50 protein-coding genes (1 of these 50 running past the window's edge) are annotated in these 57671 nt (G+C 61.2%); 14 read left to right on the forward strand and 36 right to left on the reverse strand.

The features are described from left to right. Positions 1–173: 173 nt before the first annotated feature. Entirely contained in the window at positions 174–1517 is a 1344-nt protein-coding gene (gene pssA / locus AC3WRD_RS06895) for a CDP-diacylglycerol--serine O-phosphatidyltransferase (protein WP_096821488.1), read from the forward strand. Between the two features lie 63 nt (positions 1518–1580). Here pssA and efeO (AC3WRD_RS06900) read toward each other — a convergent pair whose 3' ends face one another. The 4 genes from efeO (AC3WRD_RS06900) to efeU are packed head-to-tail and all read right to left on the reverse strand — an operon-like array spanning position 1581 to position 5799. Continuing rightward, a complete protein-coding gene (gene efeO / locus AC3WRD_RS06900) occupies positions 1581–2405 on the reverse strand; it encodes an iron uptake system protein EfeO (RefSeq protein ID WP_096821487.1) in 825 nt (274 codons plus the stop codon). A gap of 21 nt (positions 2406–2426) precedes the next feature. Further along, positions 2427–3725 carry an iron uptake transporter deferrochelatase/peroxidase subunit gene (gene efeB, locus AC3WRD_RS06905; protein ID WP_102620048.1) on the reverse strand — a complete coding sequence of 433 codons (1299 nt, stop codon included), beginning with the start codon at positions 3723–3725 and terminating at the stop codon, positions 2427–2429. A 17-nt stretch (positions 3726–3742) separates the two neighbouring features. Next, a complete protein-coding gene (gene efeO, locus AC3WRD_RS06910) occupies positions 3743–4942 on the reverse strand; it encodes an iron uptake system protein EfeO (protein ID WP_102620047.1) in 1200 nt (399 codons plus the stop codon). An 8-nt stretch (positions 4943–4950) separates the two neighbouring features. Further along, complete coding sequence (gene efeU / locus AC3WRD_RS06915; RefSeq protein ID WP_096821484.1) at positions 4951–5799, reverse strand: iron uptake transporter permease EfeU; 849 nt, start codon at positions 5797–5799, stop codon at positions 4951–4953. 220 nt (positions 5800–6019) lie between these two features. Between efeU and AC3WRD_RS06920 the strand changes: the two genes are divergently transcribed. From AC3WRD_RS06920 to AC3WRD_RS06945, 6 genes are all read left to right on the forward strand, one after another. Further along, positions 6020–7036, forward strand: coding sequence for an AraC family transcriptional regulator (locus tag AC3WRD_RS06920; protein WP_102620046.1), 1017 nt, complete (start codon positions 6020–6022; stop codon positions 7034–7036). 282 nt (positions 7037–7318) lie between these two features. Beyond that, positions 7319–8983 carry an AMP-binding protein gene (locus AC3WRD_RS06925; RefSeq protein WP_096821482.1) on the forward strand — a complete coding sequence of 555 codons (1665 nt, stop codon included), beginning with the start codon at positions 7319–7321 and terminating at the stop codon, positions 8981–8983. Positions 8984–8999: 16 nt separating this feature from the next. After that, entirely contained in the window at positions 9000–9761 is a 762-nt protein-coding gene (locus AC3WRD_RS06930) for an SDR family NAD(P)-dependent oxidoreductase (RefSeq protein WP_096821481.1), read from the forward strand. Between the two features lie 12 nt (positions 9762–9773). Next, positions 9774–10964 carry an acetyl-CoA C-acyltransferase gene (locus AC3WRD_RS06935; protein WP_085745585.1) on the forward strand — a complete coding sequence of 397 codons (1191 nt, stop codon included), beginning with the start codon at positions 9774–9776 and terminating at the stop codon, positions 10962–10964. 19 nt (positions 10965–10983) lie between these two features. After that, positions 10984–12111, forward strand: a complete 1128-nt coding sequence (locus tag AC3WRD_RS06940) for an acyl-CoA dehydrogenase (protein ID WP_102620044.1) — start codon at positions 10984–10986, stop codon at positions 12109–12111. Positions 12112–12125: 14 nt separating this feature from the next. Next, the gene (locus tag AC3WRD_RS06945) at positions 12126–12899 is read left to right on the forward strand and encodes an enoyl-CoA hydratase (protein WP_085730850.1); all 774 of its coding nucleotides are present in this window, start codon (positions 12126–12128) and stop codon (positions 12897–12899) included. 232 nt (positions 12900–13131) lie between these two features. Here AC3WRD_RS06945 and AC3WRD_RS06950 read toward each other — a convergent pair whose 3' ends face one another. Then, entirely contained in the window at positions 13132–14283 is a 1152-nt protein-coding gene (locus tag AC3WRD_RS06950; protein ID WP_102620043.1) for an acyl-CoA dehydrogenase family protein, read from the reverse strand. 3 nt (positions 14284–14286) lie between these two features. After that, positions 14287–15393: an enoyl-CoA hydratase/isomerase family protein gene (locus AC3WRD_RS06955; RefSeq protein ID WP_102620042.1), complete on the reverse strand. Its 1107-nt coding sequence runs from the start codon at positions 15391–15393 to the stop codon at positions 14287–14289. A 280-nt stretch (positions 15394–15673) separates the two neighbouring features. Here AC3WRD_RS06955 and AC3WRD_RS06960 point away from each other — a divergent pair, with 280 nt between their 5' ends. Beyond that, positions 15674–16153, forward strand: coding sequence for a hypothetical protein (locus AC3WRD_RS06960; protein ID WP_102620041.1), 480 nt, complete (start codon positions 15674–15676; stop codon positions 16151–16153). 33 nt (positions 16154–16186) lie between these two features. On the opposite strand, the gene AC3WRD_RS06965 is transcribed toward AC3WRD_RS06960, so the two are convergent. The 9 genes from AC3WRD_RS06965 to argH all read right to left on the reverse strand — a co-directional run bounded on the left by AC3WRD_RS06965 (position 16187) and on the right by argH (position 25583). Then, on the reverse strand, positions 16187–16873 hold the full coding sequence (locus AC3WRD_RS06965; RefSeq protein WP_102620040.1) for an HPP family protein: 687 nt from the start codon (positions 16871–16873) through the stop codon (positions 16187–16189). 159 nt (positions 16874–17032) lie between these two features. Then, positions 17033–18211, reverse strand: a complete 1179-nt coding sequence (locus AC3WRD_RS06970) for an MFS transporter (RefSeq protein ID WP_096821474.1) — start codon at positions 18209–18211, stop codon at positions 17033–17035. A 16-nt stretch (positions 18212–18227) separates the two neighbouring features. Further along, positions 18228–19580 carry an MmgE/PrpD family protein gene (locus AC3WRD_RS06975; RefSeq protein ID WP_102620039.1) on the reverse strand — a complete coding sequence of 451 codons (1353 nt, stop codon included), beginning with the start codon at positions 19578–19580 and terminating at the stop codon, positions 18228–18230. Then, the gene (locus AC3WRD_RS06980) at positions 19577–20467 is read right to left on the reverse strand and encodes a polysaccharide deacetylase family protein (RefSeq protein WP_102620038.1); all 891 of its coding nucleotides are present in this window, start codon (positions 20465–20467) and stop codon (positions 19577–19579) included. Before AC3WRD_RS06980 ends, AC3WRD_RS06975 begins: the two co-directional genes overlap by 4 nt. Continuing rightward, the gene (locus AC3WRD_RS06985) at positions 20460–21308 is read right to left on the reverse strand and encodes a polysaccharide deacetylase family protein (RefSeq protein ID WP_102620037.1); all 849 of its coding nucleotides are present in this window, start codon (positions 21306–21308) and stop codon (positions 20460–20462) included. The genes AC3WRD_RS06980 and AC3WRD_RS06985 overlap by 8 nt, the downstream gene beginning before the upstream one ends. Before the next feature lie 258 nt (positions 21309–21566). Further along, positions 21567–22391 (reverse strand): ABC transporter substrate-binding protein, encoded by an 825-nt coding sequence (locus tag AC3WRD_RS06990; RefSeq protein WP_102620036.1) that lies wholly within the window; start codon positions 22389–22391, stop codon positions 21567–21569. 39 nt (positions 22392–22430) lie between these two features. Further along, a complete protein-coding gene (locus AC3WRD_RS06995) occupies positions 22431–23195 on the reverse strand; it encodes an amino acid ABC transporter ATP-binding protein (protein ID WP_096821469.1) in 765 nt (254 codons plus the stop codon). A gap of 20 nt (positions 23196–23215) precedes the next feature. Beyond that, positions 23216–24094, reverse strand: a complete 879-nt coding sequence (locus AC3WRD_RS07000) for an amino acid ABC transporter permease (RefSeq protein ID WP_096821468.1) — start codon at positions 24092–24094, stop codon at positions 23216–23218. A 61-nt stretch (positions 24095–24155) separates the two neighbouring features. Continuing rightward, a complete protein-coding gene (argH, locus tag AC3WRD_RS07005; protein WP_102620035.1) occupies positions 24156–25583 on the reverse strand; it encodes an argininosuccinate lyase in 1428 nt (475 codons plus the stop codon). A 310-nt stretch (positions 25584–25893) separates the two neighbouring features. Here argH and AC3WRD_RS07010 point away from each other — a divergent pair, with 310 nt between their 5' ends. Then, the gene (locus AC3WRD_RS07010; RefSeq protein ID WP_096821466.1) at positions 25894–26859 is read left to right on the forward strand and encodes a LysR family transcriptional regulator; all 966 of its coding nucleotides are present in this window, start codon (positions 25894–25896) and stop codon (positions 26857–26859) included. A 1-nt stretch (position 26860) separates the two neighbouring features. Here AC3WRD_RS07010 and AC3WRD_RS07015 read toward each other — a convergent pair whose 3' ends face one another. From AC3WRD_RS07015 to arnB, 10 genes are all read right to left on the reverse strand, one after another. Continuing rightward, entirely contained in the window at positions 26861–27379 is a 519-nt protein-coding gene (locus tag AC3WRD_RS07015; RefSeq protein WP_102620034.1) for a GNAT family N-acetyltransferase, read from the reverse strand. A 62-nt stretch (positions 27380–27441) separates the two neighbouring features. Beyond that, positions 27442–29040, reverse strand: a complete 1599-nt coding sequence (locus tag AC3WRD_RS07020; RefSeq protein ID WP_102620033.1) for an ArnT family glycosyltransferase — start codon at positions 29038–29040, stop codon at positions 27442–27444. Continuing rightward, positions 29037–30416, reverse strand: coding sequence for a UDP-glucose dehydrogenase family protein (locus AC3WRD_RS07025; protein WP_096821463.1), 1380 nt, complete (start codon positions 30414–30416; stop codon positions 29037–29039). The genes AC3WRD_RS07020 and AC3WRD_RS07025 overlap by 4 nt, the downstream gene beginning before the upstream one ends. Then, a complete protein-coding gene (arnF, locus tag AC3WRD_RS07030; protein ID WP_102620032.1) occupies positions 30413–30826 on the reverse strand; it encodes a 4-amino-4-deoxy-L-arabinose-phosphoundecaprenol flippase subunit ArnF in 414 nt (137 codons plus the stop codon). Before arnF ends, AC3WRD_RS07025 begins: the two co-directional genes overlap by 4 nt. Beyond that, positions 30823–31167: a 4-amino-4-deoxy-L-arabinose-phosphoundecaprenol flippase subunit ArnE gene (gene arnE, locus AC3WRD_RS07035; RefSeq protein ID WP_065257283.1), complete on the reverse strand. Its 345-nt coding sequence runs from the start codon at positions 31165–31167 to the stop codon at positions 30823–30825. The genes arnF and arnE overlap by 4 nt, the downstream gene beginning before the upstream one ends. Beyond that, a complete protein-coding gene (arnT, locus tag AC3WRD_RS07040; RefSeq protein WP_096821461.1) occupies positions 31164–32813 on the reverse strand; it encodes a lipid IV(A) 4-amino-4-deoxy-L-arabinosyltransferase in 1650 nt (549 codons plus the stop codon). The genes arnE and arnT (AC3WRD_RS07040) overlap by 4 nt, the downstream gene beginning before the upstream one ends. Next, a complete protein-coding gene (gene arnD, locus AC3WRD_RS07045) occupies positions 32810–33694 on the reverse strand; it encodes a 4-deoxy-4-formamido-L-arabinose-phosphoundecaprenol deformylase (protein WP_102620031.1) in 885 nt (294 codons plus the stop codon). The genes arnT (AC3WRD_RS07040) and arnD overlap by 4 nt, the downstream gene beginning before the upstream one ends. Then, positions 33694–35685 (reverse strand): bifunctional UDP-4-amino-4-deoxy-L-arabinose formyltransferase/UDP-glucuronic acid oxidase ArnA, encoded by a 1992-nt coding sequence (gene arnA, locus AC3WRD_RS07050; protein WP_102620030.1) that lies wholly within the window; start codon positions 35683–35685, stop codon positions 33694–33696. The genes arnD and arnA overlap by 1 nt, the downstream gene beginning before the upstream one ends. Next, positions 35682–36707, reverse strand: coding sequence for an undecaprenyl-phosphate 4-deoxy-4-formamido-L-arabinose transferase (arnC, locus tag AC3WRD_RS07055; RefSeq protein ID WP_096821458.1), 1026 nt, complete (start codon positions 36705–36707; stop codon positions 35682–35684). The genes arnA and arnC overlap by 4 nt, the downstream gene beginning before the upstream one ends. After that, complete coding sequence (arnB, locus tag AC3WRD_RS07060) at positions 36704–37852, reverse strand: UDP-4-amino-4-deoxy-L-arabinose aminotransferase (RefSeq protein ID WP_102620029.1); 1149 nt, start codon at positions 37850–37852, stop codon at positions 36704–36706. Before arnB ends, arnC begins: the two co-directional genes overlap by 4 nt. 372 nt (positions 37853–38224) lie before the next feature. Between arnB and AC3WRD_RS07065 the strand changes: the two genes are divergently transcribed. Beyond that, positions 38225–39163 (forward strand): site-specific integrase, encoded by a 939-nt coding sequence (locus AC3WRD_RS07065; protein ID WP_310650451.1) that lies wholly within the window; start codon positions 38225–38227, stop codon positions 39161–39163. A gap of 7 nt (positions 39164–39170) precedes the next feature. Here the strand turns inward: AC3WRD_RS07065 and AC3WRD_RS07070 are convergent, their stop codons facing one another. The 6 genes from AC3WRD_RS07070 to pmrG all read right to left on the reverse strand — a co-directional run bounded on the left by AC3WRD_RS07070 (position 39171) and on the right by pmrG (position 47214). Continuing rightward, positions 39171–40229, reverse strand: coding sequence for an ABC transporter ATP-binding protein (locus AC3WRD_RS07070; RefSeq protein ID WP_102620027.1), 1059 nt, complete (start codon positions 40227–40229; stop codon positions 39171–39173). Then, the gene (locus AC3WRD_RS07075) at positions 40226–41821 is read right to left on the reverse strand and encodes an ABC transporter permease (protein ID WP_102620061.1); all 1596 of its coding nucleotides are present in this window, start codon (positions 41819–41821) and stop codon (positions 40226–40228) included. Before AC3WRD_RS07075 ends, AC3WRD_RS07070 begins: the two co-directional genes overlap by 4 nt. 3 nt (positions 41822–41824) lie before the next feature. Then, complete coding sequence (locus AC3WRD_RS07080) at positions 41825–42838, reverse strand: iron ABC transporter substrate-binding protein (protein ID WP_096821454.1); 1014 nt, start codon at positions 42836–42838, stop codon at positions 41825–41827. Positions 42839–43040: 202 nt separating this feature from the next. After that, positions 43041–44570, reverse strand: coding sequence for an ArnT family glycosyltransferase (locus AC3WRD_RS07085; protein WP_102620026.1), 1530 nt, complete (start codon positions 44568–44570; stop codon positions 43041–43043). Beyond that, positions 44567–46279 (reverse strand): lipid IV(A) 4-amino-4-deoxy-L-arabinosyltransferase, encoded by a 1713-nt coding sequence (gene arnT / locus AC3WRD_RS07090; RefSeq protein WP_102620025.1) that lies wholly within the window; start codon positions 46277–46279, stop codon positions 44567–44569. The genes AC3WRD_RS07085 and arnT (AC3WRD_RS07090) overlap by 4 nt, the downstream gene beginning before the upstream one ends. 281 nt (positions 46280–46560) lie before the next feature. Beyond that, positions 46561–47214: a lipopolysaccharide core heptose(II)-phosphate phosphatase PmrG gene (gene pmrG, locus AC3WRD_RS07095; RefSeq protein ID WP_102620024.1), complete on the reverse strand. Its 654-nt coding sequence runs from the start codon at positions 47212–47214 to the stop codon at positions 46561–46563. 326 nt (positions 47215–47540) lie between these two features. Between pmrG and AC3WRD_RS07100 the strand changes: the two genes are divergently transcribed. Then, a complete protein-coding gene (locus AC3WRD_RS07100) occupies positions 47541–48854 on the forward strand; it encodes a sensor histidine kinase (RefSeq protein ID WP_102620023.1) in 1314 nt (437 codons plus the stop codon). On the opposite strand, the gene AC3WRD_RS07105 is transcribed toward AC3WRD_RS07100, so the two are convergent. The 5 genes from AC3WRD_RS07105 to AC3WRD_RS07125 form a co-directional block, all read right to left on the reverse strand. After that, on the reverse strand, positions 48812–49363 hold the full coding sequence (locus AC3WRD_RS07105; protein ID WP_102620022.1) for a PqiC family protein: 552 nt from the start codon (positions 49361–49363) through the stop codon (positions 48812–48814). The two genes, AC3WRD_RS07100 and AC3WRD_RS07105, sit on opposite strands and share 43 nt — an antisense overlap. A gap of 16 nt (positions 49364–49379) precedes the next feature. Continuing rightward, positions 49380–51035 carry a PqiB family protein gene (locus tag AC3WRD_RS07110; protein ID WP_102620021.1) on the reverse strand — a complete coding sequence of 552 codons (1656 nt, stop codon included), beginning with the start codon at positions 51033–51035 and terminating at the stop codon, positions 49380–49382. 113 nt (positions 51036–51148) lie between these two features. After that, a complete protein-coding gene (locus tag AC3WRD_RS07115; protein WP_102620020.1) occupies positions 51149–52450 on the reverse strand; it encodes an NAD(P)/FAD-dependent oxidoreductase in 1302 nt (433 codons plus the stop codon). Next, entirely contained in the window at positions 52447–53535 is a 1089-nt protein-coding gene (locus AC3WRD_RS07120; protein ID WP_102620019.1) for a polyamine ABC transporter substrate-binding protein, read from the reverse strand. Before AC3WRD_RS07120 ends, AC3WRD_RS07115 begins: the two co-directional genes overlap by 4 nt. Before the next feature lie 137 nt (positions 53536–53672). After that, positions 53673–55031, reverse strand: coding sequence for a glutamine synthetase family protein (locus AC3WRD_RS07125; protein WP_096821445.1), 1359 nt, complete (start codon positions 55029–55031; stop codon positions 53673–53675). A gap of 162 nt (positions 55032–55193) precedes the next feature. On the opposite strand from AC3WRD_RS07125, the gene AC3WRD_RS07130 reads away from it, so the two are divergent. From AC3WRD_RS07130 to AC3WRD_RS07140, 3 genes are all read left to right on the forward strand, one after another. Next, positions 55194–56099, forward strand: a complete 906-nt coding sequence (locus AC3WRD_RS07130) for a helix-turn-helix domain-containing protein (protein WP_102620018.1) — start codon at positions 55194–55196, stop codon at positions 56097–56099. A 270-nt stretch (positions 56100–56369) separates the two neighbouring features. Continuing rightward, the gene (locus AC3WRD_RS07135; protein ID WP_102620017.1) at positions 56370–57569 is read left to right on the forward strand and encodes an alpha-xenorhabdolysin family binary toxin subunit A; all 1200 of its coding nucleotides are present in this window, start codon (positions 56370–56372) and stop codon (positions 57567–57569) included. Positions 57570–57597: 28 nt separating this feature from the next. After that, positions 57598–57671 carry the beginning of an alpha-xenorhabdolysin family binary toxin subunit B gene (locus tag AC3WRD_RS07140; RefSeq protein ID WP_102620016.1) on the forward strand. 970 nt of this gene lie beyond the right edge of the window, so the window shows 74 of its 1044 coding nt (coding positions 1–74); its start codon is at positions 57598–57600; its stop codon lies off the right edge, out of view.

Consider the following 57671-nt stretch of genomic DNA (forward strand, 5'->3'; position numbering starts at 1 on the left):
TCTGCGTGGGAATGCCTCAAGGGACGCTCCGCGTTCCAGCTCTGGAAGGGACGCGGAGCGTCCCGGGCTGCATTCCCACGCAGAGCGTGGGAACGATCAATCAGGCGGGAAGACCCGAAGGAGTTGATGGTGTAAGCTCTCGGGTTCTTCGGATTCGACCCATTGCGAGCCCTATGCCGTTGCTTTTCAAACGCTCTCTGCTGCCCAAGTTGCGCAGCTTTCCGCTGACCGCCGAGGCCGTGACCATTCTGTCCGGCGCTGCCGAGTTCCGTCGTTGCCTGCTGGAGAAAATCGCCCAGGCGACCCAGCGCATCTACCTCGTCGCGCTCTATCTGCAAAATGACGAAGCCGGTCAGGAAATCCTCGATGCCTTGCACGCCGCCAAACTCAAGCGTCCCGAGCTTGAAATCGTTGTGGTCGTCGACTGGTTGCGCGCCCAGCGCGGCTTGATCGGTGCCGGCAAGCAGCCAGGTAACTCGGCCTGGTATCAGGAAATGACTCGCACTCACCAGAGCGTGGTGCCGGTCTACGGCGTGCCGGTGCAGACTCGTGAGCTGTTCGGCGTGCTGCACCTCAAAGGCTTCGTGATCGACGATTGTGTGGTTTACAGCGGCGCGAGCCTGAACAACGTTTATCTGCACAAGTTCGACAAGTACCGCTTCGACCGTTATCACGTGTTGCAGAGCCGTGAACTGGCGGACTCGATGCACCATCTGGTCAAGCACGGCCTGATCGAATCGAAAGCGGTGCATCGCCTCGACCTGCCGAACCTGCCGACCACCCGCAGCCTGCGCAACGACATCGGCGACCTGCGCAGCCGCCTCAAATACGCGACGTACGACACCAGCGCCGGCAGCACGGCGCATACCGGCCTGTCCGTCAGCCCGTTGCTCGGCGTGGGCAAGAACAACCCGCTGAACCGGGTGATTCTGGAGTTGATCGCCAGCGCCCAGAAGCAACTGACCATCTGCACGCCGTACTTCAACCTGCCACTGGGGGTGATCCGCGAGATCAACCGGGCGCTGGCTCGCGGCGTGAAGATCGACATCGTGGTCGGCGACAAGACGGCCAACGACTTCTACATTCCGCCGACCGAGCCGTTCAAGGTGATCGCCGCGCTGCCGTATCTCTACGAGATCAGCCTGCGCCGTTTCGCCAAGCGCCATCAGCGCAACATCGACAGCGGCCAGTTGAACCTGCATTTGTGGCGTGAGGGCGACAACAGCTATCACCTCAAGGGCATGTGGATCGATCAGCGCTACACCTTGCTGACCGGCAACAACCTCAACCCGCGGGCGTTCCGTCTCGATCTGGAAAACGCGCTGCTGATCGATGACCCGAAAGGCGAGTGGCTGGAGCCTCGGCGTCTGGAGCTGGAAAACATCTTCGAACACACCCAGCGAATCGCACGATTCCAGGATCTGGAAGCCTTGCCGGATTACCCGAGCGGGGTGGCCAAGTTCCTCAAACGCGTGAGCCGGGTACGGGTCGAGCGGTTGCTGTACCGGATTCTGTAAGACCGGAAAACGAAAATCCCCCGAACGCAGGACGCGTCCGGGGGATATTTTTATGCGCCGAACTCAGTTCAGACCGAGCTTGCCACGCAAGGTCGACAGGTCTTCGGCCAGGGTATTGACCGGGCCGACCAGCGCCTTGCGGTCGTTTTCCTTCACTTTGTCATAGGTCTCGAAGCCGCCGTCCTTGGTCTTGTACTTGGCCAGGATCTTGTCCACGGTGGCGAAGTTCTTGTCGACTTTGGCCACGAAGGCTTTGTCCTGTTTTTCGATCTGCGGACGGAACAGGTCGACGATTTTCTTCGCGCCGTCGATGTTGCCCTGGAAGTCATAGAGGTCGGTGTGGCTGTAACGGTCTTCTTCACCGGAGATCTTGGTGGCAGCGACTTCTTCCAGCAGGGCGGCAGCGCCGCCCACGACTTTCTCGGGCGGGAAGGTCAGGCCGGCGACGCGGGTCTGCAGGTCCTGGACGTCTTTATCCAGTTTGTCGGCCAGATCGTTCAGGCCCTGGGTGCTCTTCTCCGAGAACAGCGAGTACTCGAGGCGGTGGAAACCGGTGAAGTCTTCAGCCTTCACACCCTTTTCGTGGTCATCGACGCGGGAGTCGATGGATGCATCGAGGTCACTGAACAGCTCGGCAATCGGCTCGATCGACTCGTAGTAGACGCGAGTCGGTGCATAGAGCTTCTGCGCGGTGGCCAGGTCGCCCTTTTTCACGGCATCGGTGAATTGCTTGGTGTGGGTGCCCAGTTGGTCCAGTTGCTCGGTGACGTAGATCTTGTAGTCCGAAACCGGCCCGACCAGATCCAGCGGTGCGGTCGCCGCGAACGCCGACAGCGGGGTGTTGAGTAGACCGAGGGTCAGCAATAACGCGATGGGCGTCTTTTTCATGGGGGCGGCTCCTGTTGAATGCTATGCAGTTGTTTTTGGTTGGGTAGCGTTGAGCAACGAGCGACCGATGAAATCCTTGTCGCCCGTAACACCCGGCAGGGTGAAGAAGTAACCGCCGCCGACCGGCTTGAGGTATTCCTCCAGCGGCTCGCCATTGAGGCGGGTCTGCACGGTGATGAAGCCTTTTTCCAGATCGGCCTGGTAGCAGATGAACAGCAGGCCCATGTCGAGCTGGCCGTTCTTGTTCACACCGTTGGAATAGTTGAACGGCCGACGCAGGATCAGGTTGGCCTGGCTCGCGGCGGTGCGCGGGTTGGCCAGGCGGATGTGCGCGTCGAGCTTGGTCAGCTTGCCTTCCGGATCCTTGCTGTAGTCCGGGACTTCGGTCTCATGGCTGGCGCCCATCGGCGCGCCGGTGGTTTTGACTCGGCCGATGATGCTTTCCTGCTCCTGCAACGGCGTGCGGTCCCAGCGTTCGACGAAGTTGCGGATGATCCGCACCGCCTGATAACTGCCGTGAACGGCCCAGGCCGGCTCGTCGCTGCCCGGTTGCACCCACACGATGCGATCCATGGCTTTGCCGTCGTTGGAATCCGGGTTGGCCGAACCATCGCGAAAACCCAGGAAGTTACGCGCCGATTGCGCTGGCACACCGGGTTTCGCCGGGGCTTGCGGCGGCACGCTGCCTTCCTGTTTCCAGCGCACCAGCAGCAGGTCCGGCAGGTTCTTCACGATGTCGCGCAGGGCGTGGATGTTGGTGTCGGCGGTGTTGGAGCAGAACTGCAGGCTCAGGTCGCCGTGGCAGCAATCGGGCTCCAGCGCATCGTTGGGGAAACCGACCATGCGGATCAGGCGCTTGGGTTTGGCGGAGGCGAGGCCGAAACGCTCGTCGAACAGCGATTCGCCCACCGACACGGTGATGGTCAGGTTGTCCGGTGTGACCACCGGGCCGAGGATGCCGGAATCCGGTGGCGGCAATTTCGGGTCGATCTGCGCCACCGGGCCGCCCTTCATCAGGAACGCGATGCGCTCGTTGAGGGTGCGGAACAGGCGTTCGAGGTCTTCGCGGTCGCTGGCCAGCACATCGAATGACACCAGCATGCCGGACGCCGGACGCGGGGTAACGATGCCGGTCTGGTGCGCGCCATTAAAGTCGTGGTGATCCTGGGTCTTGTCGCTGCTCGGCGCTTCGGTGACTTGCGCAGGCGCTGCGGCCATCGCCGGGCAGCTCAGGGCGGTACCGGCCAGTGCGACACCGGCGGCGCCCATGCCCATCAGTACGCGGCGACGTTGCAGGTTGAAGTGTTCGGAATCGTTCATCGGTATTCGTCTTCTACTTACAGGCCGGAGAGGCCGAGGGCGGGATCAATGGCGTCGAGGGCGTCGGCCAGAGCCTTGGCCTTGTCGGCGATCTGCTTGCGTTGCTCACCGTTGACGGTGTCGTAACTGGCGTAGCCATCCTTGACCTTGAAACCGTTCAGCGTGGTATCGAAATCAGTCAGCGCGCTGTCGATTTTCGGCAGCAGGTCGACGGCGGATTTGCTCAGCATCGGGCGCAACAGTTCGACGACTTTGTGCGCGGTCTCCAGATTCGCTGCAAAACCGTTGAGGTCGCCGTGGCTGTAGCGTTCCTCTTCGCCGCTGGCGGCGCGCACGTCGGCCAGGGTGTTGAGGTTGCGCACGAGGATTTCCACCAGTTGCTCCGGTGGCAGCGACTGGGCCAGCAACTGTTGTTTCAGCGTGGTGACGTCGCCCAACAGGCGCTCGGCAACCGGCGACAGACCGTCGAAGCTGCGTTGCTGGAACAGCGCGTATTCGATGCGATGGAAGCCGACGAAGGCCGGATCCTGTTCGCGTTTCTCGAAGTAATCGGCGCGGGCGTTGATGCTGTTGTCCAGCTCGGCCAGGCGTTGTGCGGCCGGAGCCAGACGCTGATACGCCGCGCGGGCCGGCAAGTACGCCGCTTGAGCCTGGGCCAGATCGCCGCTGGTGATCGCTTGATTGAGCGCCGTGACGGCTCTGATCAGCGCGCTGCTCTGGGTGGCCAGATAGACACGGAATTCCGACAGCGGCCCGACGAAAGCGACCATCGACGGCTTGGCCTTGGCGGCGGCATCCGAGGCAGCGGTCGGCGTCACATGCAGCACGCCGCGCGGGTTGCTCAGCAGGCCGCAGGTGATGGCGTAGTCGCCGGGTTGCAGGTTGGCGTTGATCACCTGGCTCAGGCCCGGCGCGATGTTTTCGCGTTCTTCGATCACCAGCACGCCGTCGAGGATTTCCCATTCCACTGCCCGGTCGGAGCGGTTGACGATGCGGAAACTGGCACGGCCGGCCGGCACGCTCAGCTCGTTGGGCTCGCAACTGCCGGGGTGGATGTTGACCACCACTTCGTCGTGGTTGTGCTGACGCTTGGCCGCAGCCATTTTCGAGGCGTAGTAGAACAGGCCACCGGCGGCGATCATCACGACCACGGAACCGGCCACCGCCCAGCGCAAGGCGCGGGGAGGGGAGGCCTGAGGAATATTAGGCTTTGACATGGAGGCCCTTATTGGCTGGAAGCGGAATTCGAAGCGGCGGCTTTGGGCGCAGGGGCGGAGGCCGGATAGAAGAACATCACCAGTGCCACCACCAGGTAGATCAGGTAGGCGCCGAGGGTGCTGACGGTCGGGGCATCCTGATAACCGAACATGCCGGCCAGCACCGAGCCCAGCGGGCCGTCCATCGGCAACGTCGCGCTGAAATCGAAGAGCACGGTTTGCAGGTGGTTCCACACCCCGGCCTCATGCAGCGCCTGCACCGAGTTGGAGAGGATCCCGGCAGCGACCACGAGGATGAACAGCCCGGTCCAGCGGAAGAACGCCGACAGATTCAGGCGCATGCTGCCGCTGTAGATCAGGAAACCGACGACGATGGCCAGGATCAGGCCGAGCAGGGCACCGATCGGCGCGCCCGGGCCTTCGCTCTGCTGGAACACGGCGAGCAGGAAGAACACGGTTTCCAGTCCTTCCCGGGCGACGGCGAAAAACACCATGGCGATCAGCGCGATGACCTGATGTTTCGAAGCGGTCAGCGCATGATCGAGGGATGCCTGCAGCGAATGCTTGATCGAACGCGCGACCTTGCGCATCCAGAACACCATGGAGCTGAGGATGCCCACGGCGACGAGGCCGACCACGCCTTCGAACAGTTCCTGCTGTTTCTGCGGGAATTCGGCGCTGACCAGTTCCAGGCCACCACCCACCAGCAGCGCCAGCGCAGCGGCGAGAAATACGCCGATCCACACCGCCGGCATCCATTGGCCACGGCCGGTCTGTTGCAGGTAGCTGGCGATAATGCCAACGATCAGCGCGGCTTCAATGCCTTCACGCAGCATGATCAGAAAGGGAACGAGCATTCGGCATCCACTGTGTAACGAAATGAGGTTACAAGTTGTAACATAATGAAAGTCATTCTCACATGGCACTCATTGACATTTACCTGAACGGTAGCTGAACAAGCTTGAAGATCAACCATTCTCAAATACGCAACGGACATTCCCGGATGGAGCGCGCCGTGCCAGGGCAGCTGCGTTAAGATGCCTGCCACCCGAACAACAACAGGATTTGCCTCGATCCATGTCGGAAAAAGACACCATCGCCATTCAACTGGTGCGCGAAGCACTGCTGCAAAGTTGTGCCCCGGGCGTGGCCACGGAAGAAGTCTTGAACAAGGTCGGCATCGATCCGGCGCTGCTGCCCACCGATGACGCCCGCGTCCCGGCCAGCCAGTACGCACGGTTGTGGCGACTGCTGGCGCGGCGCGGCGATGACGAGTTCTTTGGCATGGACCCGCGCAAGCTGAAGTCCGGCAGCCTGGAATTCCTCTGCCGCAGCGCGATGGCCCAGCCGAATCTGGCTGCCGGTTTGAGCGCCGGTTTGAATTTCCTGTCGCTGATGCTTGAGCGCATGCCGGCGCAACTGGTGCACCAGCAAAGCCTGGCGGAGATCGTCCTGCTGGAGGACGATCCTGAACCGCGCCGCGCCTTCACCTATTTCACCTATTGGATGATCGTCCACGGCGTGGCCTGCTGGCTCGCGGGGCGGCGGATTCCGATCCTGGCCATTGAATTGCGCTGCCCGGCGCCGGACTTCTGCGACGACTACCGGGTGATGTTCTCGGAAAACCTGCGCTTCGATCGGCCACGCACGCGGATGATCTTCGCCGCCGAGGTGCTGGATCTGCCGATCAAGCGCAGTGCCGAGGAGTTGAAGCGTTTCCTCGCCCATGCCCCGGCCAACATTCTGGTGAAGTACCGCGACCCGGAAAGCCTTGCGAGCCGGATCAAGCAGGATCTGCGTCAGTTGCCCGCCGAACAGTGGCCGGAAACCGAAGCCCTGGCCCAGCAGCTGTGCATGTCGGCCTCGACCCTGCGTCGGCGCCTGGCTGAAGAAGGGCAGACGTATCAAGGCCTCAAGGACAGCGTGCGCAAGGAACTGGCGATCATCTGGCTGGCGGAGCCTTCGATCAGTTTTGTCGACATCGCCACACGCCTGGGGTTTGCCGATGCGAGCTCGTTCTACAAGGCGTTTCGCAAGTGGTCAGGGACTAATCCTGGGCATTACCGCAGCCTGATCCTCAACGAAGCGGTCTGACCCGCCCCTGACTCTCGTTCCCACGCTCCGCGTGGGAATGCAGCCCGGGACGCTCCGCGTCCCTTCCAGAGCTGGAACGCGGAGCGTCCCTTGAGGTATTCCCACGCAGAGCGTGGGAACGATCAACGCGGTCGGCGTGGGAGCGATCAAAGTCGGGATTCTTGGCCAAACCAGTCATCCACTTTGAGGGCTTTGACCATTGCCGCCGCCGGCGTGCGGCGCGAGTATTCCTCTGTTGTTTACGGTTCCCCAACCTAATAAAAACACAGAGGGATTCTGGCAATGCGCGATTACTTGTCTGCCACCCAGCAGTTTGATTATCAGCACACCGTGGACGCCGCACTCAGCGGCACGCTCGAGGCGCTCAACGCCTGCGTCGAATGTTGTGACCGTCACGCCTTGCCGGGGCGCATCGCACTGTTCTGGGAAGGCCGCGACGGCGCCAGTGCGACTTACACCTTCAGCGATCTGCAGGACAAAGCCGCGCGTTTCGCCAATTTCCTTCTCGCCCAAGGCGTGCAGAAGGGCGACAAGGTCGCCGGCCTGCTGCCGCGCAATATCGAATTGCTGATCACCGTGTTCGCCACTTGGCGCATCGGCGCGGTGTATCAACCGCTGTTCACCGCGTTTGGCCCCAAAGCCCTCGAACATCGCCTGAACAGTTCCGGTGCCAAAGTGGTGGTGACCGATGCGGTCAACCGGCCGAAGCTCAGTGAAGTCGCCGACTGCCCGACGCTGGTCACCGTCGGCGGCCCGAAAGGCCAGGGCATCGTCCGTGGCGACTTCAGTTTCTGGGCCGAGCTGCCCAACCATTCCAATGTCTGCGAACCGGTCATGCTGACCGGCGAAGACCCGTTCCTGCTGATGTTCACCTCGGGCACCACCGGCCCGTCGAAAGCGCTGTCGGTGCCGCTCAAGGCAGTCGTGGCGTTCCAGAGCTACACCCGCGATGCCGTGGATCTGCGCCCGGAAGATGCGTTCTGGAACGTTGCCGATCCGGGCTGGGCCTATGGCATCTATTTCGGCGTCACCGGCCCGTTGTCGATGGGCCACCCAATCACCTTCTACGATGGCCCGTTCACCCTCGAAAGCACCTGCCGGGTGATCAACAAGTACGGGATCACCAACCTCACCGGTTCGCCTACGGCGTATCGCCTGTTGATTGCCGGCGGCGATGAGTTCGCCAAATCGATCAAGGGCAAGCTGCGCATCGTCAGCAGCGCTGGCGAGCCGTTGAACCCGGAAGTGATTCGCTGGTTCGCTGACAACCTCGGCGTGGTCATTCATGACCACTACGGCCAGACCGAACTGGGCATGGTCCTGTGCAACCATCACGGCCTCGAACACCCGATCCACCTCGGCGCCGCCGGTTTTGCTTCGCCGGGCCATCGCATCGTGGTGCTCGACGAGCAGAACAACGAACTCGGCGTGGGTCAGCCAGGCATTCTCGCCATCGACCGCACGCAATCGCCAATGTGCTGGTTCGCCGGTTACGAAGGTGCACCGACCAAGGCCTTCGTCGGCGATTACTACCTGAGCGGCGACACCGTCGAGTGGAACCCGGACGGCAGCATCAGCTTCGTCGGCCGCAGTGACGACGTGATCACCACTTCCGGCTATCGCGTCGGCCCGTTCGACGTGGAAAGCGCACTGATCGAGCACCCGGCGGTGGTCGAAGCGGCGGTGGTCGGCAAACCCGATCCGGAGCGCACCGAATTGGTGAAGGCTTTCGTCGTGCTCAACCCGCAATACCGCGCCGAACCGGCGTTGGCCGAAGAACTGCGCCAACACGTGCGCAAGCGTCTGGCCGCGCATTCGTACCCCCGTGAAATCGAATTTGTCAGCGAGTTGCCGAAAACCCCGAGCGGCAAATTGCAGCGCTTTATCTTGCGCAACCAGGAAATCGCCAAGGCTCAAGAGGCTGCGGCGCACAACGTTTCAGCTTGAATCCAAGGAAACAGTCATGCAGATCGAGAACAAGGTTTTTATCGTCACCGGCGGTGCGTCCGGGCTGGGTGCAGCCACCGCTGAGCTGTTGGTTGCCGCCGGCGCCAAAGTGATGCTGGTGGACATGAACGCCGAAGCCGTCGCCGCTCAGGCTCAACGCCTCGGTGCGCAAAGCGTAGTGGCCGACATCAGCAACGAAACCGCCGCCGAAGCCGCCGTACAGGCTACGGTAAAAGCTTTCGGTAGCCTGAATGGTCTGGTGAACTGCGCCGGTATCGTCCGGGGCGAGAAGATCCTCGGCAAGAACGGCCCGCATGCGCTGGCGAGCTTCGCGCAGGTGATCAACGTCAACTTGATCGGTAGCTTCAACATGCTGCGCCTCGCAGCGGCAGCGATTGCCGAAAGCGAAGCCAACGCCGATGGCGAACGCGGCGTGATCATCAACACCGCGTCCGTCGCTGCGTTCGACGGCCAGATTGGCCAGGCCGCGTATTCCGCGTCCAAAGGCGCCATCGCCAGCCTGACCCTGCCTGCCGCCCGTGAACTGGCGCGCTTCGGCATCCGCGTGATGACCATCGCCCCAGGCATTTTCGAAACCCCGATGATGGCCGGCATGACCCCGGAAGTGCGCGACTCGCTGGCCGCTGGCGTGCCGTTCCCGCCGCGCCTGGGCAAACCTGCCGAGTACGCCGCGCTGGTGCGGCATATCATTGAAAACAGCATGCTCAACGGCGAGGTGATCCGTCTCGACGGTGCCTTGCGCATGGCCGCCAAATAAGGAGGATTTCTCATGACTATCTCCAACGATCCGATTGTCATTGTCAGTGCCGTTCGTACCCCGATGGGCGGCTTCCAGGGCGAACTGAAAAGCCTGACTGCGCCGCAACTGGGCGCCGCTGCAATCAAGGCTGCGGTTGAGCGTGCCGGTGTCGCCGCCGATGCGGTCGATGAAGTGTTGTTCGGCTGCGTACTACCGGCCGGTCTCGGTCAGGCGCCTGCGCGTCAGGCTGCACTGGGTGCCGGGCTGGACAAATCCACCCGCTGCACCACCGTCAACAAGATGTGCGGGTCAGGCATGGAAACCACCATCCTGGCCCACGACATGCTGCTGGCCGGCAGCGCCGATGTGGTGATCGCCGGCGGCATGGAAAGCATGTCCAACGCGCCGTACCTGCTGGACCGCGCCCGTGCCGGTTACCGCATGGGCCACGGCCGGGTGCTGGATTCGATGTTCCTCGACGGTCTCGAAGACGCCTACGACAAGGGCCGACTGATGGGCACCTTCGCCGAGGATTGCGCTGAAACCAACGACTTCAGCCGCGAGGCTCAGGACGCCTTTGCCATCGCCTCGACCACCCGCGCCCAGCAGGCGATCAAGGACGGCAGCTTCAAGGCCGAAATCGTTCCGCTGACCGTGACCGTCGGCAAGGAACAAGTGGTCATCAGCAACGACGAACAGCCGCCAAAAGCCAAACTGGACAAGATCGCTTCGCTGAAACCGGCGTTCCGCGAGGGCGGCACCGTAACCGCAGCCAACTCCAGTTCGATCTCCGACGGCGCAGCGGCACTGGTGCTGATGCGTCAGTCGCAAGCGCAGAAACAAGGACTGAAACCACTGGCGGTGATTCACGGCCACGCAGCATTCGCCGATACTCCGGGCCTGTTCCCGGTGGCACCGATCGGTGCGATCAAGAAGCTGATGAAGAAAACCGGCTGGTCGCTGGATCAGGTCGATCTGTTCGAAGTCAACGAAGCCTTTGCCGTGGTCGGCATGGCGGCGATGACCCACCTGGAAATCCCCCACGACAAGCTCAACATCCACGGCGGCGCCTGCGCCCTGGGCCACCCGATCGGTGCGTCCGGCGCGCGGATTCTGGTGACCTTGCTCTCGGCCCTGCGCCAGAAAGGCCTGAAACGTGGCGTTGCGGCGATCTGCATCGGCGGCGGCGAAGCCACGGCGATGGCCGTCGAGTGCGTTTGAACCGAGTGAAGGATTTGCCATGATTCCCAATGACGACCAACAACAAATCCGCGATATGGCCCGGCAGTTTGCCGAGGAACGGCTGAAACCGTTCGCCGCCGAGTGGGATCGCGAGCACCGCTTCCCGAAAGAAGCCATTGGCGAAATGGCCGGACTGGGCTTCTTCGGCATGCTGGTGCCGGAGCAGTGGGGCGGTTGCGACACCGGTTACCTGGCCTACGCCATGGCCCTGGAAGAAATCGCCGCTGGCGATGGCGCCTGCTCGACGATCATGAGCGTGCACAACTCAGTGGGCTGCGTGCCGATCCTCAAGTTCGGCAACGACGACCAGCGTGAACGCTTCCTCAAGCCGCTGGCCAGTGGTGCGATGCTCGGTGCATTCGCGTTGACCGAACCGCAGGCCGGCTCTGACGCCAGCAGCCTGAAAACCCGTGCACGGCTGGAAGGCGATCACTACGTGCTCAACGGCTGCAAACAGTTCATCACCTCCGGGCAGAACGCCGGGATTGTGATCGTGTTTGCGGTCACCGACCCGAGCGCCGGCAAACGCGGGATCACGGCGTTCATCGTGCCGACCGACTCGCCGGGCTACAAAGTCGCTCGCGTCGAAGACAAGCTCGGCCAGCATGCCTCGGACACCTGCCAGATTCTGTTCGAAGACGTGAACGTGCCGGTGGCCAACCGTTTGGGTGAGGAGGGCGAGGGCTACAAGATCGCCCTGGCCAACCTCGAAGGCGGCCGCGTCGGCATCGCTTCGCAATCGGTGGGCATGGCCCGCGCCGCGTTCGAAGCGGCGCGCGATTACGCCCGCGAGCGCGACACCTTTGGCAAGTCGATCATCGAGCACCAGGCCGTGGCCTTCCGTCTCGCGGACATGGCGACCCAGATCGCCGTGGCGCGGCAGATGGTGCATTACGCCGCCGCCCTGCGCGACAGCGGTCAGCCGGCGCTGGTCGAAGCGTCGATGGCCAAGCTGTTCGCCTCGGAAATGGCCGAGAAGGTCTGCTCCATGGCGTTGCAAACCCTCGGCGGTTACGGTTACCTGAACGACTTCCCGCTGGAGCGCATCTACCGCGACGTGCGGGTCTGCCAGATTTACGAAGGCACCAGCGACATTCAGCGCATGGTCATTTCGCGCAATCTTTGAGAAGGAATCTGCACATGAGTTACGAAACGATTTTGCTGGAAACCCATGGTCGCGTCGGCGTCATCACCCTGAACCGCCCGCAGGCGCTGAACGCCCTGAACGCGCAACTGGTCAGCGAAGTGAACCGCGCCCTCGATGGCCTGGAAGCCGATGCGAACATTGGCTGCATCGTCATCACCGGTTCGAAAAAAGCTTTCGCCGCCGGCGCCGACATCAAGGAAATGGCGGATCTGACCTATCCGCAGATCTACATGGACGACCTGTTCAGCGACAGCGACCGCGTGGCCAACCGTCGCAAGCCGATCATCGCTGCGGTCAACGGCTTCGCTCTCGGCGGTGGCTGTGAACTGGCGTTGATGTGCGACTTCATCCTGGCCGGCGACAACGCCAAATTCGGCCAGCCGGAAATCAACCTTGGCGTGCTGCCGGGCATGGGCGGCACCCAGCGCCTGACCCGCGCCGTGGGCAAGGCCAAAGCGATGGAGATGTGCCTGAGCGGGCGCTTGATCGACGCGGTGGAAGCCGAGCGTTGCGGCATCGTCGCGCGGATCGTGCCGAGTGATGAACTGCTGGATGAAGCGCTGAAAGTCGCGGCGGTGATCGCCAGCAAGTCGTTGCCGATTGCGATGATGGTCAAGGAAAGCGTCAACCGCGCCTTTGAAGTGAACCTGACTGAAGGCGTGCGATTCGAGCGTCGGGTGTTCCATGCGGCGTTTGCGACGCAGGATCAGAAAGAAGGGATGGCGGCGTTTGTGGCCAAGCGGTCGCCGGAGTTCCAAGGTAAGTAACAAAGCAAAATCAAGAGCCCCCCTCACCCTAGCCCTCTCCCGGAGGGAGAGGGGACTGACCGGGGGATATTGAAGAGATACGCCGACTTGAAAGATCGCCTGTGAATCCATAATCGACTCGATCTTTCAGGTCGATGTATGACGCCAGACACCTCGGTCGGCGCCCTCTCCCTCCGGGAGAGGGCTGGGGTGAGGGGGAGAAGATCTCACACCACACCCGATTCCAGACCTATCACAACTGATAGTTCTTCAACTCCCGAGCAATCACCATCCGCTGTATCTCGCTCGACCCCTCATAAATCTGGGTAATCCGCGCATCCCGGTAGTACTTCTCAACCGGATAATCCTCCAGATACCCGTACCCGCCGTGAATCTGAATCGCTGACGAGCACACCTTCTCGGCCATTTCCGAAGCAAACAGCTTGGCCTGCGAAGCCTCCGACAGACACGGCTTACCCGCCGTCCTCAGCCGCGCCGCGTGCAGGATCATCAAGCGCGCCGCGTTGATCTGCATCTGCATGTCCGCCAGCAGGTTGGCGATGCTCTGGTGCTCGATGATCGCCTTGCCGAACTGCACCCGATCACGGGCGTAACCCAGCGCCGCTTCAAACGCCGCACGGGCGATGCCAAGTGCTTGCGCCGCGATGCCGATGCGTCCGCCTTCCAGGTTGGAAAGGGCAATCGCCAGGCCTTTACCGCGTTCACCCAACAGATTCGCTTCGGGAATGCTGCAATTGTTCAGCGTCACCGCGCAGGTGTCGGAGGCGCGGATGCCCATCTTGTGTTCGGTGCGGTCGACGATGAAACCCGGTGTGTCGGTCGGCACGAGGAACGCCGAGATACCGCGCTTGCCCAGATCCGGATCGGTCACCGCAAACACGATCGCCAGTTTCGCCCGTTTGCCGTTGCTGACAAATTGCTTGGCGCCGTTGATCACCCATTGCCCGTCGCGCAGTTCGGCGCGGGTGCGCAGGTTGTGCGCTTCGGAGCCGGCCTGGGGCTCGGTCAGGCAGAAGCAGCCGATCACCGCGCCACTGGCCAGATCCGCGAGCCAGGTCTGTTTCTGTTCTTCGCTGCCGTAGTTGAGCACCGGCCCGCAGCCCACCGAGTTGTGAATGCTCATGAACGCGCCGGTAGCGCCGTCACCGGCGGAAATCTCTTCCACCGCCAGCGCATAGGCCACGTAGTCGACATAGGTGCCGCCCCATTCTTCCGGCACCACCATGCCCAGCAGGCCGAGTTCGCCCATCTTCGCCACCAGACCGTCATCGATCCAGCCGGCCTTTTCCCAGGCTTGGGCGTGGGGGGCGATTTCGCCACGGGCGAAGTCCCGGGCCATGTCGCGGATCATTACCTGGTCTTCAGTCAATTCGAGATCGTGCATGGCTCAGCTCCCGCTCTCAGCGAAACCGTGGAAGAAACTCGCGATGTGCTCGGCGTGCAGCGCGGCAAGGCTCGGCGGGTTCCAGCGTGGTGATTTGTCTTTGTCGATCAGCAAGGCGCGCACGCCTTCGATCAGGTCGCCGCGTTCGAACCACTGACGATCCAGATGCAGTTCGAGGGCGAAGCAGTGTTCCAGGCTCAGGTGCCGGCCGCGACGCAGCATTTCCAGGGTCACGCCCATGGCCAGCGGCGAGCGGGTTTCCAGCAGGTCGGCGGTAGTGGTCGCCCATTCATGGCTGTCGGCGACGGTCACGGCGCGCAATTGCTCGACGATGCTCGGTACATCTGGCAAGGCGAAGAAGTGATCGATGGCCGGGCGCAAGGCTTCAAGCGGCGCATCCGGCAGGGTTTGCACGGCGTGGCGGGCCAACAGGCTTTGCAGGTCTTTCAACGGCGTGTCGTGCCATTGCAATTGATCGAGTTGCTCGTCGAGGGTGCCGAGTTTGCTGCTGTCCAGATACCAGTCGGCGAGGCCGCAATACAGCGCATCCGCCGCACGAATCTGCACGCCGCTGACGCCCAGGTAAATGCCCAGTTCGCCGGGAATGCGCGGCAGGAAATAACTGCCGCCGACATCCGGGAAATACCCGATGGCCACTTCCGGCATTGCCAGTCGGCTCTTCTCGGTGACCACCCGCAGATCGGCGCCTTGCACCAGGCCCATGCCACCACCGAGGACGAAACCGTCCATCAGCGCGAGCACCGGTTTGCGGTAGTGGTGGATCGTCAGGTCGAGGGCGTATTCCTCGACGAAGAAATCTTCATGCAGCGTGTCACCGCTTTTATGGCTGTCGTACAGGGAACGAATGTCGCCACCGGCACAGAAGGCTTTCTCGCCGGCACCGCGCAGCACGACCGCGTGGATATCGGCATCAGCGGCCCAAGCGTCCAGGTATTGCTGGAGCTGGCGCACCATGTCGAGGGTCAGGGCATTGAGGCCGGCGGGGCGATTGAGGGTCAGATGACCGATGTGATTGCGAACCTCGGCCAGCACTTCGTGTGGCGTGGCATCCATGGACGAAGTCCGCGGGGATGAAGCCTGAGCAGTCATCACTAACTCCCTGCTTTTATTGTCTTTATTCGAGAAGCTCGCGCGCGAGCGTTACCGGATCGTAACAGTGCAAATTTGCCATGTACAACGGGGATATGTGCATGGGGTGTCTGCATTTTTGCCTTGACCACAAAATGAAAAATTGTGGCCGGAGCGCTGGCGCCTGCTAGGCTGCGCGGCGGTTGCGACGAGCCGGCAGACAGACCTTCGCTTCAATAGCGTCTGCAACAGAACCCCAGTGTTTTTTTCACCAGAGCTCAACGCGCAATGGAGGCGCACCATGTCAATAACAAGGTATTCAACAGGCAGACTGATCGTTGTGTTGCTACTGCTGCTGACGGTTATCAATGTCGCAGCGTTGGCGTTTGTCCTGCGTGGCGGGCTTTCCAGGGCGTATGGCATGGAGATGATCAGGACCAAAGAACCCTTGCTGATCGCGGGGCGTGGCGATGATGAACACTATTACGTGCTGCCCGTCAGCACGACGCTTTATTACGACAAAAGCTATCCCGAAGGTTTTAGTCGTTACATGGTCTTTTTCAATCACAAGGGTGTTATTGCCGGCGATCCAGTGCCGATGAAGCCCGAGTATGGAGGATCATTGATTGATCCTCGTTGGTTGTCGAGCGTCGATGCCGATGCGTTGAAAGACATTTTCCAACGTTTTCCTCTCTCGAAAAAAGACATCGCCGCAGCTATCAAAGCCAATGAAATCACCAAAGAGGATCTGACGGACATCATCCGGTCGATGCCGGATTGATCGCTTGCGGGGCGTTGTCGCCATATGTCGCGCTCAGGTGAACACCTGACCAATGCTCCGCCGCTTGGCATGCAGTTCACTGGCATGAATCAACCGCTCCAGATCCTCCGGCGTGACATCGATAAACGCCTCCATGTCCGCCAGCGCCAGTTTCAGGTCGTCAGCCGTGATGGACTGAATATCGACCGGTGCCACGGCCGGCGCGGGCTCGGCGGGACGTTTCGGGTAACGGATCCGAGTCAGGTTGTTGTACGTCAGTGCGGCGAGCAGCAGGCAGGCGGCGCTGAGCATCACCGGTTCCAGGGCTTTCCAGTCCATGGCGATGGTCGTCGGGTCGGCGAGCACCATCGTCAATGCCACCGCGCCGGCCGGTGGGTGCAGGCAGCGCAGCCAGCACATCAGGATCAGTGCCATGCCCGCCGCCAGGCAAGCGCTGCCCAGGGTTCGGCCGAGGACGTGGGCCACCAGCAATGCCACGACACCCGCACACAGGTAGCCGCCGATGATCGACCACGGCTGGGCGAGGGCGCCGGAGGACACGGCGAACAGCAACACCGCCGAGGCGCCCAGCGGGCCGATCAGGTGGTAGGCGACTTCGATGCCGAACACCTGACTGCACGCCCACACACTGAACAACGTGCCCAGCGCCATACCGATGGCGGCGCGGCTCCATTCGGTGGGGCGGGTGTTGATGGCGGCGGGCAACCAGCGAGCGAGCATGAAGAACCGATCCTCTTGGGGAAACTGAAGGCAAAAAAAAGGACTTGTCCGTCAATCCGGAAAGTCCTTCGAAGTGTTCCAACTATTGGGGGAGGAACGTGCACAGTGTGCCAAGCAATCTCGATGCTGACAAATTCATATAAATGCATCTTCAATGCATTATTTATGAAGTAAAGCCACTCGCCGTCCACTCATGAAGCACAGGAATCCGCCCATCGCGGTCAGCGCGCTGAGCGCGTAGAACATGGTCGGCGCCGGCGTGTGCATCAGCAGGAAACCGCAGATCACCGGACTCAACGCACCGCCCAATGCGGCGAGGTTCTGCGCGCCGTAATAACTGCCGCGCAATTCTTCCGGGGCCAGGGTGTCGACGAACAGGAACTCCGACGGATAAATGATCATCTCGCCGAGGGTGAAGATGAACATTGCGATGCACCAGCTCACCAGGCTGTCGGCGAGGCTGAAACCGATCAGGCCGAGGATGAACAGACTGGTGCCGGCGGCAATCCAGTAGCGCAGTTTTTCCCGGTTGAGAAAGCGGCCTATCTGGTACTGCAACAGGATCACCGCGATGGCGTTGCAGGCGAGCAGGGCGGCCATGGTTTGCAGGGCGCGCTGCGAGTCTTCGACCACCAGCAGGTATTGCGACAGGTACAGGGTGAAGCGCCCGTGGACTACGGTGCTGAGCAGACAGCCGCAGGTGAACATGATCAGCGTGCGGTCGTTTTTCAGGGTAATCAGGGTTTTCAGGAAGCTTTGCGGCTGGCCGATGGCGGCGACCGGGCTGGCGTCCTTGGGAATGCCGATCATCAGGAAGATGCTGCCGAAAGCGATACCGGCGGCAATCAGGAACGGCGCAATCGGGTACACCCCGGCGATCACTACACCCAGCATCGGGCCGGTGGCGTAGCCGATGTTGGTCAGGGTGTAGCGCAGGGAAAACGCCTTGGCCCGCTGACCCATGGGCAGGTTTTCACTGAGGATCGCCTTGGAACCGATCAGGAACAACGCCGAGGCGGTTTCGGTGATGACCAGGGTCGCGGTGGTCAGGTACAGGTCTTTGGCGAAGGTCAGCAGCACGAAGCCGACTGCACTGGAGAGCATCGCCAGAATCAGCAACCGACGTTTCTCGAGTCGGTCGATGATGTAGCCGCCGTACAGCGCAAGCAGGGTGGCGATGAACACCGCGATGCCCAGCAACAACCCGACGTCCTGTTGGTTGAGGCCGAGCTTGTTGCTCAAAAACAAGGTGAGCAAAGGACTGGTGATGGCGCGGCTGACGACAATCGTCAGCGAAACGATCATCAGGCGGCGGATAACGAGCGAGTAGGTGGCCACGGAAAATCAAATGTCCTTATTCGGTTAACAGGTGCTCGAGATCGCGCACGGAATCCAGCGTTTGCAGTTGCCGCAACTGCGCCAGCAGCCGTTCAGCCTTGGCTGCTGAACTCACGCGCAACGCCAGACTGAGAAACTTCTCCTCCAGCGCCGGCTCGCTCAGCGGATTGCCCGGCGCGCCCAGCGGCACCTCGACACACAGGCTCGCCTGACGCCCGTCGCGGGTTCGAACAATGACCACCGGCTCGCCATCCTCCGACAGACGCTCATCCACTTCAAGGCGAATGCGCGTCAGCCATTGAGCAATGCGCGGATCGTTGCGTGGCTGCTCATCGTAAGCCTCGAGCCGGCAATGGCCGTGCACCAGTCGCGCGGCGAGGGCGTAGGGCAGACTCATCTGCGCGGCGGCCAGGCTGCGGGTGTCGCGACCGCCGCACATGTCGAGCAGAAAACTGCACAGATTCACCTGGACGTCTTCCACCTGATCGGCGTCGACCTGCAATTGCTCCAGCAACAAGCCGAGCGCATCGATCGCCGAGTGGGTGCCACGGCAGGCGGCGTAGGGTTTGATCGAACAGCGCGCGAGTTTCCAGACCTGTCCCAACTCGGCGTCCAATGCATCCGGTTGCGCGCTACCCGGCGCGAGGGTCTTGAGAAATCCACCCCAGACATCGTCGAACAACACCGATGGCCCGCTGACGCCTTCGCGAGCAAAACGCGCCGCCAGCAGACCACCTTCGGCCGCACGGCCACTGTGCAGTTTCTTGCTTTGCGAACCGTCATGGATGAACGCCCACAACCCGCCGCTGAAACTGCCGGCGATGCCCAGCGCCGATACGGTTTGCCCTGCATCCAGGGCAAAGATCCGCGCACAGGCCGCCGCCGCGCCGAACACGCCGCAGGTGGCGGTGGAGTGCCAACCGGCGCCGTTGTGCGCGGAATAACTGCCGCAGGCTTCCAGAACCCGTCGACCGATTTCGTAGCCGATCACCACGGCGGTGATGAACTCGCGACCGTCCACCGGCCGATCCACCAGTGACAGCGCCGCCATCACCGCCGGCAGCACCACCGCGCCGGAATGATCGCAACCGCCGGTGTCGTCCAGTTCCAGCGCATGGGCGGCGATGCCGTTGAGCAATGCTGCATGCCCGGCGCCGACACGCAGTGATGAACCCCAGACCAGTGCGGTGCCTGGTTCGGCGCCGAACACCTGCCGAGCCTGAAGCGCGACCGCACTGTCCGCCCCGGCCAGCGCGGCACCGAAGGTATCGAGAATGTGTCGCTTGGCCTGTTCCACCAACGCCGGGGGCAGATCTTCAAACCGGGTCTCGACGCAAAACTGCGCCAGCCGCTGCATGCGTTGGGTCATACGAGGTAGTCCCGATAATGGCGCTCATACACGGAGGCCGGGTGATCCTGCGCGACCGGCGCCGCCGTTTGCGACCACCATTGTGCGACTTCGGCGCCGGTGGCGATCCACACGTCGTCGTGCTGCTGAATGCCTTGCAGCAATTCACGCAACACACCGATACGCCCCGGCGTGGCGATGATTTCCGGGTGCAGGCGCAGCACGTAGCACAGGCCGAAGCGGTGGAACCCGGCGAAGTCCATTTGCAGGTTACCGAGCGTGTGGCTGTAGGAAGCGATTCGCGATTGTGCCGGCGGCACGGCCGGGCTCAGGTTGAAGGCGAAGTAGGGTTCGTCTTCCAGTTCGTAATGCAGCGGCAGCTCGACCACGTCGGGCGCGGTCGGGTGACAGAACGGCAGGTCATCGCCACGCCATGAGGAAGACCAGTGAATGCCGTGATCTTTCAAGGCTTCGATGAATCCCGGCGCGCCGTTGCCCGCAGGGATCCGGAAACCGGTCGGACGCACGCTGGTCAGTGCTTCCAGCGCTGCACAACCCTTGGCGACTTCCGCGCTTTGCGCCGTCAGATCCAGCGTGTCGTAATCCTGATGGCGGTAACCGGCGCAGGCGATTTCATGGCCGTCCGCCTGAATCGCGGCGATGTGCTGCGGGTTTTCCTCGGCGACGATGCCGGGCACGAACCAGCTGCTGCGCACCCCGAGTTCCCTGAACAGTCCGAGCAAACGCTCGACGCCCCGTTGCGTGCCGTAGCGCCACACCGACAGCGTCTTGTCGCGCCCGGCAACTTCCGGAGCTTGGGTGAGAATGCCGTGGATGTCGTTGTAATCGACGGTCAGCACCACCGCGCAGCGTTTGCCGGCGGGCCAGAGGTTGTCAGCGTCAGCCATGGTGATGCTCCTTCAGCCACCAGCGAGCGACGTCACGGCAGGTGGCGAACCACACGTCATCGCGCTGGCGCATGTGTTCGAAGAGTTTCTCCAGCAACAGGATGCGCCCCGGTTTGCCGGTGATTTTCGGGTGGAACAGGGTGGTCAGGCACAGGCCCTCGTCCATCGCGCCGTCGTACTCGCGTTGCCAGTTGTCGAGGGTCAGCTCATAGCTGGCGGTGCGGTCGAGCCCGGACGGGAAGTTTGGTGCGCGGGTGTAGGCGAGGGAGGCGTAGTCGTCCATTTCCCAGCGGCCGGGGATCTCCACCAGCGGGGTGTCGTGGCCGGGGACGTTGACCAGATACGGACGATCGTCGCCGCGCATGCTGCTGGAATAGATGACGCCGTTGTCGGCCAGCATCGCCGGGGTTTCGGCACGCCAATCACCGGACGGGGTGCGAAAACCCTCGGCGCGGATGTGCAGGTATTGCCAGAAGACGTCGCGGGATTTGTTCATCACGGCCTGCTGCTGATCCAGCGTCAGGGCGTAGAAGGATTCGTGCTTGTAGCCGTGGTAGGCGACTTCATGGCCGCGCTCGACGATGGCCTGGCATTGTTTCGGCCAGTTTTCCACGACCCAGGCGGGGACGAAGAAGGTGGTCGGGATCTTGAAGGTGTCGAGCAGATCGAGCAGGCGCGGCAAGGCGCGGTAGGGGCCGTAGCCGCCGAAGCCGAAGTACTCGGGTTTGTGCCAGATCGAGCCGTTGAGCATCGCATCGCCGGTCGGGCCGTCGAGGTCGAAGGCCAGGGCGAGGCAGGCTTTGTGCTGGTCGGGCCAGGTGGGTTGTTGAGGGGCGGACATGGTTGTGACGCTCCGGGGTTTGGTCAGTTGGATCCTGGGTGTTGATCAGATCGAGCCCTCACCCCAGCCCTCTCCCGGAGGGAGAGGGAGCCGATCGGGGTGTTCTTCAGAGTTACATCGACCTGAAAAATCGAGTTGAACTCAGCTTCTGAAAAACCAAGCCGAACTCAGGCTTTGAACAGCATGAAGATCGGCTCCCTTTCCCCCTCGCCCCCCTTGGGGGAGAGGGCTGGGGTGAGGGGGAAGCGATCTCGAGGTTTACTTGCCGGCGTTAATGGTCACTTCCTTGATCGCACCCAGCTCCAGATCCCACTTCTTCAGAATCGCGTTGTAGCTGCCGTCATCCACCATGCTTTGCAACGCCACTTTCACCGCTTCACTCAGCTCAGGTTTCTTCTTGCTCACACCCAGCCCGGTGAACTGCACGGAGATCGGCTGGCCGACTGTCTTGTACATGTCCTTTTCCTGGGTCTTGAGGTACGACAGGGTCTCGCTGCCCTGCATCGCCGCATCAATACGGCTCTGACGCAGTTGGGCACGGGCGTCGGCCGAGCCTTCGGTGCCGATCACGTTGATCGCCGGTTTGCCTGCCGCTTCACAGTGCTCCTTGCTCCACTCGGCGATTTCCGCCGGGAACGTGGTGCGGCGGCTGGTGCCGACTTTCTTGCCGCACAGGTCGGTGATTTCGTTGGTCGCGGTGTTCTTCTGCAAGGTGTAGAACTGCGGGCCGCTGGTGAAGTAGTCGACGAAGGTCACGCTGGCCTGACGCTCGGCGGTGTCGGTCATGCCCGACAGCACGATGTCGACGCGGTCGGTGGTCAGGGCGTTGATCATTTGCTCGAAGCCGGTTTCCTGCCACTTGATCTTGATCCCGAGGCGCTCGGCCAAGGCGTTGCCCAGGTCGTAGTCCAGACCGGTGAGCTTGTTGGTGGCCGGGTCCTTGAAATCCATCGGCGGGTAGTTGGGCATGATCGCGACGACGATCTCGCCTTTTTCCTTGATGCCGGCCGGCAATTCGGCGGCGAAGCTGACGCTGGAAGCCATCAGGCCTGCGAGTACTGCTGGGATAACGAAGTTCTTCATGGACGTTCTCTTATGAGTGTTGTGAAGGCCAAAGGGGCCTCAGGTTCGAACGGCAGAAATGAAGCTTTGGGTGCGCGGGTTTTGCGGACTTATTAGTATTTCTTCGGGGCTTCCAGCCTCCACGATCTGCCCGCCGTCCATGAACACCATGCGGTTGGAAACCTCCCGGGCGAAGCCCAGTTCATGGGTGACGACGATCATGGTCATGCCGGTCTGCGCCAGATCGCGCATCACCGACAGCACCTCACCGACCAGTTCCGGGTCGAGTGCCGAAGTGGGTTCATCGAACAGCATCAGCTTGGGTCGCATGGCCAGGGCGCGGGCAATCGCCACCCGTTGCTGCTGACCGCCCGACAACTCGATCGGGTAGCTGTCGCGTTTGTCGGCCAGGCCGACCCGGGCCAAGAGTTCCAGGGCTTCTTCGTGCGCCTCCTTGGGCGAACGCTTGAGCACCTGGCACGGGCCTTCGATGATGTTTTGCAGCACAGTCATGTGCGGAAACAGGTTGAAGCGCTGGAACACCATGCCGGTGGCCAGGCGCTGACGGGCGATCTGCGACTCGTTGAGTTCGTGCAGCTTGTGCCCGACGACGCGGTAGCCCACCAGTTCGCCATCGACCCAGAGGCCGCCCTTGTCGATCTTTTCCAGCTGATTGACGCAGCGCAGCAGGGTGCTCTTGCCCGAGCCGGACGGGCCGATGATGCACAGCACTTCGCCTTGCTCGACCTCGATGTTGATGTCCTTGAGCGCGTGGTACTGGTCGTAATATTTGTTCAGGGCCACAGCCTTGACGATGCTTCTCATGTTCGATTCTCCTGCGCGGCTTACGAGCGCTTGCCGGCGCCGCGAGCGAAACGACGCTCCAGACGGCTTTGACCAAAGGACAGGACGGTAACGGTGGCCAGGTACCAGATACCGGCGACGATCAGCAGCTCCATGACCCGGGCGTTGGCGTAGTAGATGTTCTGGGCGTTGTAGAGCAGTTCCGAGTACTGGATCACGCTCGCCAGCGAGGTCATTTTCACCATGCCGATGAACTCGTTGCCGACCGGCGGAATGATGATCCGCATGGCCTGCGGCAGGATGATCCGGCGCAGCGCTTGCAGGCGCGGCATGCCGATCGACTTGGCCGCTTCGTACTGGCCGGTGTCCACCGACAGCAGGCCGGCGCGCACCACTTCGGCGGTGTAGGCGCCCTGGTTGATGCTCAAGCCGAGCAGGGCGGCCACGAACGGCGTCATCAGGCTCACGGTGTCGAGTTCGAACAGGCCGGGAATGCCGATGGTGGGGAAGATCAGCGCCAGGTTGAACCACAACAGCAGTTGCAGAATCAGCGGCGTACCGCGAAACAGCCAGGTGTAGGTCAGCGCCACGTAGCGCAGGATCGGGTTGGCCGACATGCGCATGATCGCGGTGATCACCCCGAACACGATGCCCAGCGCCATGGCCAGCACGGCCATGATGATCGTGTTGAGCAGGCCCCACATGATCGCTTCGGAAGTCAGGAACTGGCCGATGTACGACCATTCGATCTTGCCTTCGGCGAAGGCCCGCACCAGACCGATGATCGCGATCACAATCAACGTGGCGAAGAAGATCCGCCCGTAATAGCGCCGTGGCACGTGCTGGTATTGGGTGATGTCGAACTGGTTTTCCGCCAGTTTGCGCTCCGCCTGGAGTCGTTCTGCCTGAGTCTGGCTCATGGTGTTTCTCCGTACACTGTACTTTCAGATCAACCCCCTCCCGGTAGGAGGGGGATCCGGCTTAGAGGCGGAAGCCTTGGTAGTTTTCGGTCCACTGTTGCTGCGCAGCGAGGGCGGTTTTCAGTCGGCCGATCTGCTCGCGCACTTGCTGCGGCGCGGTGCCGCCCCAACCGCTGCGGGCAGCGATGGCGGCTTCCAGGGTCAGGCTGTCGCGCACGTCCGCCGTCAGGCGCGGGTCGATTTCGGCCAGCAGCGCCGGCGAGGCTTCCCACAATTCGAGGCTGTGTTTCTCGCAGGCCTGCACCAGCGCCCCGGTGATTTCGTGGGCTTCCTTGAATGGCACGCCGCGCACCGCCAGCCAGTCGGCAACTTCGGTAGCCAGGGTGAAACCCAGCGGCGCCTGACGACGCAGTTCCTCGACGTTGACGGTCATGGTCGCAACCATCCCGGCCATGGCCGGCAGTACCAGCAGCAGGGTGTCGACGCTGTCGAGCACGCCGTTCTTGTCTTCGCTCAGGTCGCGGTTGTACGACAGCGGCAAGGATTTGAGCGTCGACAGCAGGCCGGTCAGGTTGCCGATCAGACGGCCTGCCTTGCCCCGCGCCAGTTCGGCGATGTCCGGGTTCTTCTTCTGCGGCATGATCGAGCTGCCGGTGGCATAGGCGTCATCCAGATCGACCCAGCGGAACTGGCGCGACGACCACAGGCAGAATTCTTCGGCCAGACGCGAGATGTTGATCCCGAGCATGCTGGCGATGAACAGGAATTCGGCGACGTGATCGCGGCTGGCCACGGCGTCGATGGAGTTTTCGCAGACCCCGGCGTAACCCATTTCCTTCGCTGATTGCTGCGGCTGGCGAGCGATGGCGGAACCGGCCATGGCTGCTGCACCGAGGGGCGACAGCGAAGTGCGGTTGTCCCAGTCCACCAGGCGCTGCACGTCACGCAGCATCGATTGGGCGTGGGCCAGCAAGTGATGGGCAAACACGATTGGCTGCGCCTGCTGCAGGTGGGTGAAACCCGGACAGATGCTGTCGACGTGCTGCTCGGCCTGATTCACCAGCGCCGTTTGCAGGGCCAGGACTTCCACAGCCAGGGTGCGCACGTGATCCCGCAGGAACAGGCGCAGGTCGTTGGCGGTCTGGTCGTTGCGCGAACGGCCGGCGCGCAGCTTGCCGCCCAGTGCACCGAGGCGTTCGGTCAGCAGGCGCTCGATGAAGGTGTGAACGTCTTCGTCGTCCAGCGTCGGGGCAATGCGCCCGGCAGCAAAATCGGCACCGATGCCGTCCAGGGCTTCGATCATCGTGCGGGTTTCCTGCTCATCCAGCAGGCCGGCACGTTGCAGTTCCCCGGCGTGGGCCTTGGAGCCGGCCAGATCGTACGGCGTCAGGCGGAAATAGCGCTCGGGGCAACGGGACAGGGCCGCCAGGGCTGCGGACGGGCCGCTTTTGAAACGGGCACCCCAGAGACGGTCGGTGGTTTGAGACATTTGTTGTTTTCCTCGTCGGTAACGCGAACTGAAATCGGTGTGCATGGCCTGTCGAACACGCTGAAAAGTGAGCAGACAGACTCAGAGAACAGAGTCAGGCCAAAGCAGTTTTCAAGAGGGCAGTTGCAAAGAGACAAGAGCTGATCGAAGTGTCAGCTTTTAATGTTTGGCGATCAGTGAGTTGGCACTGATGTTCGGGAATTTTTGGCGGTTGCCAAGGCTTGTTTTCTGTGATCATTATTATTAGCCGGCGATGTTTTTGTTGTTGGACACAGATTGTTGAACATTGCGCCAGAGGTAAATCAGCATTATGGAAACCCCACTTTCCAATTCCGGAAACCCGCCGCTGAAAACGGCTCACCGAGCACCGCTGGCCCTCAGCGGACTGGATTTCAAACTGCTCAAGGTGTTCAAGGCCGTGGTCGAGGCGGGAGGCTTCAGCGCCGCGCAAAACGAGCTGAACGTGGGCCTTGCGGCCATCAGCAAGCAGATCTCCGACCTGGAAATCCGCATCGGCATGCGCCTGTGTACCCGGGGTCGCGAGGGGTTTCACCTGACCGAGGAAGGGCGTCTGGTGTATCAGGCGTCGATTGATCTGTTCGCCTCGGTCGACAACTTTCGGGATAGGCTTAGTTCGGCACAGAACGAACTTATCGGCGATCTTGGGGTGGGGGTGATCGACAATACGATCAGTGACCTTAATTCACCGTTAGTTGCAGCGCTTAAAAGAATAAATGAAGAGTCGCCGAAAGTAAGGTTTCAACTTCAGGCCACTCAGCTGGATGAGGTGGAAAGAGGGGTGGTAGAGGGGCGCCTGGTGGCGGGAATAGTGCCGGTCTATCAAAAGCGCGAAGAGTTTGATTATTACCCGTTATATGAAGAACGTTCGGAGGTTTACTGCGCTGTCGGCCATCCGTTGTTCGACATGCCGGAAGCACAAATGAACAGCGACGTGCTGCAGGATTACGAGTGCATCAACCACCGCTACGCGATCCATCGCGACAAACTCAATTTTGCCCGCTACGACAGTTTTTCCGCCTCGGCGACCCAGGTCGAAGCCGTAGCGCTGCTGATCAAGACCGGGCGCTTCGTAGGCTTCCTGCCCCGGCATTACGCGGCCACGCTGGTGGCGGCGGGGCAGTTTCGTGCAGTGCTGCCGGAGCGAATCAACATCGCCACGCCGTTCAATCTGATCCTGCGTCACAACACCGTGCGCAGTCCGTTGGTGAAGGCGTTCGCTCAGGCGTTGGGCGTTGATCTGAAGGCGCCGCTGTAATTCAGCCGAGCATCAATCGCATCGCGCAACGTCGCTCACCGGGCAAACCGTGGGCGATTTCGTCGTTGAGTACCTCGATCAAACGCGGTCCGGCATCCACTTCGTTCAATGGCACGAAACCCATTCGTTGATAGAACGGCGCATTCCACGGCAGGTCGCGAAAAGTGGTCAACGTGATCGCCTCAAGTTGTTGCCGTCGCGCGTGTTCAATCACGCCCAACAGTAACTTGCGACCGATGCCTTGGCCCTGAAAGTGTTGGCTGACGGACAGTTCTTCGACGTGCAACTGGTTGTCGATTTCAACGGCCCTTAAAAAACCGGCAAGTTGTCCGACAGTATTTTCTGCGACCCATACATGTCCCTGCTCGATGGCCTGCAAATGCTGTGCGGCGTCGGGTACATTGCTGTCGGCGAGCCAGGCCAGTGTCGGGTCGAGGCGGAACAGCTCGGCGGCCGAGCGTTCGATGGCGGGGAGGGTGGCCGCGTCGGCGGGCCGGGCGAGGCGAAGCGTGAATGTCATGCGTTAACTGCCGAAGGCTGTGATCCTGGGAAAGTCCGCAAGATCGCAGCCTTCAACGAGGTCTACAAGGGTTTCAGGTACAACAGCACGTAATCGTTCTTGTCGAAACGCCCGGTCAATACCGGTTGCAGGCCGGCCAGCGGCGTACCTTGCAGCGATTGCAGGTCCTTGCTGTCCATGATCAGCCAGGCCGGGGCATTGAGCGCTTCCAGTTGCTGAACGGTTTCGGTGAACTGCGGTTGCAGGTCCTGTTCGACGTTGACCATGAACTTGATCGCCTTGGCGTCTTTGCCCATGCCGTGCAGCACCAGCGGTGCCGGGTTCTGTTGAACCTGAGCGAACGCAGCGCGACTGAAGGCACGGGTGTCGTAGAGATCACGTTCTACCGGCTCGAACACCGCCGCATAGACCGTCCACAACGCCAGCACCGCGCTCAGGGCCAGCACTTCAGCGCGCCAGCGCGATTTCCACAGTCGGGACAACGCCAGCAGTTGCAGCACGCCCAGCACGATCAGCACCGGCATGACACCGGTCAGCACGCCCGGAAACCTGCGCTGCGCCACCAGCAACGCAACCATCAGCAGCGCCGGCGTCAGCAGCCAAAGCCCCTGAATGATCCCGCGCAACCACGCGAACACCCGACCATGAGCCACCTGAAACGGGTACGCCGCGATGATCGCCGCCATCGGCAACATCGGCAGCAGGTAACGTGCCTTCTTCGCCTGTGGAATCGACAGGCCGACCATCACGATCAACCCGGCCGCCGCGCAATACTGCACCAGCCGCAACGCCGGCCCGCGCTGATGCGGTTTGCTCAGCCATGCCGCCGCCAGGACCACCAGCGCCAGTGGATAGGCCAGCGCGTAGTTGCCCAGCGAACTGGTGAAGTAATACAGCGAGCCGCTGACGCCCTCACTGCCATCCATGCGCCCCATGAACTGCATGCGGATCACGTCTTGCAGAAAGGCCTCGCCACCGCTGAGCTTGGCCAGCCACAACAGCAGTCCGACGCAGGCGGCGAGCAGGATCGACGCCAGTACACCGAACACGAACAGCCGTGCCCATTGGCGGTTGAGCAGGTAATAGCTGCAGAGCATGCCGGTCGGCACCACAAGGCCGATCGGCCCGCGAATGCCGAAGCCCAGCAACAACAGGGCAAAGATCAACGGCCAGCGTCGGCCGGAGCCGAAATGGTCGTGAGCGTAGCCCAGGTAGAACACCGACAGCGCCACGGCAGCCAGCATCAGGTCTTGCGACACCGCCCGGACTTCCGTAACGAAGGTGCTGGTGAGCATCAGCAGCGCAATGCTGATCAACGCCCAGCGTTGCGAATGCACCGCCAGCAAGCGGTACATCAACGTCACGATCACCCCGCCGGCGATGGCGCTGGGCAGCCACGCCGTCAGCGTATTGATCGCGCCGAAGGGCAACGACAACAGCCAGATGAACAGCGTCGAAACCGCCGAATAATCGGCGTACGGCTGGCCATACGTGGTCGGGAATACCGTCGGCCCGTGTCTCAGCATCTCCTGGGCAAACAGTACAAAACGTGAATCGAAGCCAATGGGTGCCTGTCCGTAAACCCCGGCGATAAACAACAACAGTGCCAGCAGCCCTGCGATCAGGGACTGCTGGCGGATGGCAGGCGACAACGGGATCAAGCGACGTCCGCAGTGTTAGGCCATTGTTGCAGCGGGATCGGCAATTTGCGCGAATCCCCACGGCCGATCGGGAAGTACTTGAAGCCATTGCGTGCCAGGCGATCGGCGTCGTACAGGTTACGGCCGTCGAAAATCACCGGGTCCTTGAGGCGTTGCTGGATCAGGTCGAAGTCCGGAGCCTTGAACTGCTGCCATTCGGTGCAGATGATCAGCGCGTCGGAACCGGACAGTACCGATTCCGGGGTGCCCATCAGCATCAGTTTTTCTTCGTTCGGGTACAGATGCTGGGTTTCCTGCATCGCTTCCGGGTCGAAGGCGCGAACGCTGGCGCCGGCGGCAAACAGCGAATCGAGCAGTACGCGGCTAGGCGCGTCGCGCATGTCGTCGGTGTTCGGCTTGAACGCCAGGCCCCACAGGGCGAAGGTCTTGCCGCGCAGATCACCTTTGTAGAACGCATTGATGCGGTCGAACAGTTTGTGCTTCTGACGCTCGTTGATCGCTTCGACCGCTTGCAGCAGGTCGCTGGAGCAATGTGCCTGTTCGGCACTGTGGATCAGCGCGCGCATGTCTTTGGGGAAGCACGAGCCACCGTAACCGCAGCCCGGGTAGATGAAGTGGTAACCGATGCGCGTGTCGGCGCCGATGCCCTGGCGTACCGACTCGATGTCTGCGCCCAGGTGTTCGGCCAGCTCGGCGATCTGGTTGATGAAGCTGATCTTGGTCGCCAGCATGCAGTTGGCGGCGTATTTGGTCAGTTCGGCGCTGCGCAGGTCCATGAACATGATGCGGTCATGGTTGCGGTTGAACGGCGAGTACAGGTCGCGCATCACGTCGCGCACGTCATCGCCTTCGCAGCCGATGACGATGCGGTCCGGACGACGGCAGTCGGAGACCGCCGAACCTTCCTTGAGGAATTCCGGGTTGGAGACGATATCGAACTGCAGTGCACGCCCGGCCTTGTCCAGCGCGGCCTGAATGTGCGCACGCAAGGTGTCGCCAGTGCCGACCGGTACGGTGGATTTCTCGACCAGGATCAGCGGCTGCTCACGATGACGAGCGACGGCATCGCCCACCGACAGGACGTATTTCAAATCGGCCGAGCCATCCTCGCTGGACGGAGTGCCGACGGCAATGAACGCTACGCGACCGTGCTGTACGGCAAACTTTTCATCGGACGTGAAGTGCAGGCGGCTGGAATCCAGGCCTTCACGCACCAGGCTCGACAGCCCCGGTTCGAAGATGCTGACGTGACCCTGGCTGAGCAGTTCGACCTTCTTCTGATCGATATCCATGCACACGACATCATGGCCGACCTCGGCCAGAACCGCGGCTTGCACCAGGCCGACGTAACCGCTTCCAAATACTGTGATTTTCATGGAGCACTCCTCAAATCGGGCGCTTTTGCCGGACGAGTGTTGATAGTGATGACGCCGAGCATGACCAGTGCCACGCCCAGTGATTTGGTAAAACTGAAGGATTCGTTGAACAGCGGCAGACTGGCCGCCAGCAGATACACCAGCGCGTAGCTGATGCTCAGCAGTGAATAGGCCCGGCCCAGCGGCAGGTCGCGCAGGGCGGCGAGCCAGCAGAGCATCGACAGCGCATAGGCGAGAATGGCCGTGAACACCACCGCCAGCGCCGTCAGATCGACGTTGCCGGTGGTCAGCGCGGACAACCATTGTTCAGGCTGCGGCAGGCGCGTCATGCTCCAGCGCATGCCCAGTTGGGCGCCGCTGACCAGCAACACGCTGCCAAGGGCGAAGCCGATGCCGCGTCCCTGGCTCATGACTGTTGCCCCAGCAGTGCCACGCCGCCGATCACCAGTGCCACACCGATCCAGTGCTGGCGATCGATCGGTTCGCGAAACACGAAACGCGCGATCAGCGTAATCAGCACAAAGTTGAGGCTGAGCATCGGGTAAGCGATGCCCACTTCAAGGCGTTGCAGCACCAACAGCCAGACCAGCAGGCCCGAGCCCAGTGCGAACAGGGCCAGCCACAGCCACGGCGAACGCAGTTTGTCGGCCCAGGACGAGTCGACCCCGCGCCAGCTCTCCACCGCATACTTTTGCGCGACCTGGCCCAGGCACGTCAGCAGACACGCGGTCAGCAACAGCAACCAGCTCATGACGGATCCTTGGGCAGGACCATGATCACCAGGTTGCCCTGCTCATAACGAGTGCCGTCCTTGGGCAGCAGGTCGACTTCGTGCAGCTCGTCGTCGCCCTTGACCCGCATGACCACGCCGACCGAGCCGGTGCGGCGGGCATCACGCACCCACTGCTGGACTTCATCAGTGGTGATCCGCTGTTCGGCGCCTTCAGGATAGGACAGGCCATATTTCAGCTCGCCCACGGTGTTGTACAACGCCACCTTGGGTTGCTTCAGGCGCCAGGCCAGTGCCGAGGCGGCCCCCAGATCGTTACTCAACAGGTGAGTGGTGCCGGACAGTTCGTCGAGGTGATGCAGGATGAACTGGTCCGGGGTCTTGTTGGCCACCACGGACTTCGGCAACGCGGCCGGCAGCACACCGATCAGCAGCAGGCTGCCGAGGGCCGGAGCCGCCCAGCATTGCAGCGGCAGAAACGCCTGCGCCAGGTTGGCGATGATCCAGCCGATCAGGGCAATGAACACCAGCACCATGCTGTGCAGTTCGTGGTCGTACACCGGTTTTTTCAATTGCAGGTAAACCAGTGCGATCAGCGTGATGACGCCCAGCACCAGGTTCAGCAGGCCATTGACGCTCAGTGCCCGACCTTGTTCCAGACGCAGACGATCGGCCAGTGCATGACCCAGCAACAGCGCCAGCGGCAGCAGGCACGGCAGGATGTAGGTCGGCAGCTTGCCGTTGGCCAGGCTGAAAAACGCCAGCGGCATCACCAGCCACAGCAGCAGGAAGGCAATGCCCGGTTGAGCACGAGTCTGCCAGGCCTGCTTGAAGGCCGGCGGCAGCATGCCGACCCATGGCAGGCTGAACGCGACCAGCAACGGCAGGTAGAACCACCACGGCGCATCGTGTTGAGCGTCGTCACCGGCAAAGCGGCGGATGTGTTCGTGCCAGAAGAAGAACCGCCAGTAGTCCGGCTCCTGCGCATGAACCGCGAGGACCCAGGGCAGGCTGACGATGATCGCGACGGCAATCGCCACCGGACCGTAGATCAGCAGCTCACGCCAGCGCTTCTGCCAGAGCATCCACGGCAGGGCGATCAGCACCGGCAGCAGCCAGGCGAGAAAACCCTTGGTCATGAACCCCATGCCACAGGCCAGCCCCAACACCGCCCAACTGGCCAGACGTTGCCCGGTACTGCGGCTGTCGACGGCAAACCACAGCGCTACGAGGCTCAGGTTGACCCAGAAGGTGAACTGCGGATCGAGGTTGGCGTAACCGGCCTGGCCGGCAACGACGGTAAAGCTCATGTAGAGGAGGGCGCAGATGAAGCTTTTGCGCGGCTCGTTCCACAACCGGCGGGCGATCAGGAAGCACAACAGCACACTCAATCCGGTGCTGAGGGCCGAGGCGAAACGCACACCGAACAGATTCTGCCCGAACAATTCCTGGCCGAGCGCGATCATCCAGTAACCGGCAATCGGTTTCTCGAAATAGCGCAGGCCCATGAAATGCGGGGACACCCAGTTGCCGCTCAGCAGCATGTCCTGGCTGATCTGTGCGTAACGGGTTTCATCGGGAATCCACAAGCCATGCGTGCCGAGCGGCAGCAGGTAGGCCAGCAGAAAAAGTCCGATCAGCAGCGGTAATGCCCAGCGTTTGCTCATGCGCCTTGCACTCCCAGCCAGCCTTCACGGCCTTCGAGGGCGCCACGTTGCACACGGCCGACAGGCAATGTGTTGAGAAACTCGGGCAACAGGTCGCCCAAAGGTTTGAACTCGATGTGTCGCTGGCGTGCATCGGCCAGCAAACGGCGAAACTCTTCGGCCATCAGAATCCCTTCTACTTCGGCATGAATGGTGTAGTTGTTGAGGTTGTCCGGGCGGAACCGGTCAAGGATGAAGGCGTTGAAGTCCTTCGCCGCTACGGTCGGGCCGACCACCTCGTCGAAGGTCGGCATGTCCACCGGAATCTGCGGCGCACCCACCGAACCATCGGCCAACAGTGGTCGAAACACCTGTTGCCCGCGGCAGTCGCTGTTGTAGCGAAAACCGAAGGTTTCCTTGGCTTCGATCACGCGTTCGTCCGCACGCCAGCCGGCGGCGGCCGAGCACTGGATCTTCTCGCCGATGATGTCGCTGAGGGTGTCGACGCCGCGACGGATCTGCTCGATCAGTTGCGCGTCGCTCCAGGTGCCGGCATTGGCCTGCCAGCCATGGTGATCCCAGGCGTGCAGGCCGACTTCATGACCGGCGTCCCGGGCCTGACGCATCAGGTGCCCGAGATCGCGACCAATCGGCTTGCCCGGCCAGGCGGTGCCGGCCAGCAGAATGTCCCAGCCGTAAAGGCCGGCAGCATTGGAACGGAGCATTTTCCAGAGGAATTGCGGGCGGATCAGGCGCCACAGATGTCGGCCCATGTTGTCCGGGCCGACACTGAAGAAAAACGTTGCCTTGACCTGCGCTTCGTCGAGGATTTCCAGCAGCCGGGGCACCCCTTCACGGGTGCCTCGGTAGGTGTCGACATCGATACGAAGACCTGCCTGCATTAACGCTTGTCCGCGATTTCGAGCATGGCTTCACGCAGGAAGAAGTCGAGCGTGTTGCCGATGGTCTCGCGCATTTCCACGGTCGGCTCCCAGTTCAGCAGGCGCTTGGCGTTGGCGATGCTTGGCTTGCGGTGTTCCACGTCCTGGTAACCGGCACCGTAGAACGCCTTGCTTTCCACGTCGCGGAAACCGGCGAACGGAGGGAAGTTGGAGCGCAGCGGGTGAGCTTCGAACTGACGCAGCAGTTCTTCGCCCAGTTGACGGATGCTGGCTTCGTTTTCCGGGTTGCCGATGTTGATGATCTGGCCGTTGCAGACATCGTTGTCGTTATCGATGATGCGTGCCAGGGCTTCGACGCCGTCAGCGATGTCGGTGAAGCAGCGTTTCTGCTCGCCACCGTCGAACAGGCGGATCGGCGTGCCTTCCACCAGGTTCAGGATCAGCTGGGTGATGGCGCGGGAGCTGCCGATACGGGCCGAATCCAGACGGTCGAGGCGCGGGCCCATCCAGTTGAACGGACGGAACAGGGTGAAGTTCAGGCCTTTGGCACCGTAAGCCCAGATCACGCGGTCCAGCAGTTGCTTGGAGACCGAGTAGATCCAGCGCTGTTTGTTGATCGGGCCGACGATCAGGTTGGAGCTGTCTTCGTCGAAATTCTTGTCCTGGCACATGCCATAGACTTCGGAGGTCGACGGGAAGATCACGCGCTTGTTGTACTTGACGCAGTAGCGAACCAGTTTCAGGTTCTCTTCGAAGTCCAGTTCGAACACGCGCAGCGGGTTGCGGGTGTATTCGATCGGGGTGGCGATGGCCACCAGCGGCAGGACCACGTCGCACTTCTTGATGTGGTACTCGATCCACTCGGAGTGAATGCTGATGTCGCCTTCGACGAAGTGGAAGTTCGGGTGGTCGCGCAGACGGGAGATGGCGTCGGAACCGATGTCCAGGCCATAGACTTCGTAGCGGTCGTCACGCAGCAGGCGCTCGGACAAGTGGTTGCCGATGAAACCGTTGACGCCCAGGATCAGCACGCGGGTGCGGCGTGGTGCACGGCCGGACTCGGCGCCGCGCAGCAGCGAACCGTCTACCAGACCAAGCTCGTTGGCCAGTTGCGGGCCGCTCAGGTACAGGCCGTTGTCGTTGCGCTGACCGGCGTTGATCACCAGCGAGTCTTCACCGCAGGCAATGCGCAGCGGATCGACGCTGATCACGCGGCCAGGGGCCTGACCTTCGTTGCCCTTGACGACTTCGGCGCTCCAGACGATCAGCTTGTGCTCGCCCACGGCGCAGAAGGCGCCCGGGTATGGACGGGTCACGGCGCGAACCAGGTTGAACAGCTCTTCGGCCGGTTTTGCCCAGACCAGCTTGCCGTCAGCCGGGGTACGGCGACCAAACACGGTGGCTTTGGATTCGTCTTGCGGGGTTTCGGTGATCTTGCCTTGCAGCATGTTCGGCAGGGTGTCACGCAGCAGATCGCTGGCCGCGGTGCGCAGCTTGGCGTGCAGGCTCAGACCGGTATCGCTGCGCTCGATGGCCACGCGTTGCTGGGCGACGATGGCGCCGGCATCAGCGCGTTTGACCATGCGGTGCAGGGTCACGCCGGTTTCGGTTTCGCCGTTGACCAGCACCCAGTTGGCCGGTGCGCGACCACGGTAGCGTGGCAGCAGCGAGCCGTGCAGGTTGAACGCACCTTTTTTGGCGAGGGCCAGCAGCGGCTCGCTCAGCAGGTTGCGGTAGTAGAACGAGAAAATGTAATCCGGGTCGAGCTTGGCGATGCGCTCGATCCACAGCGGGTGGTTGGCGTCTTCCGGCGCGTGCACCGGGATGCCCTTGTTGGCGCACAGTTGCGCAACCGAGGCGTAGAAGGCGTTTTCCTTCGGATCATCGGCGTGAGTGAACACTGCTGCAATGTCGTAGCCGCTGTTCAACAGGGCTTCAATGCCGGCGCAGCCAATATCGTGGTAAGCGAAGACAACGGTTTTTGCACTCATGAGAGAACCTGATCGGAAGAAGTGGAAGTAGAAGAGAGACCATCAACGGTGACCGCAGGTGCCGGGGAGGCCGGCTGACTGCGCAACACCTTTTCAATGAAGAAACGCGGGCGAGCTCGCACGTCGCTGTACATGCGCCCCAGGTATTCACCCAGCAGGCCCATACCGATGAACTGGCCACCGGTAAACACGAACAGCACCGCAAACAGTACGAAAGTGCCGTCACCGGCCCAGCCCGCGCCGAACGCCAGGCGCAGGATGATCAGCGCAACGGCGAACAGCACACCCAGACCGGCCATGGCGAAGCCGACGATGCTCAACAGACGCAACGGCGTGGTGGTCATGCAGGTCACCAGATCGAACATCAGGTTGATCAGGCGCATCGGGCTGTATTTAGAATCACCGTGTTCACGCTCGGCGTGGGCCACGACGATTTCGGTGGTGTGACGGGCGAAGCTGTTGGCCAGGATCGGAATGAACGTGCTGCGTTCGCGGCAGGCGAGCATCGCGTCGATGATGGTGCGGCGATAGGCGCGCAGCATGCAGCCGTAGTCGCTCATGGCCACGCCGGTGGAGCGTTGCACGGCGAGGTTGATCAGCTTCGACGGATAGCGGCGCAGGGCCGAATCCTGACGGTTACCGCGCACGGTGCCGACCACGTCGTAGCCTTTTTCGGCTTCGGCCACCAGACGCGGGATTTCTTCCGGCGGGTTTTGCAGGTCGGCGTCGAGGGTAATCACCACGTCGCCCTTGCATTGTTCGAAGCCGGCCATGATCGCCGCGTGCTGACCGTAGTTGCGGTTGAGAATGACGGCTACGAACGGGCTGTTTTCACGTCCGGCGGCTTCCTCGAGCATGTTGGCTGACTCATCGCGACTGCCGTCGTCGACCAGCACGATTTCGTAGTCATGTTTGAGTTGGGCGCAGGCCGCCTCTGTGCGCCGAAGCAGCTCAGGCAGACTGTCCTCTTCGTTGTAGACCGGGATGACGATCGACACGCATTTTATCGGGTAAGGTCTCACGAGCGTTTGTCCATAAGGGTGGCGATGGCACCGACAACACGATCCAGATCCTGGTCGGTCATGTCGGGGAACAGCGGAATCGAGCACAGCCGCGCCGAGTTCCATTCGGTGTTGGGCAGATACAAATCAGGGTCACGCTGGCGATACCAGGTGTGCAGGTGGGTGGCAATGAAATGGATACCGGTGCCGATGCCTTGCTCCTGCAAACCTTTCATGAAGGCTTCGCGATCCATCCCGCAGCGCTCGCTGTCGATGCGCAGGATGAACAGGTGCCAGGCGTGCTGCTGGGCGTACTGCGGCACGGCCAGCGGTTGCACCGGCAGACCTTCGAGTTTTTGCAGGTATTGGGTGGCCAGTTCAGTACGGCGGGCGTTGATGGCGTCCAGACGCTGCAGTTGCACCAGGGCAATCGCGGCGTTGATGTCGGACAGGTTGTACTTGAAGCCTGGCTCAATGACTTGGGCCTGCGGTTTGCGGCCACCAGTCAGGCGGTCGTAGGCATCGACGCCCAGACCGTGAAACTTGAGCATGCGTACACGGGCGGCCAGGGCTTCATCGTCGGTGACGAACATCGCGCCTTCGGCGCAGGTCATGTTCTTGATCGCGTGGAACGAGAAGATCGCCGTGCCGTGGGAGCCGACGTGGCGGCCCTTGTAGCGGGTGCCGGCAGCGTGGGCGGCGTCTTCGATGACTGCGATGCCATGCTTGTCGGCCAGGGCATACAGCGGATCGAGATCGAACGCGGCGCCGGCGTAATGCACGGGAATGATGGCTTTGGTGCGCGGCGTGATGGCCGCTTCGATGCGGGCCGCGTCGGTCATCAGGGTGTCGCGGTCGACATCGACGAACACCGGCGTGGCACCGAGCAGGGAAATCATGTTGCCGGTGGAGACCCAGGTCTGCGAAGGCGTGATGACTTCATCGCCAGGGCCAATGCCCAGGGCCAGCAGGGTGATGTGCATCCCGCCGGTGGCAGACGACAGTGCAACGGCGTGCTTGCAACCCACGTACTGCGCGAACTGTTCTTCAAGTGCCTGGTTTTTCGGCCCGGTGGTGATCCAGCCTGAACGCAGTACCTGTTCGACGGCCGCAATTTCCTCATCGCCAATACTCGGGCGGGAGAAGGGGAGAAACGCCTGACTCATGGACACCTCATTGCGATAAAAATGGACAGATCCATCTGTTCATCGGATCCAATCCCAGCGTAGACACAAAAAACGGGTTTTGCATCAACGAGTTGCTGGAGCAGCAAGACGTCGGGGGTTGGTTGACTTTTCAGGCGTTGCCCGGCAGGTTGGGCGGTACCGACTGAGGACCTATCCACCTAAGGTTATTCCCGATTTTGTGAAAGGAATATGAAAAACCGGTCGGTGAATCGTTTATCTGGAATTCATACAGCCGCTGTTCAGACTTCTGCGGTTTTATCGGAAAAGTCCTACTACAAGACTCTTCTTTACATCAAGTTCATTGCAGTTGTTAGTTGTTGTGCTGGACTGTTTTTACTCAAGGCCTTTCGTTTGAGCAGCTTATCCGTTACCCCTTCAGAATCCATCAGAAGTAACCCTTTGTCCTTGTATCTGGCGCGTCTGGCACCCTCCAGCCAACTCACCATGCGTTACGTTTTGCAGGATGCCGCCGACCGTCTCGGCTTTGAAGACATGAATGTCGAGGACATTCCGTGGCACGCCTTACAACCCGAAGATGTTGTGGCGTTAGTCGCGGCATTGCGTGCAGACAACTATGCCCCCAACACCTCTTCACTTTATGTAAATGCCATTCGCGGCGTGATGAACGAAGCCTGGCGCATGAGCCTGATCTCTCAGGATCATCTTTTGAAGATGCGTTCGGTCAAGGGCATCGCCGGCACGCGACTGTCTCAGGGGCGCAATCTGAAGCGCACGCTGATTCACGAACTGATGGAAGTCTGCGCCGCCGACCCGCGCCCGCAGGGGCTGCGTGACGCTGCCGTGATTGCGCTGTTGTACGGCACCGGAATGCGTAAATCCGAGTCAGTGGACCTGGATTTGAACCAGGTGGATTTCACTGAACGCAGCCTGTGCGTCAACGCCAAGGGCAACAAGCAACTGATCAAGTACGCACCGGCCTGGGCGTTCGCCAAACTCAATACCTGGCTGGAATTTCGCCGTTCCGAGCTCAAGGAAGGTGAAAGCGACGATGCGTTTCTGTTCAACCGCATCCGCCGTGGCAGCCACATCACCCGCGAGCGCATCACCAAACATGCGATCTATTACATCGCCCGCCAGCGCGGCACGCAGGTCGGGGTGAAGATCATGCCCCACGATTTCCGCCGTTCATTCATCACCCGGGTGATCGAGGAGCACGACCTGTCGATTGCCCAGAAACTGGCGCACCACAGCAATATCCAGACGACCGCCAACTACGACGTGCGCGACGACAACGAGCGGCGCCGCGCCGTGGATCGTTTCGATCTGTAGCTGAACGTCAGGACGCTTCGAAGACGTGGGCGGCCCCAAGTATCGACAGTTGCACGGCGCTGCCGGCCGGTGGCGCGTGCATGCCCGTGCTGCGAACCAGTAGCGAGCGGCCAGCTTCTTCGTTGACGCTGGCGCAAAGTTCGACCGTCAGGGTGCAGGTATTGCCGCCGAAGTCGCGTTCGGTGACGACGGCATTGCAGCCCTCCGAGTCGGCGGGAAGGTCGGACAGCTGAAGCTGTTCCGGGCGCAGCATGATCTGCGCCGGGCCGGAGAAACCGTTGCTGTTCACCGCGATCCGTCCCAGATCGCAATGGGCCCAGCCGGCCTCGATCCGCGCCGGCATGACCACCGCTTCGCCGAGAAAACGTGCGGTCTGCTCGTCGTCCGGATAGCGGTAGAGGTCCATCGGATGCCCCGATTGCACCAGTCGTCCGTCACGCATGACGGCCAATTGGTCGGCAAACGACAGCGCTTCGCTTTGGTCGTGGGTGACCAGAATCGTGGTCACACCGGCCTCTTCGAGCAGGCGGGCGACCATTTTGCGCATGGCGCCGCGCAGGCCGGTGTCGAGGGCGGAAAAGGGTTCATCCAACAGCATCAGGCGTGGTTGCTGGGCCAGTGCCCGGGCGAGTGACACCCGTTGCTGCTGGCCACCGGACAGTTCGTGGGGCCAGCGCGCGGCCATGTTGGCGTTCAGGGCCACACTGTCCATCAGCGCCTGAATGCGCTCGGTTCTGGCGCTGCCGGTCTCGCTGAGCCCGAAACCGATGTTGTCCGCCACGGTCATGTGCGGAAACAGCGCGCCATCCTGCGGTACATAGCCGATCTGCCGTTGGTAGGCGGGCACGGCGTGGGTGCTGTCGACCAGCGTCTGGCCGTTGAGCGTCAGGCTGCCGGCATCGGGAAATTCGAACCCGGCGATCATTCGCAGCAGCGTGGTCTTGCCGGAGCCTGACGGGCCGACGATCACGGTGCGGCTGCCCGTCGGGACGGACAGGTTGATGGTGTCCAGCGCCGTTTGCGCGCCGAAGGATTTGCTGAGATTGATGATGTCGAGAGCGTTCATCGGCCGGCACTGCGCCTGGATTGGTGATAGAGGATGGCCGTGAGCGGCAGCGAAAGCACCACCATCAGCAGCGCGTAAGGCGCTGCGGCGGCGTAGTCGATTTCGCTGGTCATGGCCCAGAAACCGGTGGCCAGGGTGCGCGTGCCATTGGGCGCGAGCAACAGGGTTGCGGTCAATTCATTGGTGATCGCCAGGAACACCAGCGCTGCACCCGCTGCCGCACCGGGCGCGGCCAGGCGCAGGGTGATCAGCCACAAGGCGCGCAGGGGCGAGCGACCGAGGCTTTGCGCGATGTTTTCCAGCTCCACCGGCGCCTGGGCGAAACCGGCACGCAGGCTGACCAGCGCTCGCGGCAGGAACATCAGCAGGTACGCCAGCAGCACGGTGATGGTGGTCTGGTAGATCGGCCGGGCGAAGTGGATCGTCACGGTGACCAGCGCCAGTGCCACGACAATCCCCGGCAGAGAACTGGTGATGTAGTTACAGCCTTCAAGCAGACGCTGCAGCTTGCCGGGCGCGCGGATCGACAGCCAGGCAATCGGAATCGCGGCAAGGCTGGTCAACAACGCCCCGGCCACGCCGAACGACAGGGTCTGAATCAGCGCCGGCAACAACTCTTCGCCTTGCCAGACCTCGGCGCCGCCCGCGATCAGCCACTTGCCCAGCGTCAGCATCGGCACGCCGAGCGCCAGCAGGCAGGTCAGGACTTGCAGGCACAGGCCCAGCGCGGCGGTGCCACGTTTGAGGCGCACGGTCCGCTGTTCGCGGGCGCTGCCGGAACCGACCCGGGCATAACGTGCCTGGCCTCGGGCGCTGGATTCAACGGTCAGCATCGCCAGACAGCACAGCGCCAACACACTGGCGAGCATATTGGCGGCCGGACCGTTAAAGGTGGATTTGAACTGATCGAAAATGGCGGTGGTGAACGTATCGAAGCGGATCATTGCGTACAGGCCGTACTCGGCCAGCAGGTGCAGACCCACCAACAGCGCACCGCCACAGATCGCCAGCCGTAATTGCGGCAAGACCACCCGGAAGAACACGGCCCACGGTTTCAGACCGAGGGATTCGGCAACGTCTTCAATCGCCGGGTCGAGGCGACGCAATGTCGCCGCAATCGGCAGATAGAGGAACGGAAAATAGGCGATCACCGACACCAGCACGCCGGCCGGCAATCCATTGATCGACGGAATCAGGCTGACCCACGCGTAACTGTGCACGAACGCCGGCACCGCCAGCGGCGCGACCGCCAGCAGTGACCACAATCGCCGACCCGGCAGATTGGTGCGTTCGGTCAACCAGGCGAGAGTTGTGCCCAGCACAATGCAGATTGGCAGGGTGATCAATACCAGCAATACGGTGTTGATCAGCAGTTCGGCCACCCGGGGGCGGAAGATCAACGCTTCGATGGTCGCCCAACCGGTGTACCACGACACGCCGATGACAAAACCGATCGGCAGTAACGACAGCAGTGACACACCGATCGCCAGCACGACCACCCAAGGGCTCCCGCGACCGTTGAGGGCGCGGGTCCTGCGTGAAAGGTTGGCGGGGGAGGCCGCAGCGATCCCCGCCGGTAAAGTTTCAGGCATCAATTACAGCAGTCCTGCCTGGGTCATCAGTTCGACGGCTTTCTTGCTGTCGAGCTTCGATGCGTCGACTTTTGGCGCGTCCAGATCCTTCAACGGCACCAGTTTGGCGTTGGATGCTGCGTCCTTGCCCACGGCGTATTCAAAGGAGTTGCCGGTGCGCAAAACTTCCTGGCCCTGCTTGCCAGTGATGTACTGGAGGAATTTCTGAGCCTCGTCCTTGTGCTTGCTGGACGCCAGCACGCCACCGCCGGAAATGCTCACGAACGCGCCCGGGTCCTGATGCTTGAAGTAGTGCAGGGCGGTGTTCTTGCTGTTTTCGCCGGTCTTGGACTGATCGACGAAGTAGTAATAGTGATAGATCACGCCGCTGTCGATCTGCCCGGCATTGACCGCTTTGAGCACGGAGCTGTTGCCACGGTAGGCGGTGAAGTTGGCTTTCATGCCCTTGAGCCATTCAAGGGTGGCGGCTTCGCCTTTCTGTTCCAGCACGGCGGCAACGATGGCCTGGAAATCCGCACCGGCAGGCGAGGCGGCCCAGCGGCCTTTCCAGGCAGGGGAGGCGAGGTCCGTCAGGGATTTTGGCAGGTCTTTTTCCGCCAGTTTCGCCGGGTTATAGACGAATACGGTGGAGCGAGCGGCGATGCCGACCCATTGGCCGTGCGCCGGACGATAGGCTGCGCCCACTTGTTCAAGGGTGGCCGGTGCTACCGGGGCGAACAGCTTGGCATTGTCCACCAGCACCATCGCCGGGGAGTTTTCCGTCAGGAACACGTCTGCCGGAGAAGACGCACCTTCCTGCACGATCTGGTTGCCCATTTCCGTGTCGTCGCCGTTACGGATCGTGACCGGGATCCCGGTTTCTTCGGTGAAGCCGGCGACCCACGCCTTGGTCAGGGTTTCATGCTGGGCGTTGTAGACCACGATACCAACCGAGTCGGCGGCAAACACCTGGCCGGCAGCCAGCAGCGCCGTCGCCAGAGCAGCGTGCTTCAGAAAGGACGGAATGGATGAACTCATGACGGGGCAGCTCCTGTTTTTTAGACGTTATGGGCAACCGTTCGCGAGGAAATTTCAATGCGAATGATTTGCATATGTTGGCTGGCTGGCAATGTAGAGAGGCAAATGAGAAAAAAACGTCAAACAAACCGTTAATACATGTCATTGCCATTCAGGTTAGCAGTCACTTGGCGGGGACGCCGGGCGAACCCGGCGTTGTCTTTCAGGAGCCTTGGGGGAGGTAGGCGACGCTTTGATCTTCGCGTCCGTGGAACACTTGTTCGCCGCGGGTCGGGGTGGTGGTGATGACTTGATGGTCGCGACCGAGCTGCTCGAGTGGCACCGGATCGCCGGTGCGGTACTGGGCGACAAAGATGGTCCGTTGCGGATCCCAATGCCGGCCGCTGGTGCGCTCCAGCCACTCGAACATCGCGGCGGCATCACCATCACGAGGGAAGTCCCGGGTTTCCGGCACGTAGTAGAACGGTGCACCGCCAGTCTGCAGGTACATCGGCACTTTGTTGTCCACCTCGACCATGACCATGTGCCACTGACTCAATGGCGCCTTTTGGCTGGCTTGCAGGCGCACGGTCTCGCCGAAACGGATCGCGCCGCCGCCGCTGTTGGTCCACGGGTAAAGCACGCCGAGAATACCGAGCAGCAGGACGGTAGCCACGCCGAAACCGATTTTCAGGCCACGCCCGCCGAACGGGCTTTCGGCATTGCGCGCAGCCATGCGCCGGGTGATCCACCAGGCCCCGAGCAGTTGTGCGAACGGTACCAGCGGCAGCACGTAGTAACTGCGCCGACTGCCGCTGGCGGTGAAGAACAGCATCAACAACCCCAGGCCCTGAATCAGCCAGCGGGTGTCCGGTTCGATGTGTTTCCAGTTCCGCGCGGCAACCCACAGGGCGATGATCCAGCACGGCGCCCAGGGCAGGGTATACACCGGCAGGTACAACAAATAGGTGTAGATCGGGCCGATGTTGTCGAACGGCTGGAAGAACCGCACGACGTTTTCCCTCAGCACCAATCCCAGGCCGCTTTCCCCGTAGTTCGGCGCACCGTAGAGATGGGACAGCAGGAATGGCGTCATATAGAACGCCCCGGCCACCAGCAGCGCCCCGAGCAGGCGCAGGTTGAGATGACGCTTCCAGCGGCCTTCATTCAGCAGGTGTGGCAACAGCACCAGCCCCGGCAGGATGAAGCCGATCAGGCCTTTGAACAGCGAGGTCAGGGCCAGCAAGCCGCAAAACACCACGTAGCGCGAAAACCGGGTGTCTTCCGGCCCGCGCCAGTACCACCAGACTGCCGCCAACACGCCGCACACGGTCAGGATGTCAGCCGTGGCGACCCGTGCCCAGAACACGAAATAGAACGTGGTCGCCAGCATCCACCCGGCGATCAGGCCGGTGCCTTTTCGAAACAGGCGCTCGCCCAGCAGGTACACCAGCCAGACGCTCAACCACGCGGACACCACCGAAGACAGGCGCAACGACCAGTGATCCAGGCCACCGGTCAGCCAGGCGGTTGCGGTGATCAGCCAATACGACAACAACGGTTTGTCGTAGTAGGGATCGCCCTTGAGGTACGGGTCGAAGTAATCGCCGCTTTGCAGCATCTGCAACGCGATGTTGGCCCAGCGGGTTTCTGCGCCCCAGAGCTCGCGGCTGCCCAGGCCGAGCAGCAACATCAGGGCGCTGGCGGCCAGCAGGAGCAGCAGGGCGCCCCGTTCATTGTTGCGCAAGGTCATGGCTGGCTCTGCGCAAAGATGAAGATCTGCAGATTGCCGCGACGGTAGTGCTTGCCGTCCACCGGCAGCAATTCGACTTCCTGCTCTTCCTGGGTACTGTTGACGCGTAAGACCACACCGACCGCGCCTTTTTTCCGCGCATCGGTCATCCATTGGCCGACGTTTTCCATGGTGACTTTACGCGCCGCCATGGCCGGGTCTTCGAGGCCGTACTTGAGTTCACCGATCGTGTTGAACAGATCCACTTGCGGCCGCTTCAAACGCCACGACAGCGCCGAGGCCGCGCCCAGGTCGTTGCTCAGCAAGGATGAGGTTTCACCCAGTTCCTGTTGATGCTCGGCAATGAACTGGTCAGGCATCTTGCTGTTGACGATCTGTGCCGGCATGGCCGCAGGCAGCAGCGCCACCAGCAGACCGATGCCCAGCGCCGGCATCGCCCATAACGTCAGTGGTCGCAACACCTGCAAGGCGTTGGCGATGATCCAGCCCACCAGCACGATGTACACCAGCGACAGGCTGAACATCTCGGTGTTTTCGTAGATTTCCTTGGTCGCTTGCAGATAAAGCAGCGCCACCAGCGCAGCGCTGGCGATGACGGTATTGATCACGCCGTTCAGGCGCAGGACGCGGCCACTGTGCTGATCCAGCCAGTTGATCACGGTCTGTCCCATCAAGAGTGCGATTGGAAGCAGGCACGGCATGATGTAGGTCGGCAGTTTGCCGCTGCTCAGGCTGAAAAAGGCCAGCGGCAACAGGAACCACAGCGCCAGGTAAGCGGTTTTCGCCTCACGCTTTTCACGCCAGGTGCGCAGGAGCGTCGAAGGCAGCAGCACGGCCCACGGCAGGGTGGAGGCAAACAGCAACGGCAGGTAGAACCACCACGGGCGAGCATGTTGCGCGGCATCGCCGGCGGCAAAGCGACGGATGTGTTCGTGCCAGAAGAAGAACCGCCAGAAGTCAGGTTCCCGGTAATGAACAGCCAACACCCACGGCAGGCTGATCAGCACGCAAACCACCACGGCGACCAGTCCGTAGCGCACCAGTTCGCCGAAGCGACGTTGCCAGATCATGTAGGGCAGGGCGATCAGTACCGGCAGCAGCAAGGCCAGAAAGCCCTTGGTCATCAGGCCCATGCCGCACGCCACACCCAGCAGCGCCCAGCCACCCAGGCGAGCGCGGGGCGTGCGGCTGTCGATGGCAAACCACACGGCAACCATGCTCAGGTTGACCCACAAGGTGAACTGCGGATCGAGGTTGGCATAACCGGCCTGACCGGCAATCAGCCCGAAACTCATATAAAGCAGGGCGCTCGCGGCGCTGATGCGCGGGTTGTTCCAGAGCCGGCGGGCCATCAGGTAAGTCAGCCAGACGCTGGCACCGGTACTCAGCGCCGAAGCGATACGCACGCCGAACAGGTTGTCACCGAAAATCGCCTGACCGATCGCAATCATCCAGTAACCGGCGATCGGCTTCTCGAAATAGCGGATGCCCATGAAGTGCGGGGCCACCCAGTTGCCGCTGAGCAGCATTTCCTGGCTGATCTGGCCGTAGCGGGTTTCATCGGGGATCCACAGGCCGTGAGTCATCAACGGCAGCAGGTAAAACACCACGAAAGCCAGAATCAGGCCGGGGATGGCCAAGCGGTCGAAAGTCGTGGTTGGGGGAAAATGACGGGCAGCGTGTCGCAGCGGGTTGTTTTCAGACGTCATGACAGAGCCTTGGTACCGAACGAAGTTCTTGTGTCGATGACCTGCCCGGCGCGTTCCTGAGCGGGCGTGTCATCGTGTTGAATGAATGCAGGTGTCGGGCGTTTCCTGTATCCAGAGAACTGTCGTACCTCCAGGCCGAAGTTCTCGCGATAAAGCCAAGCTTAAAAAAAACAGTTGTCCAGTAAGTCGGGGGCAGATACATGTCTCATTACAAATTAATGAAATCAGCGCTGGTTAGTTGAAAAAAAGTTCAGCTTTGCCGGCCCGATCCAACTAAAGCATTAATGATTTTTGAGTTGGGACCAGGCGTCGGCATTCATGATGCCCAGCACTTTAAGTTGCCCCTTGTCATCGATGCGTACGAACAGGGTGCTGCCGTAATCGGCGGCGATTGCGTGGGGGAAACCGGTCTGTTTTTCAAAGTCGCTGATGCAGCCGCTGTGGGTGACCAGTACCAGATTGTGTTGCGCCATCTTGTGCGCCACCACGTCGTTGCGCAGTGAAGAACCACAGGACTCAAGCCAGATCTGGGCTGTGGCGTCCTGCCCGAACATGGCACGCGCCGTTTGCACGGTACGCGTCAGCGGGCTGGTGAACACCTGAGCCTGCTGCATGCCCAGTGCCACGAAGCCTTTGCCCACCAGCGCTGCAGAGTCGTTGCCGGCCTTGGTGATGCCGTCGGCCGGGCCCAGGCAAAGATTGTCGGAACGGTCGCAACGTTCGGCATGACGCACCAGAGCAACGACTTCGCCGGCCTGCCAGGCCTTGGTCAAATCAGCCTTGGCCGCATGGCCGGCCTGGCCCAGATCGATGGGCGAGCGGGTCATCCAGACGAAGCCGCTGACCAACGCAATGACCAGCAACGAACCGATGATGGTCAGCAGTCTTCCAAGTCGCAGCGTCCGGCGTTGTTTATATGTCGCTGTTAATTGCATCTGTCGCTCCACGGCATGCCCCTTGACGTCGCAGGCGAGATCGGCCGGCGATTTAACCAACTTTTATAGTTGTGAACTTGAATATTGGCTGAACATTACGTTTGTGCACGTTGGGGGGCAGTGAAGAACATGTGAAAAATTTGCGAGAGTTGAAACTGCACAATTAATCGGGTGTTTGATAACCAGACTCAAATACCCTTTTTTTACCGGCCTGGCTTAACAAATGTTTATGTTTGCGGTGAAGCTGCGCAGGTTCGGTCAATGTCGCGGCGCTCGCCTGTTTTTGACCGCGAAGTCTGAAATCAGCAGTGGAGTCATCGACCCGAATGGACCTCAAGCAAAGCCTGACGAAACGGATCGTCATCGTGTTCGCTTTGATGAGCGCCCTGGTCGCCGGGGTGTTTGCGCTGGGCATCGTTGCCGCCGTGCATGTGGTCGAACACAAACTGGCCACCAGCACCCTGAGTGGCGGCCTGCACCGGTTGCTGGCGATGGATGACATCAATCGCTGGAGTCATCAGCCGGAAAAGAGTGAGTTGTTTTTCTTCGAAGGCGGGCCCGGGCCCATGGCACTGATTCCGTCACTGGCCGCGCTGTCACCCGGATTCCAGGAAATCATGTTCAACGGCGACGATTTTTTCGCGATGGTCGAGGTGGTCGGCGGGCGCAAATACGTGCTGCTGCGTGATCAGGAAAGCCTCGAACAACGTGAGCGGTTGCTGTTCATCGTGGTCACGGTCGGGTTTCTCCTGAGCATCCTGCTGGCGATCATGCTCGGTCGGCTGTTGGCGCGGCGCGTGATGGCGCCGGTCATTCGTCTGGCTCGCCAGGTTCGCCACCGCGATCAGCTGTTGGTGCTGGCGCCCCCGCTGCACCCGGACTATGCGGCGGATGAAGTGGGAGAGCTGGCGTTGTCGTTCGATCAGACACTGGGGCGTTTGCGCGAAACCCTGAGCCGCGAAAAACTGTTCACCAGCGATGTCAGCCATGAACTGCGCACGCCGTTGATGGTGCTGGGCGGCTCCTGCGAATTGTTGCTCGCCAATCCGTCGCTGGATCCCCGTTCGACAGCACAGGTCAATCGTATCGCCCGGGCCAGCCACGAGATGCGCCAACTGGTCGATACCTTCCTGATGCTGGCTCGCGCCGAGGATGATGCCGGCAATGATATTTGCGTCACGCTCAAGGAAGTTGCCGATGCTCAGTGCGAGATCTGGGGCCGACTGATTCGCGAAAAAGGGCTGGAGTTTTTCTACGACGTGGATCAGCCCTGCATGGAACGCTTCAACCTGACGTTTCTGCAATCGGTGATGGGTAACCTGCTGCGCAATGCCTGGCATTACACCGATCGGGGTTTTGTCCGATTGACCGTGACGGCAAACGGTTTTGTCGTGGAAGACAGTGGCATCGGCATTCCGGAAGAACAGCGCCAGGCCGTATTTCAGCCCTTCGTGCGCGGTGACGAAGGTCGGGGAGAGGGGCTTGGATTGGGGTTGTCGCTGGTGCAGCGGATCTGCAAGCGACAGCAATGGCAGGTGAACCTGAGTACGGGCGAATCCAACGGTTGCCGCTTCAGCGTGAAGTTGAGCCCTGCCTCTCAGGACGCCGGCGGACAGCCCCGTCCATTGCCCGCCGCCTGAGTGATCTGCGCAGCCAGTCGCTTGACGTTGTTCTGTTGTGCAATCACCAGTTCATTGATGCTCGGCCCGGACGGCATTTGCAGGACTGAACGGCAGGTGAGCAGCCCATTGTCGGATTCACCGGTTGCGCGCAGTCGCCATTTGGCGTCGATCAGCGCGTATTGCCCGGGAAGCGAATCAAAACGTTGCACGTCGATGCGCACCGAGACTTTGCGTGACCCGCCGGCATTGCTCAGTTGATCCACCAGCGCACTGCGCAACTCATCGGCCAGGCTGGCGCCCCACCATTCGGTTTCCAGAATCGCCAGGCCACTGTTGCCCTGGCGGATGACGATCTGCGGCCGGTCGACCTGCGGCGGCACGCTGATGCCTTCAATGGCAATGTCCGAGCCCGATCTGCCGGCCGCCGGTTGTGCCGGGGTCAGGGTATGAAAGCTGATCGGGTCGCTGCGACAGGCACCCAGCAGCAGGCACGCAGCGAGCACGGTGAACTTCAGCGGTAAAGCCATGGGACAGCTCCTGTGCTCAATTGCGCGGCGGTCCTTTGAGATCCAGCGGCGCGGCGTTGTCGGGGCGACCGCGAATCAGCGATTCCGGATGACGGCCCAGGTAATCCGACAGTTCACGCAACGAGCGCGACATGCGCCCGAGTTCGTCGAGGGTCTGGGTCAGTTGCTCGCGTTGCGGCGAGTCTTCGGCCAGGGTCGAGCTGGCCGATTGCAGGGTCTTGCTCACGTCCGCCAGGGTGCTCTGAACACCGGGCAGGGTCTTGGCGTTGAATTGGGTCAGGCCTTTGCGCAGCTCCACCAGATTGCTGTCGAGATTGCCGGCGATGCGCTCCACCGGCAGCTTGTTGAGTTTGTCGACCATGGCTTCGAGTTTTTCCTGCAACTGTTCGAGGCTGCCGGGGACGGTCGGAACGCTGATCGGGCGAGCGGTGGGGTCAAACGCGACTTTTTCGGCTTTGGGGAAGAAGTCCAAAGCGATGTACAGCTGACCCGTGAGAAGGTTGCCGCTGCGGGCCTGGGCGCGCAGGCCGTTGTCGATGAAGGTGCCGATCAGACGCACGCCGGCGGCTTCGTCGTCCGGGTTGTGGTTGAGCACCTTGAGCATCTTTTCGTGGGCCCGTCCCAGACGTTGCGGGTAGATCACGATGCCGACGTTGAGCGGGAAGCTGCGTTTTTTCTCGTCGAAGTCGAGGTTGATGCTGACCACCCGGCCGATCTCCATACCGAGGAATTCCACCGGAGCATCGACCTTGAGACCGCGCAGCGACTGATCGAAACGCAGGCTCAGGTACTGCGGTTTGCCGTTGGGCGGGGCGAGGGCGGTCATCTGGTCTTCGAACAGATCGAAGGACTTTTCATCCGCCGCGGCGACATCGTTGGGGCTGTAATCGGGTGCGCGGAAGGCGATGCCACCGACCAGCAAGGTCGACAACGATTCGGTTTTCACCGCAAAACCATTGGCACCGACGTTCACGTCAATGCCGCTGGCGTTCCAGAAACGGGTGTTTTCCGTGACGTAGGCATCGTTCGGCGCGTGAATGAACACTTCGATATTCACCCCTTTGCCGTCGGGGTCCAGGGCATAGGCCACCACCTGGCCGACCGGGATCTTGCGGTAGTAGACGGGGGAGCCGATGTCCAGCGAACCCAGATCCGAGGCGTGCAGGTTGAAGCGCCTGCCCGGTTCGCCATAGGTGATCGGGGGCGGGTTTTCCAGGCCTTTGAAATACTTGGCGCGATCGTTCGATTGGCCGATATCGGCACCAATGTAATCGCCAGACAGCAGGGTATCGATGCCCGACACGCCACCCGCGCCGATACGCGGGCGTACCACCCAGAATTGCGAGTCTTCGCGGGTGAAAGTTTCGGCCTGTTTGGACAGCTTGATCGTGGCGTTGACGCTCTTCTGGTCGTCGCTCAGTTCGACATCCGAGACCTGGCCGACCACCACGTTGCGGTATTTGACTTCGGTCTTGTTGGCGGTCAGACCGCTGCCGGTCTTGAAGGTGACGACGATCGTCGGGCCTTCCTGCATCAGGTTGTGCACCACCAGCGAAATGCCCACCAGCACGGCGACAATCGGCACGATCCACACCAGCGAAATGCTGAAACGCCGGGTCTTGATCGGTGCCTGGCCGGGTGCTCGCGGTTGATCGGCGGCTGACGACTCCATCCATGACCTCCAGAGTGTGTTGGGCACTGAGCGTCAGGAACGCAAAAGCACTTCATCAATATAGAAGTGCTTTGCGATAGAGCAAATGTGCAGGTCGCTTCAAGCCGCGAGGTTCAGCCGAGCATTTCCCGCAGGCGATACCAGAACATGCCCAATGCCAACAACGGCGAGCGCAGCGCCGGGCCGCCGGGGAAGGTCATGTGCGGCACGCCGCTGAACACGTCCATGCCCTGGCTGTGGCCGGCGTGAATCGCTTCGCCCAGCAATTTGGCGCACCAGTGCGTGACGTTCAGGCCATGGCCGGAATAGCCCTGGGCGTAGAACACGTTCGGGTGCTGCTTGAGGCGTCCGACCTGCGGGAAGCGGTTGGCGGTGATGCCGATCTTGCCGCCCCATTGATAGTCGATGCGCACATCCGCCAGTTGCGGGAACACCTTGAGCATCTTCGGTCGCATGTACGCGGCAATATCCGCCGGATCCTTCCCGGAGTAATGGCAGGCACCGCCAAACAGCAGACGCCGATCCGCCGAAAGCCGGTAATAGTCGAGGCCGACCTTCTGGTCGCAGAGCGCCAGATTCTGCGGGATCAGTTCGGCGGCGCGTTCCTTGGACAAGGGTTCGGTGGCGATGATGTAGCTGCCGGCGGGCAGGACCTTACCGCTGAGTTGTTGCTCGAGTTCGTCCAGATGCGCGTTGCAACCGAGCACCAGGCTGCCGGCGCGTACCGTGCCCGAAGCGCAGCGCACTTGTACCGTCGCACCGTGGATGATTTCCAGCACCGGGCTCTGCTCGAAGATCCGCACCCCGAGCGAAGCTGCCAGCCGCGCTTCGCCCTGAACCAGATCGAGCGGGTGCAGATGGCCCGATCCCATGTCGATCAGGCCACCCTTGTAGACACCGGCGTTGACCACTTGCCGACGAATATCTTCGGGGCCGACCAGACGTGTTTCGTGGGCATAACCCGAGGCTGCGAGACTGTCCTGTTCGGCCTTGAACGCCTCGAATTGCGCCGTGGTGTTGGCCAGTTCGCAGAAGCCCCAGCGCAGGTCGCACTCGATGGCGTTGTCGCCGATGCGCCGGCGCACCAGTTCCACCGAGTCGACGCCGGCCTGTTGCAGGTAGCGCACGCCTTCTGCGCCGACATGGCGGGCGAAGCCCTCGACTTCATGGCCGATGCCACGGATCAACTGGCCGCCGTTGCGCCCGCTGGCGCCCCAACCGATGCGCCGGCCTTCGAGCAGCACCACCGAGAGACCGCGCTGGGCCAGCTCGATGGCGGTGTTGACGCCGGTGAAGCCGCCGCCGATCACGCAGACATCGGCGTTCAGGTCTGCTTCAAGCGTTGGGTAGGGTGTGCTCGCCCGGGCCGATGCAGCGTAATAGGAGCGGGCGTGTTCCTGGGTGTACTGATTCATTTGTTCGACTTCACTTTGCTCCAGGAACGGGTCATCAGACGCATGATCGACTGGGGCGGGGTGGTGGAAATGTAGAGTTTGTCGAGCACGTCCTGGGGCGGATAAACCTCAGGATTGCTGACCAGTGCGACGTCCATGTATTGCTTGGCCGGCGGGTTCGGGTTGGCATAGCCGACCGAGGCGCTGACCTTGGCGATCACTTGCGGATCAAGCAGGTAATTGATGAAGGCGTGGGCTTCTTTGGTGTTGCCGGCATCGGCGGGAATCGCCAGCAGGTCGAACCACAGGTTCGCGCCTTCCTTGGGAATCGCATAGGCGATGTTCACGCCGTTGTTTGCTTCCTTGGCGCGGTTGGCGGCCTGGAACACGTCGCCGGAGTAACCAAAGGCCACGCAGATGTCGCCGTTGGCCAGGTCCGACACATACTTCGAAGAGTGGAAGTAGGTGATGTACGGGCGGATGCTCAGCAGCTTGGCTTCGGCTTTCTTGAAGTCCTCAGGGTTTTCGCTGCGCGGGTCCATGCCCATGTAATTGAGGATCGCCGGGAACACTTCGTCGGCCGAGTCCATCATCGACACGCCGCACTGGGTGAGTTTTTTCAGGTTCTCCGGCTCGAACAGCACGGCCCAGGAATCGATGTGGTCGATGCCCAGCACCTGTTTGACCTTGTCGACGTTGTAGCCGATGCCGTTGGTGCCCCACAGGTACGGCACCGAGTGCTCGTTACCCGGATCGTTTTTCTCGAGCAGGGCCAGCAGTTTCGGGTCGAGGTTCTTCCAGTTCGGCAATTGCGAACGATCCAGCTTGAGGAACGCCCCGGCCTTCACCTGACGGGCCAGGAAGTGGTTGGACGGTACCACCACGTCGTAACCGGTGCGACCGGCGAGCAGTTTGCCTTCGAGGGTTTCGTTGGAGTCGAAGACGTCGTAGATCACCTTGATTCCGCTGCCGGCCTGGAAGTCGGCGAGGGTGGTCGGGCCGATGTAATCGGTCCAGTTGTAGACGCTGACCTGGGGTTGGGCCTGGGCACCTGCGCTGCACGCCAATGCCAGGGCGGCGGGGATCAGGGATTTCAACAGACGCATATCGACACCTCTTCGAATTATTGGATTTTTCAGGCGACTCTTGCTGATCGTTCCCACGCTCCGCGTGGGAATGCCTCAATGGACGCTCCGCGTCCGCTGCGTGGGAACGATCGTGGGTTTGGTTTTTGTCGTTTAAATCAGACGCTCAGCAACAGGAACTCACGCTCCCAGGAGCTGATCACGCGCTTGAAGTTTTCATGCTCGGCACGTTTCACCGCCACGTAGCCGCGCACGAACTTGCTGCCCAGATACTCGGCGACGGTGTCGCACTCTTCCATCTGGGTCAGGGCTTCTTCGATGGTGATCGGCAGGCGCAGGTTGCGGCGCTCATAGGCGCGGCCTTCGACGGCGGCACTTGGCTCGATGCCCTCGACCATGCCGATGTAACCGCACAGCAGGCTCGCGGCAATCGCCAGGTACGGGTTGGCGTCAGCGCCGGGCAGGCGGTTTTCCACGCGCATCGCTTCAGGGCCGGAGGTTGGAACCCGCAGGCCGACGGTGCGGTTTTCTTCGCCCCATTCGACGTTGACCGGTGCCGAGGTGTCCGGCAGGAAGCGACGGAACGAGTTCACGTTGGGCGCGAACATTGGCAGCACTTTCGGGATGAATTTCTGCAGACCGCCGATGTGATGGCGGAACAGATCGCTCATGGTGCCGTCGGCATTGGCGAAAATCGGTTTGCCGGTGGCGATTTCCACCACGCTCTGGTGCAAGTGCATGGCGCTGCCAGGCTCATCGCCAATCGGTTTGGCCATGAACGTTGCGGTGACGTTGTGCTTGAGCGCGGCTTCGCGCAGGGTGCGCTTGAACACGGTGATCTGGTCGGCCAGATCCAGGGCGTCGCCGTGACGGAAGTTGATTTCCATCTGCGCCGGGCCGTCTTCGTGGATCAGCGTGTCCAGGTCCAGGCCTTGCAGTTCGCACCAGTCGTAGACGTCTTCGAACAGCGGATCGAATTCGTTGGCCGCATCGATGGAGAACGACTGCCGACCGCTTTCGGCGCGACCGGAACGGCCCAGCGGTGCCTTCAACGGCAAGTCCGGGTCTTCGCAACGCTGGGTCAGGTAGAACTCCATTTCCGGCGCGACAATCGGCTTCCAGCCCTTGTCGGTGTACAGCTGCAAGACTTTCTTCAGCACGTTGCGCGGCGACAGTTCGATCGGGTTGCCGAACTTGTCGAAGGTGTCGTGGATCACAATGGCCGTCGGTTCGATGGCCCATGGCACCACGTACACCGCATCGCTCACCGGTTTGCAGACCATGTCGATGTCGGCCGGGTCGAGCAGGTCGTAGTAGATGTCGTCGTCGACAAAATCCCCGGTTACCGTTTGCAGCAGCACACTTTCCGGCAGGCGCATGCCTCGCTCATGCAGGAACTTGTTGGTCGGTGCAATTTTGCCGCGGGCGATGCCGGTCAGGTCGCTGACCACGCATTCCACTTCGGTAATCTTGTGATCTTTCAGCCACGTGAACAGCTGATCGAAAGGGGCATTCATAAAGACCTCGTCGTTGGTTTTATTGACGCGGGGGAAGTGCGATTTCATCTTTCGCAGGCTTCCCCTGTGGCGCGTTGACGACTATCTTGGGCGGGCCTTGCCGTTCCATCTATCCACTTTAAGCAGCACCAAAGCGCACCAAAAGAGTGCGCAAGGTCTCCCATGACAACGTGTAATCCGCTACAGGTTCAAGCTTTCAACACCGCCGATGTCGCCGAACAGGTTCGCGCCACACCGGGCTGGGTCCAGCATTACCAACAGATGTCGCCGGGGCATTTCGCCGGGCGAATCCGCTATCTGGACTTGCAAGGCGTGGAGGTCTACGAAGAACAGATGAACACCCGGGTCGAGCAGAATTTCAGTGCGCCTTCGGGGTCTTTGGCGTTCTGTTTCGATCGCAGTGACAACGCGCTGTATCTGCTGAACGAAGAGAGCCGCAACATCTGGATCACCCCGGAGAACTACCAGGAAATCGCCGTGGTGTTCGGCCCCGAATTCGTGCGCCGCAACGGCCTGGACGTGGCCCGGCTGGAAGGTTTGTTCATGGCGCCGCTCAACGGCGCGCAGAACGCGCTGTTCAGTCGCTGGTTAAGCTCGACCCTCACGAAGTTGTCGCAAACCCTTGATCAACCAAGCAAAGAAGCACTGACCCAACAGTTGCTGGAGGACTGCCTGTTCATCCTCGACAACGCTTGCGTGTGCCTCGACAGCGGCGGTTTGCAGCGCCGCGCGGAAGAGCGCACGACCATGAAACGGGTGGGGGAATGGGCGGCGGATTCGCCGGAGGAAACCCTCAATCTGCTGGAACTGTCCCAGGTCGCCGGCGTTTCGTTGCGGCAACTGCAGCAGACCTTCAAGGCCTACACGGGGATGTCACCGACCCAGTGGTTGCGCCTGCGCCGGCTCAACAGTGCCCGCCGGGAGTTACTCAAGGGAGCGGCTTCAGGCACCACGGTGGCCGAAGTGGCGATGAACTGGTCGTTCTGGCATCTGGGGCGGTTTTCCAACAGCTATCGGGCGCTGTTCAATGAACTTCCCAGTGAGACGCTCAAGCGATCGAGCAAATAAAGCGCACTATGAAATGTGCGCTTTATTGCGTTGAGTACGGATTGCCGTGTGTTTAACGGCCCGAAAGTAACCGTTGTCTGTAAGACCCTTCCGGCGTCTGTTGCTCGATGTTTCATGTGTACGATTATTCTGATTTAAATCAATGAAAATCAAAGACTTGCGAAGGTTTTATCGAATCGTTCTGTTTCTCCTGCTCCTTCAGAAAAGTCATCTAGCGTTCTGCGGACCGGTGCAATGGTTGCACCGGCCGTATGAATAGAGGCATTCAAGATGGCTGTTCCATTGAAAGAGTCGGAAAGCAGTAACAACCTGCCGCAAGCGGTACTTCATCTTATCTCCGGGCAATATCCGGGCGTTGCACGCGATGCCGGGTTATTGACCCGAGAAGATGTGATCAAGATCAAGCAGTACGTGAAAAAGGGCCTGTCGCTGCCCGGCGACCTGCCGGAAGTCGAGTCGTACCTCAAGTACAAGAAGATCGATGTCGCAGGTCTGGAGCCGGCCGACATCCAGGTGCTGTTCAAAAAGATCCGCATTCACGCCGCCAGTTGGGATGCGGTTGAAACCAAGATCCTTCAGCAGAGCAGCGATCTGGCGGCGGCGGCGAAAAACATCGTCAGCAGCGGCGGGGAAATCATATCCGTGATCAAGGAAATGCCGATCATGGAGCGCGTCAGGACCACCTTCGGACAAATGACCGGGAATGATCTGGCCGGTATCACGTACACGTCGGACGACGGCGAAGTGGCCTCGGCAGTGACTGAAATCATCAAGCTGATGAAGGTCGACATTCAGCGCCAGCAAGGTGCGACGCGGGAACTCAAGGATCGCATCTCCAACTTCAAGATCGAACTGTCCGGTGGTGATTTGTCGACCGGCAAGCGGGTGTTCGGCCTGCAGTCGGAAGTGAAGGGCAAATACGACCTGATGGAACGCAACAACCTGGTGGAGTCGATCGCCAGCACCCAACAGACCATCAAGGAAAAGAAGGAGCGGATCACCCAGCTGGACAAGGACTACGACTATTACGTCGGCATGTCGTTCTCCGGCGTGCTGCCGATCTTCTGGCCGATTTCCGGTTCGATCTTCGGCCCCAAGGCCGAGACCGCGCGCAAGGAGCGCAATGCTCTGAAGGCCGAGGTCGATGCGCTGGAAGAGAGCGTTAGCGGCAAGCAAAGCCTGCAGAGCGCCATCGAGAGTTCGATGTCGAATTTCGGTGATATCGGCATTCGCATGGCCGGCGCGGAAGCCGCGCTGAACATCCTCAACACCATGTGGCAAACCATGCTCAGCAAGATCGATGCCTCGGCGCAGCAGTTCGAGCGCATCAACGATGCCTTGCGCCTGACCACGTTCGTGGCCGAGTTCGCGCTGGTGATCGACCCGTGGCGTGATGTGAAAAGCACCGCCGGGGAGTTGCTGGCAACTTTCAATGCCGCCCTGGATGAATACAAGAAATCATTCAACTGATTGCCCATTCGCTTTGAGGATTATTGCCATGAACGGCGTTACACCCATCAATACCCCGCATATCCCGACGGTCGACGTGAAGAGCATCGTGCAGACCATTCG

This window comes from Pseudomonas sp. FW215-R2, assembly GCF_058789255.1.

Excerpts from the sequence above, each read along its gene's own strand:
- pssA (WP_096821488.1), top strand. The coding sequence starts at position 174 with ATGCCGTTGCTTTTCAAACGCTCTCTGCTGCCCAAGTTGCGCAGCTTT.
- efeO (WP_096821487.1), bottom strand. The coding sequence starts at position 2,405 with ATGAAAAAGACGCCCATCGCGTTATTGCTGACCCTCGGTCTACTCAAC.
- efeB (WP_102620048.1), bottom strand. The coding sequence starts at position 3,725 with ATGAACGATTCCGAACACTTCAACCTGCAACGTCGCCGCGTACTGATG.
- efeO (WP_102620047.1), bottom strand. The coding sequence starts at position 4,942 with ATGTCAAAGCCTAATATTCCTCAGGCCTCCCCTCCCCGCGCCTTGCGC.
- efeU (WP_096821484.1), bottom strand. The coding sequence starts at position 5,799 with ATGCTCGTTCCCTTTCTGATCATGCTGCGTGAAGGCATTGAAGCCGCG.
- AC3WRD_RS06920 (WP_102620046.1), top strand. The coding sequence starts at position 6,020 with ATGTCGGAAAAAGACACCATCGCCATTCAACTGGTGCGCGAAGCACTG.
- AC3WRD_RS06925 (WP_096821482.1), top strand. The coding sequence starts at position 7,319 with ATGCGCGATTACTTGTCTGCCACCCAGCAGTTTGATTATCAGCACACC.
- AC3WRD_RS06930 (WP_096821481.1), top strand. The coding sequence starts at position 9,000 with ATGCAGATCGAGAACAAGGTTTTTATCGTCACCGGCGGTGCGTCCGGG.
- AC3WRD_RS06935 (WP_085745585.1), top strand. The coding sequence starts at position 9,774 with ATGACTATCTCCAACGATCCGATTGTCATTGTCAGTGCCGTTCGTACC.
- AC3WRD_RS06940 (WP_102620044.1), top strand. The coding sequence starts at position 10,984 with ATGATTCCCAATGACGACCAACAACAAATCCGCGATATGGCCCGGCAG.
- AC3WRD_RS06945 (WP_085730850.1), top strand. The coding sequence starts at position 12,126 with ATGAGTTACGAAACGATTTTGCTGGAAACCCATGGTCGCGTCGGCGTC.
- AC3WRD_RS06950 (WP_102620043.1), bottom strand. The coding sequence starts at position 14,283 with ATGCACGATCTCGAATTGACTGAAGACCAGGTAATGATCCGCGACATG.
- AC3WRD_RS06955 (WP_102620042.1), bottom strand. The coding sequence starts at position 15,393 with ATGACTGCTCAGGCTTCATCCCCGCGGACTTCGTCCATGGATGCCACG.
- AC3WRD_RS06960 (WP_102620041.1), top strand. The coding sequence starts at position 15,674 with ATGTCAATAACAAGGTATTCAACAGGCAGACTGATCGTTGTGTTGCTA.
- AC3WRD_RS06965 (WP_102620040.1), bottom strand. The coding sequence starts at position 16,873 with ATGCTCGCTCGCTGGTTGCCCGCCGCCATCAACACCCGCCCCACCGAA.
- AC3WRD_RS06975 (WP_102620039.1), bottom strand. The coding sequence starts at position 19,580 with ATGACCCAACGCATGCAGCGGCTGGCGCAGTTTTGCGTCGAGACCCGG.
- AC3WRD_RS06980 (WP_102620038.1), bottom strand. The coding sequence starts at position 20,467 with ATGGCTGACGCTGACAACCTCTGGCCCGCCGGCAAACGCTGCGCGGTG.
- AC3WRD_RS06985 (WP_102620037.1), bottom strand. The coding sequence starts at position 21,308 with ATGTCCGCCCCTCAACAACCCACCTGGCCCGACCAGCACAAAGCCTGC.
- AC3WRD_RS06990 (WP_102620036.1), bottom strand. The coding sequence starts at position 22,391 with ATGAAGAACTTCGTTATCCCAGCAGTACTCGCAGGCCTGATGGCTTCC.
- AC3WRD_RS06995 (WP_096821469.1), bottom strand. The coding sequence starts at position 23,195 with ATGAGAAGCATCGTCAAGGCTGTGGCCCTGAACAAATATTACGACCAG.
- AC3WRD_RS07000 (WP_096821468.1), bottom strand. The coding sequence starts at position 24,094 with ATGAGCCAGACTCAGGCAGAACGACTCCAGGCGGAGCGCAAACTGGCG.
- argH (WP_102620035.1), bottom strand. The coding sequence starts at position 25,583 with ATGTCTCAAACCACCGACCGTCTCTGGGGTGCCCGTTTCAAAAGCGGC.
- AC3WRD_RS07010 (WP_096821466.1), top strand. The coding sequence starts at position 25,894 with ATGGAAACCCCACTTTCCAATTCCGGAAACCCGCCGCTGAAAACGGCT.
- AC3WRD_RS07015 (WP_102620034.1), bottom strand. The coding sequence starts at position 27,379 with ATGACATTCACGCTTCGCCTCGCCCGGCCCGCCGACGCGGCCACCCTC.
- AC3WRD_RS07025 (WP_096821463.1), bottom strand. The coding sequence starts at position 30,416 with ATGAAAATCACAGTATTTGGAAGCGGTTACGTCGGCCTGGTGCAAGCC.
- arnF (WP_102620032.1), bottom strand. The coding sequence starts at position 30,826 with ATGAGCCAGGGACGCGGCATCGGCTTCGCCCTTGGCAGCGTGTTGCTG.
- arnE (WP_065257283.1), bottom strand. The coding sequence starts at position 31,167 with ATGAGCTGGTTGCTGTTGCTGACCGCGTGTCTGCTGACGTGCCTGGGC.
- arnT (WP_096821461.1), bottom strand. The coding sequence starts at position 32,813 with ATGAGCAAACGCTGGGCATTACCGCTGCTGATCGGACTTTTTCTGCTG.
- arnD (WP_102620031.1), bottom strand. The coding sequence starts at position 33,694 with ATGCAGGCAGGTCTTCGTATCGATGTCGACACCTACCGAGGCACCCGT.
- arnA (WP_102620030.1), bottom strand. The coding sequence starts at position 35,685 with ATGAGTGCAAAAACCGTTGTCTTCGCTTACCACGATATTGGCTGCGCC.
- arnB (WP_102620029.1), bottom strand. The coding sequence starts at position 37,852 with ATGAGTCAGGCGTTTCTCCCCTTCTCCCGCCCGAGTATTGGCGATGAG.
- AC3WRD_RS07070 (WP_102620027.1), bottom strand. The coding sequence starts at position 40,229 with ATGAACGCTCTCGACATCATCAATCTCAGCAAATCCTTCGGCGCGCAA.
- AC3WRD_RS07075 (WP_102620061.1), bottom strand. The coding sequence starts at position 41,821 with ATGCCTGAAACTTTACCGGCGGGGATCGCTGCGGCCTCCCCCGCCAAC.
- AC3WRD_RS07080 (WP_096821454.1), bottom strand. The coding sequence starts at position 42,838 with ATGAGTTCATCCATTCCGTCCTTTCTGAAGCACGCTGCTCTGGCGACG.
- AC3WRD_RS07085 (WP_102620026.1), bottom strand. The coding sequence starts at position 44,570 with ATGACCTTGCGCAACAATGAACGGGGCGCCCTGCTGCTCCTGCTGGCC.
- arnT (WP_102620025.1), bottom strand. The coding sequence starts at position 46,279 with ATGACGTCTGAAAACAACCCGCTGCGACACGCTGCCCGTCATTTTCCC.
- pmrG (WP_102620024.1), bottom strand. The coding sequence starts at position 47,214 with ATGCAATTAACAGCGACATATAAACAACGCCGGACGCTGCGACTTGGA.
- AC3WRD_RS07100 (WP_102620023.1), top strand. The coding sequence starts at position 47,541 with ATGGACCTCAAGCAAAGCCTGACGAAACGGATCGTCATCGTGTTCGCT.
- AC3WRD_RS07105 (WP_102620022.1), bottom strand. The coding sequence starts at position 49,363 with ATGGCTTTACCGCTGAAGTTCACCGTGCTCGCTGCGTGCCTGCTGCTG.
- AC3WRD_RS07110 (WP_102620021.1), bottom strand. The coding sequence starts at position 51,035 with ATGGAGTCGTCAGCCGCCGATCAACCGCGAGCACCCGGCCAGGCACCG.
- AC3WRD_RS07115 (WP_102620020.1), bottom strand. The coding sequence starts at position 52,450 with ATGAATCAGTACACCCAGGAACACGCCCGCTCCTATTACGCTGCATCG.
- AC3WRD_RS07120 (WP_102620019.1), bottom strand. The coding sequence starts at position 53,535 with ATGCGTCTGTTGAAATCCCTGATCCCCGCCGCCCTGGCATTGGCGTGC.
- AC3WRD_RS07125 (WP_096821445.1), bottom strand. The coding sequence starts at position 55,031 with ATGAATGCCCCTTTCGATCAGCTGTTCACGTGGCTGAAAGATCACAAG.
- AC3WRD_RS07130 (WP_102620018.1), top strand. The coding sequence starts at position 55,194 with ATGACAACGTGTAATCCGCTACAGGTTCAAGCTTTCAACACCGCCGAT.
- AC3WRD_RS07135 (WP_102620017.1), top strand. The coding sequence starts at position 56,370 with ATGGCTGTTCCATTGAAAGAGTCGGAAAGCAGTAACAACCTGCCGCAA.